Origin of the sequence: Providencia sp. PROV200, assembly GCF_049901995.1 — a bacterium.
In the GTDB taxonomy this organism is placed as follows: domain Bacteria; phylum Pseudomonadota; class Gammaproteobacteria; order Enterobacterales; family Enterobacteriaceae; genus Providencia; species Providencia rettgeri_E.
Map to the genome: position 1 here is coordinate 57,672 of NZ_CP096307.1, position 57,671 is coordinate 115,342.

Genomic DNA, 57,671 nt, shown 5'->3' on the forward strand with positions numbered 1-57,671 from the left:
GATAAATCCCCAGCTCACCTTCACTACCTGTCACCTGAATTTTCTGTACCATGCCTTCAAACATTTGTTTTTCAGCACTTACTACAGTCAGGTGGTATGTCATTGCAGCTACCATATCAACCTCCTGTCAGCTGGATTAAAGCTTTTTCGCTTTTTCCACAGCTTCTTCAATGGTACCAACCATATAGAACGCTTGTTCTGGCAGGTGGTCGTAATCACCGTTCAGGATCCCACTGAAGCCACGGATAGTGTCTTTCAGAGAAACGAACTTACCTGGTGAACCGGTAAATACTTCAGCAACGAAGAATGGTTGAGACAGGAAGCGCTGGATCTTACGAGCACGAGCAACAACCAGTTTGTCTTCTTCAGACAGTTCATCCATACCCAGGATTGCAATGATATCTTTCAGTTCTTGGTAACGTTGCAGAATAGACTGAACGCCACGAGCAACATCATAGTGCTCTTGACCAACAACCAGTGGGTCAAGCTGACGGCTAGTAGAATCCAGAGGGTCAACCGCAGGGTAGATACCCAGTGATGCGATTTGACGGCTCAGAACTACCGTTGCGTCTAAGTGAGCAAAGGTGGTTGCTGGTGATGGGTCAGTCAAGTCATCCGCAGGAACGTAAACCGCTTGAACGGAAGTGATAGAACCTGTTTGAGTTGAGGTAATACGTTCTTGCAGAACACCCATCTCTTCCGCCAGCGTTGGCTGATAACCTACCGCTGAAGGCATACGACCTAACAGTGCTGATACTTCAGTACCTGCCAGTGTATAACGATAGATGTTGTCAACGAACAGCAGTACGTCACGACCTTCGTCACGGAATTTTTCAGCCATAGTCAGACCAGTCAACGCAACGCGCAGACGGTTTCCTGGTGGCTCATTCATCTGGCCATAAACCAGTGATACTTTATCCAAAACGTTTGAGTCGGTCATTTCATGATAGAAGTCGTTCCCTTCACGAGTACGCTCACCAACACCTGCGAATACTGAGTAACCTGAGTGCTCAATCGCGATGTTACGGATCAGTTCCATCATGTTTACTGTTTTACCAACACCCGCACCACCGAACAGACCAACTTTACCACCTTTCGCGAATGGACAGATTAAGTCCATTACTTTGATACCGGTTTCCAGCAGTTCTGTTGAGTTAGCTAACTCTTCGTAGCTAGGTGCAGCACGGTGAATAGACCAGCGCTCTTCTTCGCCGATATCACCTTTCATATCAATAGGCTGACCCAGAACGTTCATGATACGTCCTAAAGTTGCTTTACCTACTGGTACTTCAATTGGGTGCTCTAAGTTTACAACTTCTAAACCACGGCTCAGGCCATCTGATGTACCCATTGCGATACAACGGACAACACCACCGCCTAACTGTTGCTGAACTTCCAACACCAGTTTTTCTTTACCGTTAACAACCTCAAGAGCGTCGTACACTTTTGGTACGTCATCTTGAGGGAACTCGACGTCCACAACGGCGCCGATTACCTGGATAATCTTTCCAGTAGCCATCTTGAATCCTCTACGTAATTCGTAAACCTAGCTGTTAAACCGCGGAAGCACCCGAAACGATTTCGGTAAGCTCCTGAGTAATGCTGGCCTGACGAGCTTTGTTGTAAACCAACTGTAACTCTTTGATCAGGTTTCCACCATTATCAGTAGCGGCTTTCATCGCTACCATTCGTGCGGCCTGCTCACTAGCCAGGTTTTCAACGACGCCCTGATAAACCTGCGACTCGATATAACGACGTAGCAGGGTATCCAGCAACGCCTTAGGATCGGGTTCGTAAATGTAATCCCAAGACTTCTTCTTCAGTGTTTCATCATCACTTGCAGGCAATGGTAACAATTGAAGAATAGTTGGCTCCTGAGACATTGTATTGATGAACTTATTCGTCACCACATACAGTTTATCCAAACGCCCTTCATCATAGGCTTGTAGCATAGTGTTAACTGGACCAATCAAGTCCGAAAGCGTTGGGTTATCCCCCATTCCGGTAACTTGAGTCACGACATTGCCGCCCACAGACCCGAAGAATGATACCGCTTTAGAACCGATTAAAGCCAAATCAACCTGAACGTTTTTCTCAGACCATGACTTCATCTCTGCTAACAGTTTTTTGAACAGATTAATGTTCAAGCCACCACACAGACCGCGGTCTGTTGAAACAACCAGATACCCGACACGCTTAACTTCACGCTCTTCGAGATATGGGTGTTTATATTCCAGATTACCTAACGCTAGGTGACCAATCACACTGCGCATGGTTTCTGCATAAGGACGGCTGGCCGCCATGCGTTCCTGCGTTTTACGCATTTTGGACGCAGCGACCATTTCCATCGCTTTAGTGATCTTTTGTGTATTTTGTACACTTCCGATCTTGGAACGTATCTCTTTTGCGCCGGCCATTTCTGCTTCTCCTTATTAACCAGACGGCCCTAAAAATTCGGGCCGAATAGTATTACCAGGACTGAGTTGCTTTAAATGATTCGAGCAGTTTTTTCAACTTGCCTTCGATATCATCGTTATAGCTACCAGCCGGGCCAATTTCGTTCATAAGGTCAGCATGCTCGCGCTGTGCAAAAGAAACTAAAGCAGCTTCAAACGCACCAATTTTCGCTAACTCAACATCATCCAAGAACCCACGTTCTGCCGCGAACAGAGACAATGCCTGCTCTGCTACTGACATCGGTGCGTACTGTTTCTGTTTCAGCAGTTCAGTTACTTTCTGACCATGACTTAACTGTTTACGAGTCGCGTCATCGAGGTCGGAAGCAAACTGAGCAAACGCTGCCAGTTCACGATACTGAGCAAGTGCGGTACGGATACCACCAGACAGTTTCTTGATAATTTTAGTCTGAGCAGCACCACCAACACGAGATACTGAAATACCTGGGTTAACCGCTGGACGAATACCAGAGTTAAACAGGTTAGATTCCAGGAAGATCTGACCATCTGTAATCGAAATTACGTTTGTTGGTACGAATGCAGAAACGTCACCAGCTTGGGTTTCAATGATAGGCAGAGCTGTCAATGAACCTGTTTTGCCTTTAACTTCACCTTTAGTAAAGTTTTCTACGTATTCAGCGTTAACGCGAGCAGCACGCTCAAGTAAACGTGAGTGCAGATAGAAAACGTCACCTGGGTAAGCTTCACGCCCTGGTGGACGACGTAGCAACAGTGAAATTTGACGGTATGCCACAGCCTGTTTAGACAGGTCATCGTATACGATCAGTGCATCTTCACCGCGGTCACGGAAATATTCACCCATCGCGCAACCAGCATATGGTGCTAAGTATTGCAGAGCAGCTGATTCAGATGCTGTAGCAACAACAACGATAGTATTTTGCAGCGCGCCGTGCTCTTCCAGTTTACGAACTACGTTAGAAACGGTAGACGCTTTCTGGCCGATAGCCACGTACACACATTTGATGCCAGAGTCGCGTTGGTTGATGATTGCATCGATTGCCAAAGCAGTTTTACCTGTTTGACGGTCACCGATAACAAGCTCACGCTGACCACGACCGATTGGGATCATGGCATCGACTGATTTATAACCAGTTTGAACTGGTTGATCAACAGATTGACGGTCGATAACACCTGGAGCAATAACTTCTACAGGAGAGAAGCCATCGTTATCAACAGGACCTTTACCATCAATTGGTTGACCCAGTGTATTCACAACACGTCCTAGCAGGCCACGGCCTACTGGAACTTCAAGAATACGACCAGTACATTTAACTTTCATGCCTTCTGCCAAGTCGGCATAAGGACCCATAACGACCGCACCAACAGAGTCACGCTCTAAGTTCAGTGCGATAGCGTAACGGTTGCCAGGCAGCGCGATCATCTCACCCTGCATGACTTCGGCTAAACCGTGAATACGAATAATACCGTCATTAACGGATACAATCGTACCTTCATTGTGAGCTTCACTCACAACATCGAACTGAGCAATACGCTGTTTGATCAGTTCGCTGATTTCGGTGGAATTCAGTTGCATATGCTCCAGTCCCCTTAAGACTGCAAGACGTCAGTTAAACGCTCTAAGCGACCGCGGATACTCCCATCAATGACGAGGTCTCCAGCACGAATGATCACTCCAGCAATAACAGACTTATCAATTTTGCAATTCAGCTTAACTTTGCGTGACAGACGTTTTTCCATCGCTGCAGAAATTTTAGCTGACTGCTGTTCACTCAGTTCGTTAGCGGATAAAACATCAACTTCAATGGTTGATTCCAGAGAATCGCGCAATTGGATAAACTGCGTTAAAACTTCTGGTAGCGTCGTTAAACGCCCGTTATCTGCCATAACACGAATCAGATTCTGAACATGCTCGTCAATTTCATCTCCACAAACAGAGATAAACGTTTTAGCTAATGTTTCTGGTGCAATAGAACCAGAAAGCAGCTCCCCAACCTGTTCATTGCGCGTCACCTCAGCGGTGAAGGCCAGCATTTCCTGCCATTTAGCAACAGCTTGGTTTTCCACAGCAAAGTCAAAAGCTGCTTTGGCGTAGGGGCGAGCTACAGTAGCGATTTCAGACATGCCCCTCCCTCCTTACAGTTCAGCGACTAGTTTATCAACGATGTCGCTGTTAGCAGCTTCATCCACGGAACGTTCGATGATCTTCTCGGCACCTGCGATAGCAAGCATCGCAACCTGTTTACGTAACTCTTCACGTGCACGTTTACGCTCAGCATCAATTTCAGCTTGCGCTTGTGCGACGATTTTTGCACGTTCTGCTTCTGCTTCTGCTTTTGCTTCATCAATCATTTGAGTGCGTTGTTTATTCGCTTGTTCAATGATGACTTGTGCTTCAGCTTTCGCTTTTTTCAGTCGGTCGGTTGCGTCGGTTTGCGCCAGTTCCAGGTTCTTTTTAGCACGTTCTGCGGAAGATAAACCGTCAGCAATTTCTTTTTGACGTTTTTCAATGGCCGCCATAATCGGTGGCCATACATACTTCATACAGAACCAAACAAACAGGACAAACGCGATAGCCTGGCCGAGGATTGTTGCATTTAGATTCACAGACAATACCTCATATTCATTAGTGAATTAATGTTCTTACAGTGTTCCGTAACGTTAATTAGGCAACAGCGAACATTACATACAAGCCCAGACCAACAGCAATCATCGGAATAGCATCGACCAGACCCATTACGATAAAGAACTGTGTACGCAGCAGAGGAATTAAATCTGGCTGACGAGCAGCACCTTCTAAAAATTTACCACCTAGGATGCCGATACCGATCGCAGCACCGATCGCCGCTAAGCCCATCATCACAGCGGCAGCCATGTACAGCAGATCCATACTCAGGTTTTCCATGACAGTCTCCAGTTTGTTTCAGTTAATACAATTATTGATAAAATTAAATTAGTGTTCTTCAGATGCCATCGACAGATAAACAACCGTCAGAACCATAAAAATAAAGGCTTGTAGCGTAATAATCAGTATGTGGAAGATAGCCCAAGGTAGGCTTAACAACCACTGTGACCACCACGGAAGCAGAGCCGCGATAAGAATAAAGATCAATTCACCTGCATACATGTTACCAAACAGTCGCAGACCGAGTGATACAGGTTTTGACAGCAGGCTTACCCCTTCAAGAATCAAGTTGACTGGAATGAAGACAGGATGATTAAAAGGCTGCATTGTGAGCTCTTTTGTAAATCCGCCAATTCCTTTCATTTTGATGCTGTAGAAGAGGATTAGGATAAACACACCAATAGCCATCGATAATGTGACACTAACATCTGCGGTTGGTACTGCACGTAATGCAGGTAACCCGAGATAATGTTCAGCAATATACGGAAGGAAATCAATTGGGAGTAAATCCATCAGGTTCATTAAGAATACCCAGACGAACACTGTTAATGCTAAAGGAGCAATAACTTTGCTCTTACCGTGATACATATCACGGACTGAGTTATCAACGAAACCAATGATCAGTTCTATTGCAGTCTGTAACTTACCGGGTACGCCACTAGTCGCATTGGCTGCAACTCTTCTAAATAGCCACAGGAACAGAGCCCCGAGAACTACTGAGAAAAAAAGCGAGTCAATGTTCAACGTCCAAAATGTTGGACTAGCGTGGGGATCGACCAACTTAAAGGTACTCAGGTCCAACTGAAGGTTTCTCAGATGGTGGCCTATGTAATCCTCTGTAGTCATCACTTCTCCTGATGCAGACATGATGCCTCTTACCCTTTTGTAGTTTAAAAATACTTACCGTTTAAAAACGGCTGGTGCAACAATCTGAACAATTAGCACCGCTAAATAGGTCAAACCCAGTGGTGTTAATGACGCTTTGAACACACCGAAAGCAACAACTAAAACAGCGATAGTTGTAACAACCTTTAGCCCTGCTCCTAATGCTAAGAACCAGGCAATGCGGACAGGTTCATCCTCTCCTTTTGCTTTCTGAAATTGTGATAGCAGCATAAATACGATATTTGGTAACCAGCATGCTAACCCACCAGCAAGAGCAGAGGCCCCCCATTCTATACTATTTGCACAGAAAGCCCCACTGAGGATCACTAAAGTTATCAACTGAACAGACAACTGCTTTACAGCATGCTTGTTGTCATAAAGAGATACAGACATAACTTTTGTTTACTCCCAGCTCTTCTCAGCCTCAGAAACGCTAAGTGTTGTATAAAACTGCCTTTGCGTAAATGTGTCAAGAGACAAAAACGTGCAAATTATACGGGCAGGCGAAATGAATTCAATCAGTAAGTAGCGAAAAGGTGAATAAATATTTAATTTTTTCGAGTTAGCGCAGAATTGTCGCTATAATATTTAATAAATAGTTAATGAATTGCTGCATATATTTATATAAATGTGATGCATATCACATTTAACTTTATTCACTTTATTTATTCCTTCAATTTTATTCATAATAAAAAATAGATTTAATCTGTAAATCAAATAATTAAAGAAAGCAATTCCTAAGCAAAATTTTGAAGGAATAAATCCAATATTTTTCGATTAACTATTTTTTTTGCTAAATCGATTAAGTAAAAAGCATCAACTAGCCTGCATTTTTTCTTTCAACGCCTTATTTTTGCAACTTATTCGTTATTGCCGTGTAAATACTACGTAAAATATATATTTTTATTATCTGACGAAAAATAAAAATAGCTGGCCGTTTGTAAACGTCCAGCTATCGCTCTAAATGATAAAATTATTTGATAGAAAGCAACTTTATTTCATCGAAATTTTAACTAAATGACGCTGCTCATCAAGTTCGGGCACTTCAAGTTCAGTGATCGATTCAATCATAAACTCTTCTGGTAGTGCCATTTCATCATCACGAATGACGCCTTTCAGTGCATAAAAACGCCCTTCTTTTGAAGGTAAATGATGGCACCAACTCAACATATCGTTTAATGATGCAAATGCGCGGCTAATCACACCATCAAAACCATTTCCAGCCGGATATTCTTCAACACGAGATTGAACAGGTTCGATGTTAGTCAGCCCTAACTCATGTTGAACCTGTTTCAAAAAGCGTACACGCTTCCCTAGGCTGTCCAACAGAACAAAATGGGAATCTGGTCGAACAATCGCTAAAGGCACGCCTGGTAGACCAGGGCCTGTTCCAACATCAATAAAACGTTGCCCGATGAGTTGACCGTTCACCACTATGCTATCCATGATATGACGGATTAACATCTGTTGTGGGTCACGCACAGACGTCAAGTTATAGGCTTTGTTCCATTTAACTAATAACCCAACGTAATCAACTAACTGCTGTTTTTGCTTTTCCGTTAAATCGATATCGGTTTTGGCAAGTAATTGATTGAGTTTTGATAATAAATCCATGTTAAGCGCTCCGGCGCAGCATGCCTTGCTTTTTCAACCAAACAAGTAAAATAGAAATTGCCGCAGGGGTGATCCCTGATATACGTGAAGCTTGACCGATCGAGGTTGGTTTATGATCATTTAATTTTGCCATAACCTCGTTTGATAACCCTTTAACCTGTTTATAATCAAGGTCAACAGGCAACATCGTGCTTTCATTGCGTAACTGTCTTTCGATCTCTTCTTTCTGGCGCGCAATATAACCTTCGTATTTAACTTGGATTTCCACTTGATCCGCGGCTTGTGGATCAGTGATCGCAGGGGCAAATAAATTCAATGACGTCAGCATTTGATAAGTCATTTCAGGACGACGCAGTAAATCTTCACCGTTCGCTTCTTTTGATAACGGAACGGTTAAAATTTCATCTATTTCTGTATGGTTATCTGATTTAGGGTGAACCCAAATGTCTTTTAAGCGCTGACGCTCTTTTTCAATCAGTTCCACTTTGTTGTTAAAGTGAGCCCAACGAATATCATCGACTAAACCTAACTCACGCCCTTTTTCGGTTAAACGTAAATCCGCATTGTCTTCACGTAGCATCAAACGGTATTCCGCACGTGAGGTAAACATGCGGTAGGGTTCTTTTGTCCCTAAAGTACAAAGGTCGTCAACCAATACGCCAATGTAAGCTTGGTCACGACGAGGGAACCAACCTTCTAAACCAAAGGCGTGTTGTGCCGCATTAAGGCCTGCTAATAAGCCTTGAGCTCCTGCTTCTTCATAACCTGTCGTGCCGTTAATTTGGCCAGCAAAGAATAGTCCATCAATAAATTTACTTTCAAGCGTTTGCTTGAGATCTCTAGGGTCAAAGAAATCATATTCAATGGCATAGCCAGGACGAATGATCCTCGCATTTTCCATTCCTTTCATAGAATGAACAATTTGCATTTGGACATCAAATGGTAAGCTGGTGGATATCCCATTAGGATAAATTTCATTGCTAGTTAAGCCTTCAGGTTCTAGGAAGATCTGATGTGAATCTTTATCAGCAAAACGCATGACTTTATCTTCGATCGAAGGGCAGTAACGTGGGCCGATCCCTTCAATCACTCCTGCATACATAGGGCTGCGATCCAAATTGTTTCTGATCACTTCATGGGTTTTTTCATTGGTATAGGTGATATGGCAAGGCATCTGTTGTGGATGTTGATCTTGTGAACCTAAAAATGAAAAAACAGGCATTGGGTCGTCACCTAGCTGTTGAGCTAACTGACTGAAATCAATAGTTCTTGCATCAATGCGTGGTGGCGTTCCTGTCTTTAAACGATTAACACGTAAAGGTAATTCTCTCAAACGTTGAGAAAGTGAAATTGAAGGAGGATCTCCTGCTCGACCACCACTGTAATTTTCTAAACCAATATGAATTTTACCATCAAGGAAAGTACCAACAGTTAATACCACAGCTTTGGCTTTAAATTTTAAGCCCATGCGGGTAATAGCGCCTGTAACTCGATTGTTTTCAACAATTAAGTCTTCTACAGGTTGTTGGAAAATCATTAAGTTAGGCTGGTTTTCTAAAGCCATTCTGACAGCTTGGCGATAAAGAACACGGTCAGCTTGTGCTCGAGTTGCACGAACTGCAGGCCCTTTGCTGGCATTTAATGTTCTAAATTGAATACCTGCTTTGTCGGTTGCTGTAGCCATTAAGCCACCGAGGGCATCAATTTCTCTAACCAGATGCCCCTTACCGATCCCACCGATGGCTGGGTTGCAAGACATCTGGCCCAATGTATCAATATTGTGAGTCAGTAATAGGGTTTGACGCCCCATACGTGCAGCTGCCATTGCTGCTTCAGTACCGGCATGACCACCACCAATTACGATGACGTCAAATTGCTCTGGATAAAACATGTGTGAACCTTAAACGTTAGAAAATGCGGATTGTGCATTTGAGGAGAGAATTCTACTCAAGTTTGAGGAAGAGACCAAGCTTTAGGTTTCTCCCTTATATAATATTAAGATCTTTTTATTTAAAGATCTCTTTATTAGATCTTTTATTAGGATCACGGGTTTCTGTGGATAAGTGGATTTTCACTTTAAAGATCATAAAAGTGTAAAGGATCATATACTGTGAATGATCCGTGATCCGTTTGCGTATAAGCTGGGATCAAAAAGGGTACTTATGCACAGCCCTTGTCGGTCTTAAAACTTATACTCTGGATAACTACGGGTTAATACCGGGATCTTCCCTGAGTTATCCACAGTTGATTGCTGGTAATTTAATCAAACTAGAGTTCGTTTGCCCAAATTTTAACCCATTCACCTGCGGGATCTTCCGGTATTTCGTGTTGTTGGACATCAATTTCCAAACATTCACCGATCCTTTTAGCCCCTTGTTTGATTAATAAAGCATCTATTTTGTGGATCGCACCACAGAAAGTGTCATATTCCGAGCTGCCGATCCCTACAGAACCAAATTGAACTTGGCTGAGATCAGGAGCGCTTTCTTCTATTGAATCAAAAAGAGGTTGAATATTTTCAGGGAGATCACCTGCACCATGTGTTGAGCTTACCACCAGCCATATGCCTTCAAGTGTTAAGTCACCAAGCTTTGGACCATGTTGAATTTCAGTTTCATGACCGAGTTCTTCTAAAATCTCAGCCATGTGCTCGGCAACATACTCCGCACTGCCCATTGTACTGCCACTTATTAAGGTTACTTTTGTCATGGTGATTCTCTTTCACAATAATAGGGCGCTATTGTATGCTGTGAATGAGCTGGGATCTACCTGTGGATAATGTGGTTATATCATTTTTTTTCTACGGATTGATTGTTCGTAAGATCGGGTTTTGTAAGGAGATCAGTGTTTCAGTGGATTGTATCTCATCAATGGTCTGAATTTTGTTGATAAGTACGTCTTGTAAAGAATCGATAGAACGGCACATCACTTTAATAAAAATGCTGTATTGCCCTGTTGTGTAGTACACCTCGACAACCTCTTCTAAGGCATCCAATTTTTTTAGTGCGGTTGGGTAATCTTTTGCACTTTTTAAAATAATGCCAATAAAGCAACAAACATCGAAGCCTAATTGTTTTGGGTTGATATCAATACGTGTGCCTTTAATAATTCCTGCTTGCTTCATTTTTTCGACGCGGACATGAATTGTCCCAGGGCTAACAGCGAATTTTTTAGCTAATTCTGCATACGGTGTACGTGCATTTCCCATTAATTCGTGAAGTATGTCACGATCGAGATTATCGATTTGATAATTTTCCGGCATTATTTCACCTCTATTTTAACGATTATTCATTTTTATACCTGTTTTTTTATTCAAAATAAACAATAAAGGCTTTTTTTAATGATGGATATTGAATTTATACCTCATTTTGTTGCTTAATCTATACATCAGCTAACACAGCTAACAAATTATGGGAATAAATTATGGACAAGTCATTTATCGAACATCAGCAACAAATTAGTTTTGTGAAATCGTATTTCTCACGTTTACTTGAAAGAGAATTAGGGTTGATTGAAGTTCAAGGGCCAATCCTAAGCCGTTTAGGGGATGGTACTCAAGACAACTTATCTGGCAGCGAAAAGGCCGTTCAAGTAAAAGTGAAATCAATTCCAGGTGCAACCTTTGAAGTGGTTCATTCTTTGGCTAAATGGAAACGTAAAACATTAGGTCGTTTCGGTTTTAGTAAAGGCCAAGGTCTATACACGCATATGAAAGCGTTGCGCCCGGACGAGGATCGCTTAACCCCAATCCACTCCGTCTATGTTGATCAGTGGGATTGGGAAAAAGTGATGGCAGATGAGGAGCGTACTCTTCCTTATCTGAAGCAGACAGTGGGTAAAATCTATAAGGCAATAAAAGAAACAGAAGCTGCCGTCAGTAAAGAGTTTGGGTTGGCACCGTTCCTGCCAGACCAAATCCACTTTATTCACAGTGAAGAGTTGTTACAGCGCTACCCTGATTTAGATGCGAAAGGGCGTGAGCGCGCAATCGCAAAAGAATTAGGCGCGGTATTCTTAATTGGTATCGGTGGTAAGCTATCTAATGGTGAATCACATGATGTTCGTGCGCCTGACTACGATGACTGGACAACAAAAAATGAAGACGGTTTTTGTGGTTTGAACGGCGACATCATTGTGTGGAACCCTATTTTACAGGACGCATTTGAGCTCTCTTCAATGGGAATTCGTGTAAGCCCTGAATGTTTGACTCGCCAATTAAGTTTAACTGGCGATGAAAAACGTATGGAGTTAGAGTGGCACCAAGCATTAGTAAAAGGCGAAATGCCACAAACTATCGGTGGTGGTATTGGCCAGTCACGCTTAGTCATGCTACTTCTCCAACGCCAACACATTGGGCAAGTGCAATGTGGTGTATGGGGTACTGAAATGCAAGAGTCCGTTGAAGGTATGCTGTAATTAGCGGCTAAAGCGGCGTAACAGCCTGCTTTTTAACCCAGTATCAAAACGCCAAATATGGTCAAAGATCTTCATGATACTGGGTTTCCCATAATTTGACACAGATACCGCATGGAAGCGGTATTTACCTTTCTTCTGCATAGCTTTTATTTTCTGAATTAACTCATCTGGTAAACGCTGAGCAACAAAATCAGAAATCACCACGGCATCCGCATCTATCCACTGCTTTGATTCCAATTTTAGTGCAGTTTCTTGCAAACAAGCTGCTAAGTCAGTCCCACCTTTAAATGTTTGATGTAAAAAACGAATACATTGCTCTAGGCCATCAATAGAAAGTAAATCGTAATGTACTATTTCGGTAGAAAATAACATCACATGGCATGCTCGGTTATCCGCCAGCGCAATTTTCATTAACGCAAGGCAAAAGGCTTTGGCGCAGCGTTCATTTAAACCACCCATCGAACCCGATGTATCAATACATACAACAAATGGCCCTCTTGGCTGCTCTTCATCATGGTGATGGGTAATAGGGCGCAGAACTTTTCTTTCTTGCCAGCTATCCCCTTGTAATCGGTAGGTTAGAAGCTGTTTTTCGAGTAATTTTCGATAGAATTCAAATTCAATATCTTCAAGGCCTAACATGGCGAGTTCTGCGGGTAATAGCCGTAAAATATCGTCACTTTGATTTAAACCGTTGACTTGCTCAGGTACCGTTTCGGGGACTTTCTCCATAATAGTCATTGGTTCTAGCACCACGCTATCATCAGGGATCGCTTGCGCGGTTTGGCTACGGCCTAATAATTGCGCTATTTTTTCGAGTTCCGGCTGCTGACGTAAAAAATCACTGTATCGGCTTAATAATTGGTCATTATAAGCTGAAGTCATATTTACACCTTTGGTTAAATCCCACAGCCGCCCTGCTGCTCGTTCATTTTCGCCAAGAATATCCTCTAAATTACCACTAAGCGCCAGTCGGCGCTGTAGTTCCGCCAGCAATTGTTCTTTTTCCTGTTCTAATAACTCTTTATGCAGCGTTGTAACTTGTAAAATTAAGCTAATACGCCATCTTTGAACAAATAATGATTGCCTTGCACTGCGGTTTTCTATTTTTCCACTTTGTAGCTGGTGCGCCTCACGATAAAACGGGGAATCCAGCTGCTGAAGTTTTGCTATAACACTTGGTAATTGGTTAAAAAAGGCATCTGTCGAAATTCCAAGGGATTGACGATAAAGTTCAAATTCTTCTGAAAGTTGTGCGGGAACAAGCGCATCTTGCATACGCTGTTTGAGATCTTTTTTCCAACCCGATAAATCTTTGAGTAAAGCTTTTTTTAATCGAGGGTGTTTTTCAAAAAACACCGCTAATTGAGGAGTTGCTAGCAAAGATATAATGATCTCTTCGATTAATTGGCCTTCATTAACCGAAAGCAACATTTCTAATGTGGCTAAACTCATCATCGTTATTCGGCCACTTTACCCGTGATTTGGTTACGTAACTGGTTTAGTTTTTCAGTGAGTTTCATGAAGCTTTGTTCAATATCCGCAAGCCAGTGAGATTCAATAAATAAATTGGGCTGCTGCTTTTCAAACTGATAGCGCGCGGTTTGAATCTCTTCTTGGATTTTATCCAGCTTATTTAGCCACTCTTGGTTATTTGTATTGGGCACAAGTGATGAAGTTTTATCTTGAATGTATAAAGTGGATGATTGATGGCTTACATCTAATAACTGTATCTGATTTAAATTATTTACCTCAGCAGTAATTTCTTGCGCAAAACCAATCCCATTTAGGTGAGCGGCTAGTGTTGTTCCTTTATTTAAGAAGGTTATCAGGGCTTTTTTATCGGTTGTTACAAAAGTAACTTTCATATTATGCAGTTGCAGCGGGCGATGTAAAAACAGGGTAACTCGACCGTCACTGATATTTTCAGGCAATACATAAGATACCTTACGAGCAAACATCGCATTGTTTTTATTGACTTTAAATGCATCTTGGTTGTTTTGGTCTTGGGTCGATGACATCCATTGCTGATAAATTTGCTCTATTTCACGGGTTAACTTTCGCTGTTGCCAGCCATCTTCTTGCAATAATGATTGCAATAGTTGCGGTAAAGTCTTCATCGATTGCATGTCGTGCCAGAGACAATCTTTCAATAACACGAGGTCAAGGGGCGAAACACTGCTACGGCCATTAAAAAATGCACTTGCTTGCAGTAAATAAACCGCTTTTTTCCAGCGCCTATCGGAAACATAAAGTTGTTTATCTGTAGCATCTAATTGTTGGCGTAATTGGTAAATAAGTTCAAAACAGTGATCGGGCAGCGTAATTTTTGGAATTTCTTGCTGCCACTGTTGGTACTCTTCATCGCTGATTTTTAAATGTTCAGGGACTTGGGGTTCATCCAAAGAGGATTTTCCAGTTAAAAGCGCACGAAAATTTTGTTTTTCTTGCACTTTATCCAGCCAAATACGGACTAACATTCGGTCAAATAGGGCTTCAAGACTATTATCTGCATCGGGCAATTCATTTGATGCGGTGACTAATAGACGCATAGGAATTGGTTTTTCTTCATCTCCATTACGAAACTTGCGCTCATTTACCGCTGTTAATAAAGTATTTAAAATAGCGGGACCCGCTTTCCATATCTCATCAAGAAATACCACTTCAGCGTCAGGTAAATAACCTTTGGTTAAACGTTCATATCGCCCTTCATCTTTTAGTGCCTGTATTGAAAGCGGGCCAAAGATCTCTTCAGGTGTTGAAAATCGCGTCATTAAGTACTCAAAAGCATTCGCATGACGAAAAGCATACTTCATTCTTCGGGCGATTAAACTTTTGGCAATACCCGGAGGGCCTAGCAGGAATACGCTTTCACCACTTAATGTGGCTAATAGGCACAAACGAATAGCTTGCTGGCGTTCATACAAACCGCTTTCAAGGTAATTGCTTAATTGGGCTATTCGTTCAGCAAGCTGCATATTTATTCCTTTTATTAATAGAGGCGTTGATATCAAAACTATCAATTTCTTTTATTACATACTGCGACCTATTTTTCCATTTTTCTTTGATATGCCCCAAGAAATCAGAAAAAACGATTCAGCTATAAGTGATTCAATAAGTTATTGTTTTTTAGCTTTTCTAATACGAACGAAACGTTTCGATACCGATCACAAATATTGACCATCAATATTGAGTTGTGACTTATCTTTACTATTATTACATGAGCGAAACGTTTCGCTTATCAGAATGGCGGTGAAAAATGAAAAAGGGTGTTTTACTAAATGCCAATGTTACTTCTGTAATTGCAAAGTTAGGTCATACAGACCAAATAACGCTTGCGGATGCAGGCCTACCGATCCCACAAGGAACGGAACGTATTGATTTAGCCATTACGCAAGGTTTACCCGATTTCATGTCAGTTTTAAGTGTGATCACCCAAGAGATGCAAGTCGAAAAAGTCATTCTAGCTGAGGAAATCCGTACCATTAACCCACAAATGGAAATCGCTATTTTGGATCACTTACAACAGTTGGAAGTCATTCAAAAAAATACGATTGAAATTATTTATTGTAGTCATGAACGCTTTAAACAATTGACTCATGACAGTAAAGCGGTGATCCGCACCGGAGAATGCTCACCGTTCGCTAACATTATTCTTTGCTCTGGTGTGACTTTCTGAGGTGATTATGCAACCTTTATTAGAACTTATCGGGATCGATAAATCATTTCCTGGGGTAAAAGCGCTCAGTGGGGCTACATTAAATGTCTACCCAGGAAAAGTCATGGCGCTGGTGGGGGAAAATGGGGCTGGCAAGTCAACCATGATGAAAGTGTTAACGGGTATTTATAAAAAAGATGCCGGTCAAATCCGCTATTTAGGTAAAGAAGTCGCATTCAACGGCCCTAAAAGCTCCCAAGAAGCAGGAATAGGGATTATCCACCAAGAACTCAATTTAATACCTGAATTAACTATCGCAGAGAATATATTTCTTGGTCGAGAATATGTGAATGCATTTGGCAAAATTGACTGGAAAAAAATGTTCAGTGAGTCGGACAAACTGCTTAAACGACTTAATCTTGATTATGATAGCCATCAAACTATTGCAGAGCTTTCTATTGGCGAACAACAAATGGTCGAAATTGCCAAAGTTCTGAGCTTCCAATCACAAGTGATCATTATGGATGAACCCACTGATGCACTTACAGACACGGAAACAGAGTCCCTATTTAGAGTTATCGAAGACTTAAAAGCTCAAGGCTGTGGCATTGTTTATATTTCCCATCGTTTAAAAGAAATTTTTGAAATTTGCGATGATGTGACCGTGTTCCGCGATGGCCAGTTTATTGGTGAGAAACCCGTTAGTGAACTAGAAGAAGAAAAACTGATTGAAATGATGGTTGGTCGCAAACTGGAAGACCAATATCCAAGGGTTGATGTGCCAGAAGGAAGTATCCGTCTGCAATTGCAAAATGTATCTGGTCCCGGTGTTACCGATGCGAGTTTTACTTTGAAAGCAGGGGAGATCTTAGGAGTTTCTGGCTTAATGGGCGCGGGGCGTACAGAGTTGATGAAAATCATTTACGGCGCAGCGACAAAAAAATCAGGCACGATAAAACTGGAAGGCAAAGCCATAACACTGAAAACACCACAAGATGGCTTAAACAGTGGCATTGTTTATATTTCAGAAGACCGCAAACGTGATGGATTAGTATTAGGTATGTCAGTGAAAGAAAATATGTCATTGACGGCATTACGTTATTTCAGTCGTCCGGGAGGACGTCTCAAGCATGGTGAAGAGCAGCAAACCGTTAGCGATTTCATTCGGTTATTCAATATTAAAACCCCGTCTATGGACCAAATAATTGGTCATCTTTCTGGTGGAAATCAGCAAAAAGTGGCCATTGCACGCGGTTTGATGACAAGGCCAAAAGTACTGATCCTCGATGAGCCAACGCGCGGTGTAGACGTTGGTGCTAAAAAAGAAATCTATCAACTAATTAACCAGTTTAAAAAAGAAGGGCTGAGTATCATTTTAGTTTCTTCAGAAATGCCTGAAGTAATAGGAATGAGTGACCGCATTTTGGTGATGCACGAAGGTCATATCAGCGGCGAATTTTCAGCCAAAGACGCGACACAGGAAGCCTTAATGGCAGCCGCAGTGGGTAAAAATTATGGCTCAGTTCAGGAGTTATCAGTATGAGTTCAACTACAGCATCATCAAAGCGCTGGTTTAGCAAAGCATGGCTAATGGAGCAAAAATCATTAATTGCACTATTAGTTTTGATTGCCATCGTATCAACATTAAGCCCGAATTTTTTTACGGTTAATAACCTATTCAATATCTTACAACAAACCTCCGTCAACGCTATTATGGCCGTTGGGATGACGCTAGTTATCTTGACCTCGGGTATTGACCTCTCTGTTGGCTCTTTATTAGCCTTAACGGGCGCTGTTGCAGCTTCAATGGTTAGCGCCGACGTTAATGCCTTAGTGGCGGTTGCGGGGGCATTGGCACTGGGTGCTGCAATTGGGGCATGTACGGGGGTGATTGTCGCAAAAGGAAAAGTTCAAGCTTTTATTGCGACACTCGTCATGATGTTATTACTGCGGGGTGTGACACGGGTTTACACCGACGGTAGTCCTATCAATACAGGGTTTAGTGATAACGCAGACTTATTTGGCTGGTTTGGTATTGGCCGCCCATTTGGTATACCTACCCCTGTCTGGTTAATGATCATCGTTTTTGCGGCTGCGTGGTATATGTTGCACCATACTCGCCTTGGTCGTTATATCTATGCATTAGGTGGAAATGAAGCGGCTACCCGTCTTTCTGGTATTAATGTCGACCGCATTAAAATCGTGGTTTATGCCTTATGTGGACTGCTAGCAGCATTGGCGAGTGTCATTGAAGTTGCACGTTTATCATCGGCTCAGCCAATGGCAGGTAATGGGTATGAACTTGACGCTATCGCTGCGGTTGTACTTGGTGGTACCAGTCTTGCTGGTGGCAAGGGGCGTATCGTCGGAACATTGATTGGTGCACTTATCCTTGGTTTTTTAAACAATGGATTAAACTTATTAGGTATTTCGTCAAACTACCAGATGATTGTTAAAGCGGTCGTCATCTTACTTGCTGTACTTGTTGATAATAAAAAGTAACCCTACAGGAAAATTATTATGAAACTGAACAAACTAGCAACGTTATTATCGGCAGTTGCACTGAGTGCAACTGTTAGTGTCAATGCGATGGCGAAAGATAGCATTGCACTTGTCATTTCTACATTGAATAACCCATTCTTTGTGACGATGAAAGACAGCGCACAAAAAGAAGCGGATAAATTAGGTTATGAACTGATTGTTTTAGATTCCCAAGACAACCCTGCTAAAGAGTTAGCAAACGTACAAGATTTAACCGTTCGTGGGACAAAATTAATGTTAATTAACCCAACGGATTCAGATGCGGTAGGCAACTCAATATTAATGGCGAATAAAGCCAATATACCTGTCATCACTTTAGATAGAGCGGCTAACAAAGGTGAAGTTGTCAGCCATGTGGCATCCGATAACCGGATGGGCGGGAAAATGGCTGCCGACTATATTGCGCAAAAAACAGGTAATGAAGCTAAAGTTATTCAATTAGAAGGTATTTCAGGTACATCAGCAGCGCGTGAGCGCGGCGAAGGTTTTAATACTGGAGCAAAAGAGCACAAATTCAATTTACTGGCGAGCCAACCCGCGGATTTCGATAGAACAAAAGGCTTGAACGTAATGCAAAATTTGTTAACGGCACACCCTGCTGTTCAAGCGGTATTTGCGCAAAATGATGAAATGGCATTAGGTGCGTTAAGAGCTTTACAAACCGCAGGCCGTACTGATGTTCTGGTTGTTGGTTTTGATGGTACAAATGATGGTATTAAAGCCGTTGAAGGCGGAAAATTAGGTGCAACTATTGCACAGCGCCCAGACCAAATTGGGATTGTTGGTGTACAGATTGCAGATAAAGTCTTAAAAGGCGAAAAAGTGGATCCAACGGTTCCAGTTGAATTGGAATTAGTGGTTAAACAATAAGATAAAACCGCCATGGGGAACTGTGGCGGTTTATTTAATTTGCGATCCATTGGGTCATAGAAAAGGAAATAAACGTTATGGGTACAGCAAAGTTGGTGGTTCTCGGTAGTATTAATGCGGATCATATATTAAATGTTAAGCATTTCCCTCAGCCGGGTGAAACTGTTAGAGGCGATCATTACCAAGTTGCATTTGGTGGGAAAGGTGCCAACCAAGCGGTTGCAGCAGGTCGCAGTGGTGCTGACATAACGTTTATCGCTTGTATTGGTGATGATGATATTGGTGCGAGTATAAAAAAACAATTATTTCTCGATAATATTAAAACTGAATGTATTGACGTCGTTGAAGGTGAAACGACAGGTGTTGCCCTTATTTATGTAAACCAACAAGGGGAAAACATAATTGGTATCAATGCAGGTGCAAATGCACGACTGACCAAAGAACGATTGGCTCAATATCAGCAAAAAATAGTGGAAGCGGATGCCGTACTGATGCAATTGGAATCCCCTATTGAAACAGTGCAAATGGCCGCTGAAATCGCGAAGAAAAACAATACAAAAGTCATTTTGAACCCGGCTCCCGCTCAATCATTACCAGATTCATTATTATCACTAGTTGATATCATCACGCCAAATGAAACAGAAGCTGAACATTTAACGGGTATTACGGTTAATGATAATCAAGGTGCTCAAGATGCGGCTGAAGTCTTACATCAAAAAGGTATTAGTAAAGTGATGATAACACTCGGCTCTCGAGGTGTTTGGTATAGTGAAAAAGGGCGTGAAGGTAAAATAATTTCTGCATTTCGCGTAAAAGCAGTGGATACTATTGCCGCAGGTGATACATTCAATGGGGCTTATGTTACAGCACTACTTGAAGGTAAGGCTGACGACGAAGCGATTATTTTTGCCCATGCAGCGGCAGCGATAGCGGTGACTCGCCCAGGAGCTCAACCCTCAGTTCCATGGCGTAAAGAAATTGACCAGTTTTTGACTCAACAGGATTAACTTGTGGCAACAATGAAAGATGTGGCACGCCTTGCAGGGGTGTCGACGTCCACCGTCTCTCACGTTATTAACCAAAATCGCTATGTCAGCGAAAGCATTACCATACGCGTTAAAAATGCGATTGAAGAGTTAAATTATGCACCTTCTGCTTTAGCGCGTAGTTTGAAGATGAATCGTACGAATACAATTGGGATGTTACTGACAACAAGTAATAACCCATTTTACGCAGAGGTAGTACGGGGTGTAGAACGTAGTTGCTACGAACGTGGTTATAGTTTGATTTTGTGCAACACTGAAGGTGACCTTCAGCGAATGAATCATAGTTTAGAAACTTTGCTACAAAAGCGTGTTGATGGGTTATTGATTATGTGCACAGAAGTACAGGGGCCATCAAAAAATGTTTTGGCTCGTTACCCTGCTGTGCCAACAGTTATGATGGATTGGTCCCCCTTTGAGTCGGAAGGCGATATCATTCAAGATAACTCTTTTCTTGGTGGGGAAATAGCCACTCGTTACCTTATCGAAGCTGGTTTCTCTCGTATTGCCTGTATTGCAGGGCCACAAGATAAATCACCAGCAAGAGCGCGTCATCAAGGTTTTATTCAAGCCATGACAGATGGCGGTATTAATATTTATGATGATTATATCATTTTCAGTGATTTTGAATTTGCTGGTGGGTTTGAGTCAATGAATAAATTGCTCAATTTACCTATCCCTCCTGAGGCTATTTTTGCAGGTAATGATGCGATGGCGGTAGGCGCTTATCAAGCGATATACCAAAAGGGTTTGAAAGTGCCGGATGATATTTCAATTATTGGTTATGATGATATCGATCTTTCGCCTTATATGATCCCACCACTCACAACAATTCATCAGCCAAAAGATAAGTTAGGCCAACAGGCTGTTGACCAACTTATTTACCGAATGGATAACCCAGAGGCAAATGCGAGTGCTTTGGTTCTTACCCCTGAGCTAATTGAACGCCAATCGGTTAAAAAATATTAATTCTTCGCTTTTTTGGTTTTATTTTTTATTAAATTATCACCGTCTGTCTTACTTAATAATAAGAAGACAAAAGCCGAGATAAGAGTAATGACGCCAACGGTAATAAAGGTGTAGTGGAAATTATCGACCGTATTGCTATTAGGTTGTCCACCATAGAAGTTTAAGATTGCAGCACTGACTGCGATACCGAAGCTTATCGATAGCTGCTGAGTCACAGCTAACATACTATTTCCCGCACTTGCATTATTGTCTGTTAAATCAGCCAAGCAAATAGTATTCATTGCAGTAAACTGTACAGACATCACCATTCCTAAAATAAATAAAGGTACAACTAACAGATAAATCGACATACTTGGTGATTGTAAGGAAAACTGTGCAATCATTAATCCGATAATAATGGTGATAACAAATAATGTATTACGGTAGCCATACTTAGTTAAGACTCGAGTAACTCCCGATTTAGCAGTGATTGACCCTATTGCTAGTGGTGCCATCATCATTCCTGCCACAACGGCTTCGTAACCAAAACCCACCTGCAACATTAATGGCATTAAAAATGGAATACTGCCTGTCCCTAAGCGTGTTGCAATATTACCGCTTATCCCAATAGAAAAAGTGCGAGTTTTAAATAAATTCAAGGGAATTATTGCATGCTTAGTACGTCTTGCATGGAAAATATAAACAAATAAGAAGAGAAAGCCGACTAAGACAATAGTGGCTGGAATTGATGTTGAAAGGGACTTATCACTGAATAAGTCTAGGCTGACAGATAGCATGACTAAGCCAGAACCAAACAATAAGAACCCTAAAGTATCAAATTTACGTTTTGGCATTTTAAAGTCAGGCATATGTTTTAATGCATAAAAGATACCTAAAACACCAATAGGAATATTAATAATAAATATCCAATGCCAAGTTGCATAGGTGACTAATATACCACCTAACAGAGGCCCCAAAATTGGACCAACTAAACCAGGAATAGTGACAAAATTTAATATTGGCAGTAATTCACTTCGAGGGTAAGCCCTTATTAAGGCTAAACGGGCAACTGGCATCATCATTGCCCCACCAATACCCTGAATAACCCTTGAGGTTACTAAAAAATTTAAGGAAGGCGAAAGGGCACAAAGTAATGAACCAAAAGAAAACAAAGAAACCGCTAAAATGAATATACGCCTTGTGCCAAATCTATCAGCAAACCAGCCGCTGACAGGGATTAATAGAGCAACAGTAAGCGTATAGCTGACCACAGCTGACTGCATTGTAAGCGGTGAGTGATCAAGGCTCCTTGCAATATCGGGTAAAGCCGTATTCAAAATGGTGGCATCGAGCGCTTGCATGAAGAAGGCCATTGCCGCAATCCATGGAAGGCCTGACATATTTTTAGCTGTTTTGAACATCAGTTACCTATACAAGTAAATTAAAGCTTCAATTGGAATATTGTTTCGTTAGTCTTGCTTTTGGGTAATTGTTAATAAGTTATAGCAAAGGTCGAGTGCTATTGTACTTTTACCATGAATAATTGCATTGGCAAGTTGTTGATGAATTTCGACCTCTATAACCTCATTATCAGTGATGACATCAAAATAACGCTGATAAATAGAACGGAATAAATTAGCAAAAGAAATTAGGAAGGGGTTGGCACAAGCTTTGTAAATAGTTAAATGAAAATGATAATCAACTCTCACCCAATGCGCCCTATCAAATTCTTTGGCGAGTAACTGCATTTCACTTGCTAATAATTGTAATGATTGTTTTTGTTCTTTTGTTGCATGTATAGCCGCAAGATAACAAGCTTGAGGTTCTATTGCGAGTCGAACCATTTTAAAGTGTTCCATCACGACAGATTGCTCTTCGCTATTGGACCACCACGTTAAGAGATCTTGGTCTAAAAAATTCCAATTTGAGGGCGGCATAACCCGGGTACCTATTTTGGGGCGAGCTAACACCATACCTTTTGCAGCTAATATTTTTATTGCTTCTCTTATTGCTGTTCGACTTGCTTGGAATTGTTCTGATAATTCTAATTCGCTAGGTAAAGTGGAATCAGGTAAATAGGTGCTGGTTAAAATCAACTGGCCAAGATTTTCTGCAATAATATAAGAACGATTTTTTTGTGAGGCTGTTTGTTGCTTACTTAATTCCATAATTCATCTCAAAGCATAATTCTTAGATACATATATTACGTGAGTAGGTGCGCAATTGCTGCTGAAATAGTCAATATATAGACCGAATTTAACTTATAAATACCTTTTTGGCTAAAAAAAACACGAACAAAATAAAAATTCAAAAAAACACTTGCGAGAATTTTTCGACTCCCTATAATGCGCATCCGTTGTCACGACAAACTGGTTAGAAGAAAACTTCAAAACCCAGTGATAACAGAGGTGAGAAAGAAAAAGTTTGAAAATAAACACTTGACTTTCTAAATAAAAAACGTAATATACGACACCTCGCGACAACGACCTAGAAGTCGAAAATCGAAAGATTCAGTCGCAACGCTCTTTAACAATTTATCAGACAATCTGTGTGGGCACTCACAGGACACTATCAAAAAAATATTTGATTTTAAGTCTTGAAGAGTGACTAACACGTTAATTCATATATATGAACTAATAGGTAATTTGGTTTCTTCGGAAATCAAACGACAGTAACATTCTTTGAGCATCAGACTACTTTTAATTGAAGAGTTTGATCATGGCTCAGATTGAACGCTGGCGGCAGGCCTAACACATGCAAGTCGAGCGGTAACAGGGGAAGCTTGCTTCTCGCTGACGAGCGGCGGACGGGTGAGTAATGTATGGGGATCTGCCCGATAGAGGGGGATAACTACTGGAAACGGTGGCTAATACCGCATAATCTCTTAGGAGCAAAGCAGGGGAACTTCGGTCCTTGCGCTATCGGATGAACCCATATGGGATTAGCTAGTAGGTGGGGTAATGGCTCACCTAGGCGACGATCCCTAGCTGGTCTGAGAGGATGATCAGCCACACTGGGACTGAGACACGGCCCAGACTCCTACGGGAGGCAGCAGTGGGGAATATTGCACAATGGGCGCAAGCCTGATGCAGCCATGCCGCGTGTATGAAGAAGGCCCTAGGGTTGTAAAGTACTTTCAGTCGGGAGGAAGGCGTTGTTGCTAATATCAACAACGATTGACGTTACCGACAGAAGAAGCACCGGCTAACTCCGTGCCAGCAGCCGCGGTAATACGGAGGGTGCAAGCGTTAATCGGAATTACTGGGCGTAAAGCGCACGCAGGCGGTTGATTAAGTTAGATGTGAAATCCCCGGGCTTAACCTGGGAATGGCATCTAAGACTGGTCAGCTAGAGTCTTGTAGAGGGGGGTAGAATTCCATGTGTAGCGGTGAAATGCGTAGAGATGTGGAGGAATACCGGTGGCGAAGGCGGCCCCCTGGACAAAGACTGACGCTCAGGTGCGAAAGCGTGGGGAGCAAACAGGATTAGATACCCTGGTAGTCCACGCTGTAAACGATGTCGATTTGAAGGTTGTTCCCTTGAGGAGTGGCTTTCGGAGCTAACGCGTTAAATCGACCGCCTGGGGAGTACGGCCGCAAGGTTAAAACTCAAATGAATTGACGGGGGCCCGCACAAGCGGTGGAGCATGTGGTTTAATTCGATGCAACGCGAAGAACCTTACCTACTCTTGACATCCAGAGAACTTAGCAGAGATGCTTTGGTGCCTTCGGGAACTCTGAGACAGGTGCTGCATGGCTGTCGTCAGCTCGTGTTGTGAAATGTTGGGTTAAGTCCCGCAACGAGCGCAACCCTTATCCTTTGTTGCCAGCGATTCGGTCGGGAACTCAAAGGAGACTGCCGGTGATAAACCGGAGGAAGGTGGGGATGACGTCAAGTCATCATGGCCCTTACGAGTAGGGCTACACACGTGCTACAATGGCGTATACAAAGAGAAGCGACCTCGCGAGAGCAAGCGGAACTCATAAAGTACGTCGTAGTCCGGATTGGAGTCTGCAACTCGACTCCATGAAGTCGGAATCGCTAGTAATCGTAGATCAGAATGCTACGGTGAATACGTTCCCGGGCCTTGTACACACCGCCCGTCACACCATGGGAGTGGGTTGCAAAAGAAGTAGGTAGCTTAACCTTCGGGAGGGCGCTTACCACTTTGTGATTCATGACTGGGGTGAAGTCGTAACAAGGTAACCGTAGGGGAACCTGCGGTTGGATCACCTCCTTACCATTGAAGTGTTTTTGTGAAGTGCTCACACAGATTGTCTGATGAAATAGAGTAGCGGTATCGATAGGCTTGTAGCTCAGGTGGTTAGAGCGCACCCCTGATAAGGGTGAGGTCGGTGGTTCAAGTCCACTCAGGCCTACCAAAATTGAATTGATGCTTTGTTATAGATTAGCTCGCTTACCCACGTAAGCTTCGCCAATCTATGCCTTGCCTGAATTCAATTTATAACTGATTTCTTTCATAAAAAGAAAGAGACGATACCGAAAATACCTTTATGGGGCTATAGCTCAGCTGGGAGAGCGCCTGCCTTGCACGCAGGAGGTCAGCGGTTCGATCCCGCTTAGCTCCACCATAAATTTTTCTGATTATTCAGAATAGATTAGTCAACTAGTCTATTGCGAATAATTATGCTCTTTAACAATCTGGAACAAGCTGAAAATTGAAAACAACGCACATTGTTTATCGCTTAAACAATGTGAGAGTCTCTCAAAAATCTCAACTTGAATAGTGTACTTTGAACTATCGAGTCGACGAGCGAAATGAGTTCAAGGCAGCCCGCGCACAGCAAGCGCAGCGTACTTTAAGTACGTGAGCATTGCGCGCACGGACTAACGCCGAAATCATGAAGCACAGTCACTCGTTGTAAGAAGACGCCTTCGGGTTGTGAGGTTAAGCGACTAAGCGTACACGGTGGATGCCTAGGCAATCAGAGGCGATGAAGGACGTGCTAATCTGCGATAAGCGTCGGTAAGGTGATATGAACCGTTACAACCGACGATTTCCGAATGGGGAAACCCAGTGCAATTCGTTGCACTATCGTTTGATGAATACATAGTCAAACGAAGCGAACCGGGGGAACTGAAACATCTCAGTACCCCGAGGAAAAGAAATCAACCGAGATTCCCCTAGTAGCGGCGAGCGAACGGGGAGCAGCCCAGAGTCTTAATCAGCATTAGCATCAGGAGAACGGTCTGGAAAGGCCGGCAGTAAAGGGTGATAGCCCCGTATCCGAAGGTGTTAGTGTTGTGAACTCGACGAGTAGGGCGGGACACGTGTTATCCTGTCTGAATATGGGGGGACCATCCTCCAAGGCTAAATACTCCTGATTGACCGATAGTGAACCAGTACCGTGAGGGAAAGGCGAAAAGAACCCCGGCGAGGGGAGTGAAATAGAACCTGAAACCGTGTACGTACAAGCAGTGGGAGCCTTGATTTATCAGGGTGACTGCGTACCTTTTGTATAATGGGTCAGCGACTTATATTCTGTAGCAAGGTTAACCGTATAGGGGAGCCGTAGGGAAACCGAGTCTTAACTGGGCGAATGAGTTGCAGGGTATAGACCCGAAACCCGGTGATCTAGCCATGGGCAGGTTGAAGGTTGGGTAACACTAACTGGAGGACCGAACCGACTAATGTTGAAAAATTAGCGGATGACTTGTGGCTGGGGGTGAAAGGCCAATCAAACCGGGAGATAGCTGGTTCTCCCCGAAAGCTATTTAGGTAGCGCCTCGTGAACTCATCTTCGGGGGTAGAGCACTGTTTCGACTAGGGGGTCATCCCGACTTACCAACTCGATGCAAACTACGAATACCGAAGAATGTTATCACGGGAGACACACGGCGGGTGCTAACGTTCGTCGTGAAGAGGGAAACAACCCAGACCGCCAGCTAAGGTCCCAAAGTCATAGTTAAGTGGGAAACGAAGTGGGAAGGCTCAGACAGCCAGGATGTTGGCTTAGAAGCAGCCATCATTTAAAGAAAGCGTAATAGCTCACTGGTCGAGTCGGCCTGCGCGGAAGATGTAACGGGGCTAAACTATGCACCGAAGCTGCGGCAGCGATATGTAAATATTGTTGGGTAGGGGAGCGTTCTGTAAGCCTGTGAAGGTGTACTGTGAGGTATGCTGGAGGTATCAGAAGTGCGAATGCTGACATAAGTAACGATAATGCGGGTGAAAAACCCGCACGCCGGAAGACCAAGGGTTCCTGTCCAACGTTAATCGGGGCAGGGTGAGTCGACCCCTAAGGCGAGGCAGAAATGCGTAGTCGATGGGAAACGGGTTAATATTCCCGTACTGGTGATAATTGCGATGGGGGGACGGAGAAGGCTAGGCTATCCGGGCGACGGTTGTCCCGGTTTAAGAATGTAGGCAGGTGAATTAGGCAAATCCGGTTCACTATATGCTGAGGTTCGATGACGAGTCACTACGGTGATGAAGTAGCTCATGCCCCGCTTCCAGGAAAAGCCTCTAAGCTCTAGATTATCATTAATCGTACCCCAAACCGACACAGGTGGTCAGGTAGAGAATACTCAGGCGCTTGAGAGAACTCGGGTGAAGGAACTAGGCAAAATGGTGCCGTAACTTCGGGAGAAGGCACGCTGGCGCTAGGTGAAGTCCCTCGCGGATGGAGCTGAAGCCAGTCGCAGATACCAGCTGGCTGCAACTGTTTATTAAAAACACAGCACTGTGCAAACACGAAAGTGGACGTATACGGTGTGACGCCTGCCCGGTGCTGGAAGGTTAATTGATGGGGTTATCCGTAAGGAGAAGCTCTTGATCGAAGCCCCAGTAAACGGCGGCCGTAACTATAACGGTCCTAAGGTAGCGAAATTCCTTGTCGGGTAAGTTCCGACCTGCACGAATGGCGTAATGATGGCCAGGCTGTCTCCACCCGAGACTCAGTGAAATTGAACTCGCTGTGAAGATGCAGTGTACCCGCGGCAAGACGGAAAGACCCCGTGAACCTTTACTATAGCTTGACACTGAACATTGAGCCTTGATGTGTAGGATAGGTGGGAGGCTTCGAAGCGTGGACGCCAGTCTGCGTGGAGCCAACCTTGAAATACCACCCTTTAATGTTTGATGTTCTAACGTTGCCCCGTTATCCGGGGTGCGGACAGTGTCTGGTGGGTAGTTTGACTGGGGCGGTCTCCTCCCAAAGAGTAACGGAGGAGCACGAAGGTTGGCTAAGCATGGTCGGACATCATGCGGTTAGTGCAAAGGCATAAGCCAGCTTGACTGCGAGAGTGACGGCTCGAGCAGGTACGAAAGTAGGTCTTAGTGATCCGGTGGTTCTGAATGGAAGGGCCATCGCTCAACGGATAAAAGGTACTCCGGGGATAACAGGCTGATACCGCCCAAGAGTTCATATCGACGGCGGTGTTTGGCACCTCGATGTCGGCTCATCACATCCTGGGGCTGAAGTAGGTCCCAAGGGTACGGCTGTTCGCCGTTTAAAGTGGTACGCGAGCTGGGTTTAGAACGTCGTGAGACAGTTCGGTCCCTATCTGCCGTGGGCGTTGGAAGATTGAAAGGGGCTGCTCCTAGTACGAGAGGACCGGAGTGGACGCACCACTGGTGTTCGGGTTGTCATGCCAATGGCATTGCCCGGTAGCTAAGTGCGGAAGAGATAACCGCTGAAAGCATCTAAGCGGGAAACTTGCCTTGAGATGAGTCTTCCCTGACCCTTTAAGGGTCCTAAAGGAACGTTTAAGACTAAGACGTTGATAGGTTGGGTGTGTAAGCATAGCGATATGTTGAGCTAACCAATACTAATGAACCGTGAGGCTTAACCTGACAACACCGAAGGTGTTTTAGAGAGATTGGGTTGTTTTTGATAGTGAGTGAGAAGCCGAGAGGTGAAGGACACACAGCTTGTTTGAGATTGATGTTTTGGTTTAGTGAATAAAAAAGCTAAACGGGAACAAACAGAATTTGTCTGGCGGCAATAGCGCGGTGGTCCCACCTGACCCCATGCCGAACTCAGCAGTGAAACGCCGTAGCGCCGATGGTAGTGTGGGGCCTCCCCATGTGAGAGTAGGGAACTGCCAGACATTAAATTAGTGAAGAAGCCACCCATTGGGTGGCTTTTTTGCGTTTGGGGGAGCGAACTAATTGTTGATGCTAGAAGTGAAGTTCCTTAATGTTCCAACTTCCAACTTCCAACTTCCAACTTCCAACTTCCAACTTCCAACTTCCAACTTCCAACTTCCAACTTCCAACTTCCAACTTCCAACTTCCAACTTCCAACTTCCAACTTCCAACTTCCAACTTCCAACTCCCAACTCCCAACTCCCAACTCCCAACTCCCAACTCCCAACTCCAACTTAACGACTCACTTAATTTAATCCTTTTACGCAGGGCGATTAGTCATGAATATAACCATCGCAAATGGAAGTTCATGATACAAAGTAGTGAGTAACAGCTCACTTGTTCCTTAATTAGTGTTCATAATTGCAATAAAATTAACTGGATATGGTATGGTAGTGATTATCTACTAGCGCCATGATGGAAGGTCTAGATATAAACTAGTAAGTAACAGCTCACATGTTGAAAAGTGCGCGGAGACAAGTGCTGAGTGTGAGGTTAGGCAGCATGAGTTAAGAGAATTAAGTCAAGCAATCGGTAGATGACACTCGGTGGTATTGTGATCATGAATGGAAGGTTTGGAACTAAAGTAGTGAGTAACAGCTCACATGTTCCTTAATTAGTGTGCATAATTGCAATAAAATTAACGGGATATGGTGTGGTGGTTATCTATTACTACTGTGAATGGAAGGTCTGGAACTAAAGTAGTGAGTAACAACTCACTTGTTCCTTAATTAGTGTGCCTAATTGCAATAAAATTAACGGGATATGGTGTGGTGGTTATCTATTACTACTTCGAATGGAAGGTCTGGAACTAAAGTAGTGAGTAACAACTCACTTGTTCCTTAATTAGTGTGCATAATTGCAATAAAATTAACGGGATATGGTGTGGTGGTTATCTATTACTACTGTGAATGGAAGCTCTGAAACTAAAGTAGTGAGTAACAGCTCACAAGTTGTTGGTGGATAGTGGAGTTTTAATAAAATCCAATGAATATAATATAGTGGATTGGTGGTGTACATATCACCGAGCTGAATAGAATTGTTTGGGAAATAGGTAACAGTTCACTTAAAAACAAAGTGGAGCAGTGAAAGTAAGCTTGAACCATCATCTCTTAAATAGGTATGAAATGCATTCATTTATATACCCTACCGATAGATAAATTATAATCTATTAAAATAAATAATGAATTAGTAAGATTAGTTCATCAATTTACTCTATTTTGCTTGTTTGTGTTTTTTTTGTTTTATGGTTTTTATGGTGTTAATTAGTCTGTAAAAACGGTATGTGTTTATTATTTAAATATGAATAATATCAATAGATAAAATATTATAAGCCATTTTTTTTGATAAAAAAGCCGTTCATCATCATTTTAAATCTTCGTCTAAAATTCATTCAAATGGTTATTTTTATATATAAAAATTGTTAAATTGATGTTTTATTTTATTGTGCTTATAATGAGTAAATTGACTTAAGGTATTACATTAGATATTAAATTTGTTTATAAATAGAATTTTCAATGGAAAAAAATCAGCCCAAGGTGTTGTCAATAACACAAGCTGTAATCATTAACTGACTGTATTTCATATAAATATTGTTTTATGTGCCAAAGGTGGATCACATGAAAAAGGCAAAAAGCGCTAATCATAAGATTTTTGATCAAATTCTTTCTGTCAATAAGCAGAAAGAAAACGAATTTAACAATGGGCAAGATGGTGCAATTATTCTTTCTATACTTGTGATGTTTTTTGTACCATTTTTACTATTAAATGCAGCAAGAATTTTTTTTGGAATAGATTACAGTTTTGTCGCTGTGATCTCCATGTTGGCGGTTAGTGCCATCATCACATACACATTGTATAAGCGTCTAAAAATTGATTCTGAATTTGCTGAGAAGCATATAGTGTTAGACCAATTATTGATGCGTTATACGCCAAAAAATACAACAGAGTTTAAGAGCCTTCAAGAAGAGAGAAAGGCAAACCCATCAAGTACTTATTCACTTGTTGAAGATTGGGCTAATAGAGAAAGACTGCACTATGCAAATTAGCACACACTAATAATTTAATAAATGTTTGCATATCCCTCGGCTATTTTTAGTCGGGGGATTTTTATTTATTGTAAAGGCTAGCCCTACCTTGAGGGCTAGGTTAATAAAAAGAACTAATTCCAGTTTTTACCTAGAAGATATGCAATTTCGAGAGATTGCATTCTGTTGAGTCTAGGGTCACATAATGACTGATATTTATAACTAATATCTTTTTCGCTGATTTCAGGAATACCCCCTGTGCACTCAGTAACATCTAGTCCTGTCATTTCTAAGTGGACACCTCCTGGATGTACTCCTGCTTCCTTTAATATATGAATGAACTGAATCATTTAATCAGTAATATCCGTAAAATAGCGTGTTTTATATCCTTCTTTGGCATTTTTGGTATTACTATGCATTGGGTTAATCATGCAAATGACAGGTTCGCCACAGGATTGAATTGATTTTATGAGAGCTGGGAGTTTTTGCTTGATAATATTAGCCCCCATTCTAATGATAAGGACGATTTTCCCTTTCTCTCTACTTGGGTTTAATTTACTTATTAAGCTAACTAATGTATCTGAAGAGATATTTGGCCCACACTTTTTTCGAAACAAATACTAAGGGAGGGGGGTTATATATGTTAGTTTGGAAATACTCTAATGCACATTTATCTGGATAATGCGGATTTTGTTCTATAGGGAAATCCTTCCATGAAGAAGGGCTCCACAATGTTGACTGGTTATAAGCTCCCTTTTTATGATGAGAAAAGATTATTTTGACTGAGATATATTTAAGTATGTTGTGAGTGCGCCATTTTGTCTTGCAAGGTAATCTTCACGCACAGGTGTATACACATCAATGACTTCTGAAGATTCGAGAGCCTCTGCATCATGAACGGCCCACGTAGGGATGATAAAAGAGTCGCCTGCATGCAAGAAAACAGTTCGGCCATCAACAGTTAGTCTTAAGGAACCTTTCAATATCGTTGTTGCAGTTTCATGTTCATGAGTATGTTCTGGGATAATCGCTTTTGGCTTGAATGTCCAAAACGCGATGGTAAAACCCGTACCATGAATGAACTTGGCTTGTATTTTGCTTTCCTCTCCTTCATTACGGTTTAGGTCCATATCATAGGAGATCATTTCTTTAGACAAAAAAAGGCTCATATTGTTACCTTATATAAAAATAGGGATAAATGACTAATTAATTTTTGAGTGAATTGAGAAACCCATAGGAACGGAGCCAAAGTCATGTAATATATTGAGGTTATGGCTTTTGGCTGTTTTTAGAGTAGTAATACATGCATCAACAGTTCCATTAGCACATTGTAAAGCTGCTTCACTATTTGAATTAAACAATAGAGGCTCAATTGGTTTATTTAAACCATTAACCTCTGAAAATAAATCTTTGGGTGCAGCATGTGAACCGATTTTTTTAATTTTACTCAGGTCAGTATAGCGGCTTGCAAATAACATATTATGAGTATCCAATACAAAGCAATCGGTGATCTTTAAAAAAGTTAAATTTTGAAATACGATGTTGTGTAAATAAGGATAAACAATACAACCGAGTAATATACAGTTATTATCCTTTTTTATTTCTTCTACAGCGACTTCAAGTGTTTCATGTAATATAACATTGCCATCTAAGTTATTTTTTTCTAAATAGTAATGTGCAGCTTTCTCACAATTTGTTCCTTTAGGGCCTAAAGTATGGATAGTAAGCATGGTATTACCTCATATAAATCATATTCTTCCTGTTTCGTTTATTAAATCGGGGAGTCTTTTTCCTGATCTTATTTGAGCCAGCATAGTATTTTCAGCGTTATTAATTTTTACAGCTTCTTCAAAGACTTTATCAATCAGATCTAATGGAACAACGACACTCCCGTTTGTGTCTGAAATGATGAGATCTCCAGTCTGGATGATATTGTCTTCAATTCTGCATGAAGTGCCTGTTTCACTGACACAGTAGGCACCTTGAGTATCTGAGGGTATTATATTACTCGCGATGACAGGGATATTCAGATCTCGTAATTCTTGAATGTCCCTAACGGCGCCACCTAAAATAATACCGTTGAAGCCGAGTTGCTGAAAATAGGTGCAACTCATTCCTCCGGCTAGAGCGGCATGTTTCATTAAATCGCCATAGCCAGCGACATAAATAAGCCCACTTGCGTTATCTAATTCAGGTACGAGAAATTGTTGGACTTGTTCCCATGTTGATGATTGTTTCTCTATGATACATTTTCCTTTTTTAACTAATTTCCATTGAACGGTATATGCATGTCCGACAATATAAAAATCGTTAATATTAAGAGAGTGTAGTTCATGAGATAAAACACTACCTGATTTTAATCCATCTAAAATATCAATAATTGTAGATGTGCTTATTTTTAAACTTTTTATCTTTTCGAGTTTTTTTATATCGGGATTGTAAAACATAAATTTTCCTTGTTTAGCTAGAGGAAGGCTTATTAGCTTTTTAATTAATAGATATAAACCTTAGTAAGGTCAAGGATAAATAATAGATGGGCCTATCAATTATTAATGTTTGATAATATTAATGATTGTATATTGTTATTTAATGTTCACGCTATAAATCCAGAAATAAACGGCCCAAATGGCCGTTTTTTTATTCTATTTGATTATTACAGTTGAGTGTTAATGTGATTTACCCTGCTCAATACCGAGGCCGATTTGTGAACGAATAAATTGTTCTTTAAAACGTTCTCTTTCCATTTTCCCTTGTTCTGAATTATCTGTTACAGAGAATAACCATGAAGCAATAAATGCCACCGCCATGGAAAAGAGTGCTGGATATTCATAAGGATAGATTGGTTTTTCATGATGAAGAATACTAACCCAGATAGTTGGCCCTAAAATCATTAAGACAACGGCGGTAATTAAACCGAACCAACCACCTGCCAATGCTCCACGAGTGGTCAGTTTGCGCCAGTACATTGAGAGTAGAATGATTGGAAAATTACAACTTGCTGCAATTGAGAAAGCTAAACCAACCATGAAGGCAATATTTTGTTTTTCAAACAGAATGCCTAACCCGATAGCAACAAAACCTAAGATAACAACGGTAATTTTAGAGACGCGTAATTCATCTTTTTCATCCGCTTTACCATTTTTCATTGCCATTGCATATAGGTCATGGGAAACCGCAGAGGCGCCTGCTAAGGTTAAACCGGCAACAACAGCAAGAATGGTGGCGAATGCAACTGCAGAAATAAACCCTAAGAAGAAGTTACCACCAACGGCATCTGCAAGGTGAACAGCTGCCATATTTGTTCCGCCAATAAGTGCTCCGGCCGCATCTTTAAAGGCAGGATTGGAACTGACTAGAACGATGGCACCAAAGCCAATAATAAAGGTTAATATGTAAAAATAACCAATAAAGCCAGTTGCATAGAACACGCTTTTACGCGCTTCTTTTGCATCGCTTACGGTAAAGAATCGCATAATAATATGAGGAAGGCCTGCAGTACCAAACATCAATGCAAGACCCAGTGATAGGGCGGATATTGGGTCGGAAACCAGTCCTCCCGGACTCATGATGGCAATACCATTTTTATGAACTTCAACCGCTTCTTTAAATAAGGTATTAAAGTTAAAGCCAACATGCTTCATAACCATAACGGCCATGAATGTTGCACCCGCTAATAACAAGATGGCTTTAATAATTTGCACCCAAGTTGTGGCTAACATGCCACCAAATAGGACATATAGCACCATCAAGATACCCACGATAACAACCGCGACGTGGTAATTGAGACCAAATAACAATTCAATCAATTTACCCGCGCCAACCATTTGAGCGATAAGGTACAGTGCAACAACAACCAGAGAGCCAACCGCAGATAGAATACGAATGGGTCTTTGTTTTAATCGATAAGAAGCGACATCAGCGAAGGTATAACGACCTAAATTACGTAAGCGCTCGGCAATTAAGAATAGAATGATCGGCCAGCCAATTAAGAAGCCAATTGAATAAATCAGGCCATCATAGCCAGAAGTATAAACCAGAGCAGAGATCCCTAAGAAGGAAGCCGCAGACATAAAGTCGCCCGCAATAGCCATCCCGTTTTGGAAACCGGTAATTTTCCCGCCCGCAGTGTAGTAATCAGAGCGAGAACGCGTTCTTTTTGACGCCCAGTAGGTAATATACAAAGTGAAGCCGACAAACAGTAAGAACATCACAATCGCCTGAATATTCACAGGCTGGCGTTCAACATCCCCTGTCAATGCATCAGAAAACGCCATTGATGAGGTAAAAAAGAGAATGAGTGAGAGCAATATTTTCATTTTTCTACCTCTTTTAAAATTTCTGCTGTTAAACGGTCGTATTCACCGTTGGCTCGGATAACGTAAAGCCCAGTGAGTACAAATGAAATGACAATTAGGCCGATACCAACAGGGATCCCTCTTGTGATGTATGAACCTTCGGATATCGGTGTTCCTAGCCAGCTTGGGTCAAAAGCGATAAGAAAAATAAATCCAACATATAGCACGAGCGTTATTATTGATAATAACCATGAAAAGCGACTACGTTTCCTAACCAGTTCTTTAAAGCGAGTGTTATCCTCTACCTTTTCGTAAGCAGTAGCATTCATCAGAGTTCTCCTCTGTTATACTCGTCATACTTCAAGCTGCAGCATTGTTGACTGCACCTCGAATTATTTAGAGTAAACTATCTTGTTGGGATGTATGTAAGGCCGCCTCTATGAGTTGGCCTTTTAGCGTTATGACATACTCATAGACTGTTTTTCTTCGAGTAGTTTTTCGACAACACCTGGATCGGCCAGAGTGGAGGTATCTCCAAAGTTACTGGTGTCTCCTGATGCAATTTTACGTAGGATACGACGCATGATTTTACCGGAACGGGTTTTTGGTAAAGAGTCCGTCCAGTGAAGAACATCTGGTGTGGCAATTGGGCCAATTTCTTTACGCACCCAGTTGCGAACTTCAGTATATAGCTCAGGTGAAGGCTCAACCCCTGATATTAGCGTGACATAGGCGTAAATAGCTTGCCCTTTAATATTGTGAGGTATACCGACCACGGCAGCTTCAGCCACTTTCGGATGTGCAACGAGCGCTGATTCTATTTCTGCGGTACCTAAACGGTGGCCCGAAATATTCAGTACATCGTCAACACGGCCAGTGATCCAGTAATAACCATCCTCATCACGACGAGCACCATCACCGCTAAAGTACATGCCTTTAAAGGTTGAGAAATAGGTTTGCTCGAAGCGTTCGTGATCGCCAAATAAGGTTCGGGCTTGGCCCGGCCATGAATCGACAATAACTAAATTGCCTTCTGTGGCGCCTTCGATAGGTTCACCAAGGTTATCAACTAACGCAGGGCGAACGCCGAAGAATGGTAATGTTGCAGACCCCGGTTTTAACATGGTTGCCCCCGGAAGTGGTGTGATCATGAAACCACCTGTTTCGGTTTGCCACCATGTATCAACCACTGGGCAGCGGCTATTACCAATTTTTTTGTAGAACCATTCCCAAGCTTCAGGGTTAATGGGTTCCCCCACGGAGCCGAGAATTCGTAATGAGCTGCGGTCAGTACCTTCAATAGCTTTATCGCCTTCAGCCATTAATGCGCGGATGGCGGTTGGTGCAGTATAAAGGATATTGACTTGGTGTTTATCAACCACCTGGCTCATTCGGTTAACTGATGGGTAATTAGGTACCCCTTCGAACATCAATGTTTTAGCGCCATTGGATAATGGCCCATATAGCAAATAGCTATGACCTGTTACCCAGCCGACATCAGCAGTACACCAATAGACTTCACCTGGATGGTAGTCGAAGGTGTACTTGAATGTCAGTGTGGCATAAACCAAATAACCACCAGTGGTATGCAAAACACCTTTAGGTTTGCCTGTAGAACCCGAGGTGTACAGGATAAAGAGCGGGTCTTCTGCGTTGATTTCTTCTGGAGGGCAGTCTGCACTGACCCCTTTGATGACGTCGTGCCACCAGAGGTCACGGCCTTCGACCCAGCTCGGTGCGTTGCCTGTGCGTTGGTAAACAATGACATGAGAAACCGTAGTAACTTGCGGACTAGCGAGTGCGTCATCCACATTTTTCTTTAATGGAATTGCACGGCCAGCTCGTAAGCCTTCATCTGCGGTGATGATGAGCTTCGCTTTACAGTCAATAACGCGACCAGAGACGGCTTCAGGGGAGAAACCAGCAAAAATGACCGTATGTATCGCGCCAATACGGGCACAGGCTAGCATCGCGACTGCAGCTTCAACAACCATAGGCATGTAAATGGCGACAACATCGCCTTTACGAATACCTTGTTGTTTCAGGACATTAGCAAACTGACAAACATCATGGTGCAGTTCGCGGTAAGTGACATTTTTTGACGATAAAGGGTCATCGCCTTCCCAAATAATCGCTGTTTGGTCACCTTTTTCAGCCAGATGGCGATCTAAACAGTTAGCACTTAAATTTAATGTACCGTCTTCGAACCAGCGGATATCAATATGTCCGGGGTCAAAAGAGGTGTTTTTGACACGAGTGTAAGGTTTAATCCAATCAACGATTTTTCCTTTTTCGCCCCAAAATCCTTCAGGGTCTTGAATCGAGCGTTGGTACTCATCGTTATACTGTTGTTCGTTTATCAGGGCATTTTTTGCAATTTCAGCAGGAACGGGATGTTTAGTTATTTGAGTCATATTATTATCTCCTTGCAGATGTTAATACTATGTCAAAAAATGGTTAACTAAAGCACGAATTTTAAATTTGTTTTTCTTTTGCGCGGAAGATCACGTATTAATTGTAATGAGATTTGCAGGATTATCATTTGATGCTAAATGTCAAATTAAAATATAAGACTAAAAATATAATAAAAGATAGATTTAAAGAAAAATAAATGGCGGGGTTGTTGGTATTAGTTACTGAATAAACAAGTTCTCATAGCGAATATAAATATCCATACATTCCTCATGGGTTTGATAATGATTTTCATTAACAGTAAAATAACTATAATAGATCGTTATTCACAAGGTGCGAAGTTACGCAAGTGTTTACCCTATGAGCCTTGTGGTAAAAATGAGAAACATAGCGGTATTTACGTCACTGGAGACAATAATATGAGTTATACATTACCTGCTTTACCTTATGCTTATGATGCATTGGAACCACATTTTGACAAGCAAACCATGGAAATCCACCATACCAAGCATCATCAAACCTATGTGACTAACACCAATACAGCGTTAGAAAAACTGCCTGAATTAGCGGGTTTAGATATCGATGTTCTGATCCAAAAATTAGACCAAATCCCGGCTGATCAACGCACGTTTGTCCGTAATAACGCAGGTGGACATTCAAATCACAGCATGTTCTGGAAAGGTTTGAAATTAAATACTGAATTAAAAGGCGAACTGAAAGCTGCGATTGAACGTGATTTCGGTAGCGTTGATGCATTTAAAGAACTGTTTGAAAAAGCCGCTGCAACCCGTTTCGGTTCTGGCTGGGCGTGGCTGGTTCTGAAAGATGACGGTAAATTAGCTGTCGTTTCAACAGCGAACCAAGACAACCCATTAATGGGTGAGGCTATTTCAGGCACATCTGGTTACCCAATCATCGGTTTAGACGTATGGGAACACGCTTATTATCTGAAATTCCAAAACCGTCGCCCTGATTATATTAAAGCATTCTGGTCAGTTGTGAACTGGGATGAAGCAGCGGCACGTTTTGCAGCAAAAGCTAAATAATTTTATAAGATAATTTATTCGTAAAGCGCAGCAGTGTTAATGCTGCGCTTTTTTATTTATACCTCACCGGATTGTTATCTCTGTTGGCATTCTTTATGATGAAGTCTCTGTTACTTTGCTAAGTGGAGAGCACTGTTCATGTCATATATTCCCCAAGTCTTTATCGGTAAAATCCAAGCAACCCAGTCTTGTGGGCACAGTGCTATTCATAAGCAGGCGGCCGATGGGCTATTGATGTTAGGGCAATTGGGGCTTGAGGGGGATGAACAAGCTGAAAAACGCTTTCATGGCGGTCCTGATAGAGCTCTTTGCCATTATCCACGTGACCATTATGATTTTTGGATTAATGCGTATCCGGGTTTAGCGGATCTATTTGTTGCCTCCGCATTTGGAGAAAATATATCAACGCTGGGTATGACAGAAGAAAACGTATTTATTGGGGATATTTTTGCTTGGGGTGATGCGCGCATTCAGGTCACGCAACCTCGTTCCCCTTGTTATAAGCTCAATGGTTTAACAGGAATTGAAAATTTTGCACAAATGATGCAAGACAATGGGCGATGTGGTTGGCTGTATCGTGTGATAAAAGCCGGTAATGTTAGTCAAAATGCGCCATTAACGTTATTGAGCCGCAATAGTGATATCTCCGTACAAGAAGCCATTATGATTGCATTTCACGCCCCTTATGATGAAGAGTTATATCAGCGCCTTTTAAGTTCAGCAGGGTTATCTGCAAGTTGGAGCTTAACCATGCAAAACCGTTTAGATAACCACCGCATTGAAGAATTTAAGCACCGGTTGTTTGGTAAGCGTTAATATAAAGCGATGTGCTTCTGGCAAAGAGAGTATTTGGCCATAAGCACTTGCTAGCAATATGACGCCTAAGTCTTAGGTATTTGTTGTACAAACTGTTGGTACCACGGGATATTCGCCATTAATTCGGGGTGTGTCCCCTGAGCGATCACGTTCCCGTTCTCCATATACACAATAGAGTCTGCTTGGCGTGCAAGATTGGGCTGGTGGGTGACGATGACCCGTGTTTGCTGTTTGGCTTGAGTTATAAGGTCTATCACTGAAGCGGTATTGACGTTATCAAGGCTTGCCGTTGGTTCATCCATTAAAATGATGTCAGGATGCTGTAACATTAGCCTCGCAATACACAGTCGTTGCCTTTGACCGCCAGAAAGTTGCATACCACCGGCACCGACCTCTTTTTCCAAGAACTCATGATTGGCGGTGAAATTAAGTTGTGTTAGTAACGTGCTGATTGCCTTGTCATCAATATTATTATCATCAAGTATCAAATTTTGGCGTATGCTACCGTAAAATAAACGACTGTCTTGTAATAAGACTCCCCGGCTAGCGCACAACACTGCTTGTGATAGGGTTTTAATATTTTGATTACCATAATTCACACAGCCTTGTGTTGGGTCTTGTAAGCGAGCAAGTAAGCCTAATAATGTACTTTTCCCTGCGCCTGATGGGCCCACAATGACAGTAAGTGCATGTTTTTTAAAAGTCAGATTTATATTTTTTAAAATGCATTTTTTATTATCACTGTAAAATGATAGCTGTTCACAGCTAACGCTATCGATTTTGGGGGGGGATGTACGATAAGGAAACACCAGCACTGGAGTCTGTAAGGCTTTCTCAATTTGTTGAACTGCTTTTTTCATCTGCCTAATAGATTGGTCTAAATGAGAAAGCAACCATATAGGTTCAATTAAGCGAGCTAATAAAACTAACCCTGCTAGGCACAGGTTTAATGGCATTTCTGCATGTTCAACTAAATAAATACCGTACCCAAAGAGCGTAATAAATACGGTTTGCACCATCAATGAAAATAATAAGTGAAATGGCAAACTTCTTCGTTGTCGCTGTCTTTGAGTTTGATATTGGGACATTAAGGCAAGTTTAGGATGCAGCTGCTCATGGTGAGCACTTGAGCGACGAATTAATGGCTGGTGGAGGGCATATTGATTGAGCGCACTTACTGCTTGTTGTTCTGATTCATGAACGGCTTGCTCAAAAGAGGCCACTTTTGTGGCAGAAAAACGTAAGGATATTAATAATATACTAATTATAAATAGTAAAATGACTCCAAAAATACTTTGATAGATTAAAGCACCAATCACGATAGTGCAGGGTGTGACTAACCCACTGATAATTGGGTGTAATAAATGTGCGGGCACAGACATAACCTGTGAAACAGGCCCTGAAATTAGCTGATTACTGTTTGCTATAGGGTGTAATGAAAGCGGCAGATGGCGAATAAGTGCCGTAGCAAGATAACGCATCACCAACCCTCCAGCAAAATAGCCTTTCTGAGTGGCTATAAATGTGACGGTTAATGCAGTTAAACTCGAAAGAGCGAAAAACGTTAATGGCATTGTGGTATCAAGGTGCCAATCTAAAATTACAACAAATAAAAATAACCCGCTAACTCCCTCTAAAACAGCACTTAACGTCATCCAAAATATGGCACTACGTACGGTGTACAATAAGCTCCTAAGCACAATCATCCTCCAGGGCGCGTAAAAGTTGCTGATAGGGTTCTGACTGTATTGCAAGTTGTTGATGGGAGCCTTGTGCAATTAATTTCCCGTTGTCTAACAGCAGTACGCGGTCTGCTAGGCTTAAGCCGCTTAAGTCATGGGTAATTAACACACAGGTTCGCGGCTCGGAGTGCAATAAATTCAGCACCCGTTGTGCATTTTGTGGGTCAAGCGCGGATGTTGGCTCATCAAGCAGTAATAAAGGTGCTGGTGATAGTAGTGCGCGTGCAATGGCAAGGCGTTGAGCCTCCCCTCCGGACAGCTGCATATCTTGTCCTATTACGGCATCCAGTCCTTTAGGTTGTTGTTTTACAAGCGGTAATAAGTTGAGTGCATCAAGATAACGATACATTTCATCTTCAGTGGCATTTGGGGCAAACAACTGTAGATTTTCACGTACAGAACAAGGTAAGGGCGGGGTGTTTTGCATGACGATGGAAACTGTACGGTTCAAACTGGTAAATGATAGCTGTGGTAATGGAACCGAGTTAAAGAGCACATTTCCTGCTGTTGGGTCTAAAAAGCGTGCCATAAGCTGTAATAAAGTACTCTTCCCCGCACCTGATGCCCCGACAATAGCTATAAATTCGTTGGGAGCCACGGTGATATTAATATTCGATAGTATTGGGCTATGACCTATTTTCACATCAACTTGAACAAGTTTGAGCTCACCTAAAGATGGGCTGACATCTTTTTCTCCGTAATGCATATCCGGTTCAGCGAGAAGTTGGCGAATACGTTCTGATGCACTGACAGCAAGGTTTAAGGCGTCCGTGCCATGCCCCATTGCTGCAACAGGTGCAGCGATACTGCTAATTAATAAAATGAATAAAATCACTTGAGCAAGAGGTAAGGGCTCAGGGAGTAATGAAACCCCAACAATAACCCACAATGAAAGCAATGTGCTGCTGATACCGACTTGGGTCAATGAGCTCAAAGCACCTATTTTTCTTATCCATCGATGAAAGGCTATTTCAAATTGAGATAAAGCGTGTGATGTTTTTTTTTGAATTGATTGGTTGGGGTATTGCCTAGCTTGTAGTGGGTTATCTGCGAGTTCCGCGTATTGTTCATATAGAAAGCCCATTGCCTGGTTACGTGAGGTGTAGAGCGCCTGATAGCGTACAGAGCGCATTTGTCTAAATAAAAAAATAGAGGCAATTAATGGCATTAAGCAAAAAAGGGTGAGCAGTACATTTTGCCATAATAGAATGAGAGTTGCTGCTGTGGGGACGATAATCAGTTTTGTGATATCTGCGGGGGCATGAGCGGTTAATTGATGCAGCCCACGAACATCACGATCCACAATTTGCAAAAAACCGTCTCTACCGTGTTGGGCAAAGTGATTTAGTGGGAGTTTTTCTATTTTATCAAGAAGTTGTAGTCTAACGTGGTAGCAGAGATGGTTATCCGTTTGATGCGTTAAATACATAGCAAGAGTTTGGCAAATTAGCCAACTTATACCACCGATGGACGCAATAACGACCCATTCATAATATTGATGAACGGGAGTGGCAGCAACTTGGCTAATAGCTATCAATGGAATGAGTGAACAGAGGCCTGCTATAGCTTGTAAAATAAGTGCAAATAATAATGTGAAGCGATAGGGACAAAGTCGTTCCCAAAGTGCGCGGTACATGCGAGCCCTCCATTGTTAATTCGTCACTTTAATTTATTTCGCTTTGTTATCGTGAATTAGTTGTTTTGCTTGCCAGACTATTTGTTTTGTTTGCAGGCTTTAATTGGCCGTATTCATTTTTAAAGCGCTTTTTTGGGGTTTTTAGTAAGATGGTGATATTGCGATTGGGAATGTTAAGGGGCGTGAGATGCAATATGATTTAAACGATCTCTACTATTTTGTGAAAGTTGTCGAATATGGTGGTTTTTCACAAGCGGGTCTGGCGCTAGGGATCCCTAAGTCTAAATTAAGTCGTCGCATCGCAGAATTAGAACAAAAGTTAAATGTTTCATTGATTTATCGTTCTACTCGCCAGTTTCATGTCACAGAAGTAGGGCAAGTATTTTATCAGCAGTGTAAAAATGTGGTTGATGAAGCTGAAATTGCTCATGAATTGATATGTTCTGTTCAGTCTCACCCTAAAGGGATAATTAAATTATCGTGCCCCGTCGCGCTATTGCAAGTTTATCTCAATGAATTACTTGTTGATTTTATGGTGCAATATCCTGATATCGACATTCAAATTTTAGCAGTTAACCGACCTGTTGATGTGATCAGTGAAGGGCTGGATTTAGCTATTCGCGTGCGCTCATTGCCATTGGATGATTCAGGCTTAATGATGAAAGTACTTGGGTATTCACGACGTATATTAGTGGCTAGCCCACAATTATTCACAGAACAGGGTGAGCTTACTGAACCTGAGAAGCTGGTGGATTACCCAATGTTAGCGAATACGGAGCACTCACAAAATTACACGTTAACCCTTAAAAATAGTGATGATCTTAGTTTTACGCAGCATTTTACCCCCAAGTTAGCGACAACCGATATCTTAACGTTATACCATGCGGCACTGAAAGGGGTCGGGATCGCAAGGCTGCCTTATGGTGTGGTAGAAAAAGACATTGAATCAGGGAAATTGGTGGAGGTATTACCGAAATGGCAGTTTCCTGAAGATATCATTCATGCTGTATATCCATCACGCAAAGGGTTGTTGCCATCAATTCAATTACTGTTAAATTATTTGGCGGATAATATTTCACCGTCAGTGAAATAAATTTCCCCGATAGCACATTAGGCTATCAGGGAAATATTCGTCATTTATTGTGTTTCAGGAATACGGCCAAACTTTCCATTATTGAAATCATGAACAGCTTGGTTAATTTCTTCCATGCTGTTCATAACAAAAGGGCCGTAGCCAACAACGGGCTCGTCAATGGGATCACCACTGAGCAGCAGCACTAAAGCATCTTCTGTGGCTTCCAACAGAATATTGCTGTCTGTATCGTCGAGGATCATCAACTCGCCTTCGTTTAAAGCGGAACGACCATCAACAAACATTGAGCCGCGTAACATGACTAAACCAACATGGCGCCCCGCTTTGGTTGGGATACCCACAGTTTTACCTTTGTTCAGTTGTAAATCCCATACATCCAATGGGCTAAAGGTTTTTGCTGCACCGTTATTGCCCAAATAGTCACCCGCGATCACTCGCAATGTACCTGCATCATTGGGTAATGCAACTTTTGGTATGCTTTGGCTTTCTAACAACTGGTAGCCGGGAGCCGCTGATTTGTCTTTTGCTGGCAAATTGACCCACAGTTGCACCATATCAAGGGTACCACCATTTTTCATGAAGGCGTCAGATTGATATTCTTGATGCAAAATACCGGATGCCGCAGTCATCCACTGAACATCGCCTGGGCCTATCACACCGCCTTCACCCGTAGAGTCATGGTGAGCCACTTCGCCATCATACACAATCGTGACTGTTTCAAACCCACGGTGTGGGTGCTCACCAACGCCTCTGTTTGCTGAATTTGAGCTTGGGAAATCAAAAGGCCCCGCTCTGTCGAGTAAAAGAAACGGATTAAGGTATTTCCCATGATCGTTATAGCTAAACATTGAACGGACAGGAAAGCCGTCTCCTACCCAATGGCTGCGAGGAGATTGATAGATACCAATAATTTTTTTCATGGTTTTGCTCCTAAAATTGTTTTGATGACTGAATAATAAAGGAGCAAATCATTTGGCAGTAGTAGCAAAAATAGGTTTCATTGTTGCAGTGATAGAACAATAGAATAAAGTCTAATTATTCTATTTATAGAACAGTGTTTATCAAAAACTGGACTACTCAGCCTTAAATCGATGAATTAATCTAAATAACACGAAAACGGAGCGGCTATCGTTCTATTTTTAAATCAAAAACAGATTTCATATTTTATCGATTGAGAGGTTTCATCATGAGTAGCCCAGCTAATTTTAATGGTCAACGTCCTGCTATTAACCCAGAAGATGCGGTGATGTTATTAATCGATCACCAAAGTGGTTTATTTCAAACCGTAGGTGATATGCCAATGACGGAACTGCGTGCTCGCGCCGCTGTTCTGGCTAAAATGGCATCTCTTGCAAAAATCCCCGTAATAACAACGGCTTCTGTACCTCAAGGCCCAAATGGTCCGTTGATCCCAGAAATTCATCAAAATGCACCACATGCACAATATATTGCACGACGTGGTGAAATTAACGCGTGGGATAACCCAGAGTTTGTGGCTGCCGTGAAAGCAACAGGTAAAAAGCAATTAATTATCGCTGGAACCATTACCAGTGTTTGTATGGCTTTCCCTGCGATTAGTGCCGTAATGGATGGTTATCAAGTATTTGTGGTGATTGATGCATCAGGGACTTACAGCAAAATGGCGCAAGAAATTACCTTGGCTCGAGTTGTTCAAGCGGGTGTAGTACCAATGGATACTGCTGCGGTTGCTTCAGAATTACAAGGGACTTGGAACCGCGAAGATGCCGCTGAGTGGGCAATGGCTTACACGCAAATTTTCCCTGCTTATCAATTATTAATTGAAAGCTACAGCAAAGCACAAGAAGTTCTGAAAAATAATGAACAATTAGATTCAGAGCGCTAATTAAAGAAATACTCACGATATTTAACTCACGAAATGAAATAAGGCTGCCTTTATCACGAATAAGGGCAGTTTATTTGTACTTAAAGTTTAAGGAACGTATATGAAAAAGTTAGCTTTACCTTTATTGGCCTCTTTATTTGTTTTTGGAACCGCTCAGGCGGCTGACTATAAATTAGACCCAACGCATACGAAAGCGGTGTTTTATATTGACCACTTTAATACTTCAACCAATAGCGGTGGATTTCATAATATTACTGGCGATATGACGTATTCTGCGGAAAAACAAGCGGGTAGCGTGAACGTTATCATCCCTGCGGAGACATTAAATACCGGTTTACCTGCATTCGACAACCATATCAAAAGTGCAGATATGTTAGATGTTGCCAAGTACCCAACGATTGAATTTAAGTCGTCTAAATGGAATTTTGTTAATAACAAGCCGGTTTCTATTGACGGCGTACTGACAATGAAAGGCGAATCACACCCTATTCAATTAAAAACAACGAAGTTCGGTTGTTACTTTAGCCCAATTTTTAAAGCGGATGTTTGTGGTGGTGATTTTGAAGCAACGATTGACCGTACACAGTGGGGGGTCGATTTCTTAGTGAAAGAGGGTATGACTCAAAATGTCACTATCAAGATCCAAGCAGAAGCCATTAAACAGTAATTTATGGTAATAAGTACAAGTAAGAAAGGATTAATCATGTTGAATTTCAAAAAAAATACCGTTGTGACATCAACACTACTAGCTGTTGCTTTAACATTAGGGTCGGCTCAAGCTGCGGAATATAAAGCGAGCGATAAAGAAGGCCCGATTAAAATCGTCAACTTGGATGAGCTAGAAAGCCAAGTGGCGAAAAATATGGAAAAAGGCGCTTTTGGCTACATCCGTGGTGGTGCGGAAGATGAGCTGAATTTAAATAAAAATACGCAGCATTTTGATAAAAAATACATTATGCCACGTGTGATGCAAGGTATTGAAATTTCAGACATTGATTTATCAACTGATTTTTTAGGTATTAAACTTAAAACACCGATTATTCAGGCACCGATGGCGGCTCAAGGTCTCGCCCATAAAGAGGGGGAAATAGCGACTGCAAAAGGTATGGCCAAAGCAGGTTCTATTTTTTCGCTCAGTACTTATGGCAATAAAACCATTGAAGAAGTTGCGGAAGTTTCGGGAAATAACCCATTCTTTTTTCAACTGTACATGAGTAAAAACGAGGCTTTCAATGAATTTACGTTGAAACGAGCTAAAGAAAGTGGTGCTAAAGCGATTATTTTGACGGTGGACTCACCTGTTGGTGGATATCGTGAAGATGACATTCGTAATAACTTTCAGTTTCCGTTAGGTTTTGCCAATTTAGAACTATTTGCTCAGCAAAATAGTGATGGTTCGAAAACAGGTAAAGGTGCTGGGATCAGTGAAATTTATGCGCAAGCGAAGCAAGCATTTACACCAGCAGATATTCAATATGTGAAAAAATTGTCAGGCTTACCGGTTATCGTCAAAGGTATTCAATCACCTGAAGATGCGGATGTTGTGATAAAAGCTGGTGCGGATGCTATTTGGGTGTCTAACCATGGTGGTCGCCAGTTAGACAGTGGTCCTGCATCTTTTGATGTGTTGCCATCAATTGCAAAAGTGGTGAATAAACGTGTGCCTATTGTCTTTGACAGTGGTGTACGTCGTGGTTCACATGTATTTAAAGCTTTAGCAAGTGGTGCTGATGTTGTGGCTGTAGGGCGTCCTATTCTTTATGGATTAAATTTTGGTGGTGCAGAAGGGGTTAATTCTGTCATCCAGCAATTAAATAAAGAGCTATCTATCAATATGATGTTAGGTGGCGCGAAAAATATTGAAAGTGTAAAAGCAACTCAGTTATATACCGACAAAGATTTTCAATAATGAAAGTTATACTCATTGGTTAATGAAAAACGGGAAAAATTTCCCGTTTTTTTTGTTATAAGTCAAAACCAAGATTAAGCGGTGAATCCACCATCAATATTTAAACTTGCTCCCGTGATATAAGCAGCAGCAGGGCTAGCTAAGTACAAGACAAAATCAGCAATTTCATCAGCACTAGCATAGCGTTTTAAGGCCATTATTTGTTTCAGACTCTCTGCAAACTCGCCTTGTTCTGGATTCATGTCTGTATTTACGGGGCCTGGCTGAACGTTATTGACCGTTATCCCTCTTGAAGCGACATCTCTAGCCATGCCTTTTGTTAAGCCAATGATGGCTGATTTACTCATCGCATAGGCGGCTCCGCCTTCAAATGGCACTCGCTCTGAGTTGACACTGCCAATGTGAATTATTCGCCCATTATCATTCATAACTGCTAATGCGGATTGGCTGGCAATAAATAAGCTGCGTACATTTAGGGAATAGGAACGATCAAATGACTCTAGAGAGAGGGTTTCTACTGAACCAAATTCAAGAATACCAATACTGTTAATTAAAATATCAATAGAGCCAAACTTATCAAATGATTGTTTGATTGCCGCTGTAATTTCATGTTCATTAGCACTGTTGGCTTTGATAGCCATGACTTTCCCGGAAAATTGGGCGGTTTCAGTGATCAATGATTTTGCATTTTCATCTGATGAGGCATAGGTGAAAGTAATATTCGCACCGTCTTTGGCGAGTTTTTTTACAATAGCCGCACCAATACCACGTGAGCCACCTTGAACAATAGCATGTTTTTTTTTGAATAACATGGAATGACCTTATTGTTAATTAAATAATTTAAAATCAACGGATAAGGTATTTAATAGATAAAGGTATCTGGACTCCAGATAGAAAACCAGAAGGAGTTTGTGAAAAAATTTGACTATGTATTAATGGAAGCGCTCACCCATTGATGAGTAAGCGCTTTTTATTTGGTTAGCGCTGAGGGCGCTTAACAAAACCAATAGCTTCGTAAACTTTATCTAGGGTTTCTTGCGCGCGAGCAGCTGCTTTTGTTGCGCCTTCATCCATAATTTGGTTGAGCAGCGCTTCATCATTACGGAATTCATGGTAGCGAGTTTGCAGTGTAGTTAACATGTCAGAAACGGCTTCAGCCACAGCACCTTTAAGATGACCGTACATTTGTCCTTCAAATTCAGCTTCAAGTTCTGCGATTTTCTTACCCGTCACGCCCGACATAATATCTAATAAATTAGAAACACCCGGCTTATTTTCTAAATCATAACGAATACGCGGTGGCTCTTCGGAGTCAGTCATTGCGCGTTTGATTTTTTTCACGACAGATTTCGGGTCTTCTAATAAGGCGATAACGTTGTTACGGTTATCATCGGACTTAGACATTTTCTTGGTCGGATCTTGTAATGCCATAACACGAGCACCACCACCAGTCGGAATGAATGGATCGGGGACAGTGAAAATATCACCGTAAATGGCATTGAAGCGTTGAGCAATATCACGGCTCAATTCAAGATGCTGTTTCTGGTCAATACCTACAGGCACTTGATTTGTTTGATAAATTAAAATATCCGCAGCCATTAATACTGGGTAATCAAAGAGTCCCGCATTAATATTTTCTGCATGGCGCGCTGATTTATCTTTAAATTGAGTCATACGGCTCAATTCACCGAAATAGGTGTAGCAGTTAAGCGCCCAGCTCAATTGGGCATGTTGTGGCACATGTGACTGTACAAAAATGGTACTTTTTTTCGGGTCAATGCCACAGGCTAAATAGAGCGCGAGTGTATCGAGGGTTCTTTTTCGCAGTTCAACAGGGTCTTGGCGAACGGTGATGGCGTGCTGGTCAACGATACAGTAAATGCAATCGTAGTCATCTTGCATTTGTACCCACTGACGTAATGCACCCATATAGTTACCGATGGTTAATTCACCGGAAGGCTGTGCGCCGCTGAATACGATTGGTTTTTGGGGTTGCTTTAAATTTTCAGTGGGAGTGCTCATTTAGTTATGTCCTTGCTTATTTTATTTCAGATAACCCGATTGTAGGTAATAAATCAGAAAAATGTGTTAATACACAGTTCGGCTCACTTAGTGCAATAGATTCACCATAGTTATAACCGTAGGTCAGACCGACACACGGGCATTCAGCGCTTTTCGCTGCAATAATATCATTACGAGAATCACCGACAAAAAGCAATTCTTCTTTACGTAAACCGAATGTTCCCATCGTTAAGTAAAGGGGAGCAGGATGCGGTTTTAACGCTTTAACATCATCGCTACCCAACACAAGAGAAAAGTAGTGTTCAATACCTAATTTCTTTAATAGCGGTGCAATAAATGGCGTCGCTTTATTAGTAACAATCCCCATAGGGAGGCCATGTTTTGCTAGTTGCTCTAAGGTTTCTTTCACTTCAGGGAATAGTTCGCTGCCAGTTGTGACAGAAACGGCATAGAATTTATCGAAGCTGGCTCGCGCTGCTTTTTGTAACTCGGGGGTTATTTGGGCGCCAGCCCAAGAAAGCGCGCGTTCAACTAAAACATCCACGCCATTACCAACCCAAATTGAGACTCGCTCTTTACCTGCGGGTGAAAAGCCAAGTTCTGTTAGCATATTGTCGATGGCTTCAGCTAAGCCACCGGCGCTGTCTACAAGAGTGCCGTCTAAATCGAAAGCTATTGCTTTGATATTCTCTAATACCATGTCAGTCATTGAGATACCTTTTGTAATTCGCTACGCATTGCATCAATGACGGTTTTATAGTCTGGTTGATCGAAGATTGCGGAACCTGCAACAAAAGTATCGGCGCCTGCTGCTGCAATTTCTGCAATATTATTAACTTTAACCCCGCCATCGACTTCCAAACGGATATCATAACCACTTTCATCAATGAGTTTACGGACTTGGCGCAACTTATTGAGGGTTTGTGGGATAAAGGATTGGCCACCAAAGCCTGGATTGACGGACATTAGTAGGATCATGTCAACTTTATCCATGACATAATCAAGGTAGCTCAGCGGGGTTGCTGGGTTAAAGACTAGCCCTGCGGTACAACCATTCTCGCGAATTAACTGTAATGAACGATCAACATGCTCACTGGCCTCAGGGTGGAAACTGATATGCGTTGCCCCTGCTTTAGCGAAGTCTGGAATGATCCTATCAACCGGTTTGACCATTAAATGAACATCGATAGGAGCAGTAATTCCATAGTCTCGCAGTGCTTTACAGATAGGCGCGCCAAACGTCAAGTTGGGCACGTAATGGTTGTCCATAACGTCAAAATGCACGATATCGGCACCAGCAGCCAGAACGTTGGCAGTATCTTCGCCTAAACGGGCAAAGTCAGCAGATAAAATAGATGGGGCAATGAGAAAGTTTTTCATAATTGTCTCCGATTATTAATCGTTATCTGAGAGCCATTCAGCACTAGGTACAGGGCGCTGCATTTTTTTCTTATCCGTTTTTCTAGGAGAAAGGCTATTAGGTATACCCGGATATAACGCCAGTAACTCATTGACTTTTGTCCGGTTTAATATATTTCTACTAATGGTGCGACGTACTTTTACAATATGTAATTGAGCCTGATAATACCACTCTCTTGTCATCGGGGTATCATGATTTGAGATCAGTACCGGGATTTTGCTTTCTGTTGATAACTTTTGCGCCAAAATAGCTAAGTTTTGTTGTTCAAGCGAATTAAAGGAATTCGTGTGATATGCCGTAAAATTGGCGGTATCTGATAAAGGCGCATAGGGAGGGTCACAGTAGACAACCGCTCCCTCTTTTGCATTGAGCAACGTATCACCATAATGCTGAGTTATAAATGTCGCATTTTGTGATTTTTCAGCAAACCACAGTAATTCTTCTTTCGGGAAATAGGGCTTTTTATAGCGGCCGAAAGGAACGTTGAATTCACCACGAGAATTATAGCGGCATAGCCCATTATAACAGTGGCGGTTTAAGTATAAGAAAAGGACACTACGTTTCTCAGTATCGGTCGATTGGTTAAAGGCTTCACGCATTAAATAATATTGTTCGGAAGTATTATATTCAGGTGTGAAGATTTGCTGGGCTTCTTCGATAAAAGCATCAGCGCGGTCTTTAACTGTATTGTAGAGGTTGATGAGGTCACTGTTGATATCTGCCAGTATGTAGGAATCATAACTGGTGTTTAAAAACACTGACCCAGCACCAACAAAAGGCTCAATTAAGCAATCACCTTGTGGAAGATGTTTTTTGATTTCTTCCACAAGGGGGTATTTACCCCCAGCCCATTTTAAAAAAGCGCGTTTTTTTTTCATGCCGTCTTTATTATTACAATCGTTTAGAGTAATAAATTGTACTCTGTCAGGACAACATAATGCGCCCGGGGAAAAACGTTGTTATTTTTGATCCTGTTTGACTTGTTTCATATTTCTAACCCACGGTTTTTTCGCTTGCACTGCAGCAGGTAAGGTTCCTATTGCATTTTTTGCAGCGGTTACTGAACTATAATTTCCGTGAATAAGAACATACCAGGTTTGCCCGTTACGTATCGTTTTATAGACTTTGTAATTGGTCAGTTTGTTTTCTTTTGCAAAAGCTTCCAGTGTATCAGAGCGGCTTGCGCTGCTAAGCTGCAATGTGTAGCTACCCGCTGGCGCAGACATGATATTACTACCTTGGCTACTCGCCGTTGATGTCGATTTCGCTGGCTGTTTAGTTTGCACAGGGTGTTTTGGCTCAACGGGTTTTACAGGTGTTTTTTCTGGCGCCACTGGTTTAACGGCAGGTTGTTGTTCGACCGGTTTCACTGTTGGTGGCGTTAACGGTGTCGTATTTTGTGGCTGGCTAGTGCCTGGCACCGAAACTTGGCCTTGATTTAAGGCATCAACCACATCGCCAGGTATTTCGATTCGCTCTCCCAGACCATTTGGTTGAGTTTGAGATTCGCCTTGGGTTGGCGTCGGCGCAATTTGTGAACCCGTGATTTCTTGTGGTTGCCCTGATAGCGTTTGACTTTGTGAGTTAGTCAACGATGAGGAACCCGATAAGTCGATATTCTGTGAATTATTGGCACCCGTTGTTTGTTGCTTTTCATGCTCTGTAGGAGCTTTCAGCGCTGAACTGATAGCAATAATGAGCAGCAATAAAACTAAGACACCCACACCAATCATGATGTGTTGGCGTGAGAGTGCAATTTTAGGTTTTGCAGCAGATGATTGGCGTGAACGCCCTGTCGGTCTATCTGATGTATCTGGCCTAAGGTCATTTTGACCTTGAGGCTGGTTATCTGGTTTAAATTCGTCCATTTTCCTCTCCCGAATAAAATTTGCCTATAGTAGAGATAAAATGTCTCTTATCAGTACAACCTCTTAACGACCAAGCAGGACATTGCTGCTTATTTTTAAAGCATATATTCTTTCGTAACACCATGCTAGCCAAAGTGGTATTGATAATATGCTTTTTAGAATTTCGTCTATAGGTGTAGGCATACCGTATAATTTAACGACTTTAGCGAACATCTACCAGTAACATTTTAAAATGCCAGTGAAAATTCGGCTTTTTTTTCGTTTTATGGCATACAGGATGAGATTGCCGCAATAACAGTTTGCGTATCAACATCTGAACGCATTTCCGAATGGCCAATAGTGGTAGGCAAAATTAAATGCAGTTTTCCACCTATCACTTTTTTATCCCGCATCATATGTGGGAGATAATCATCGGGCTTCATTTGTGAAGGGCCTTTGACGGGAAGTGATGCTCGCTTTAAAAGTGTGACCACTCGCTGAGTTTGTTCAGGAGTAAATTGACCGAGTAATTCTGCTGTTTTTGCTGCCATTACCATACCAGCGGCTACAGCTTCACCATGTAACCAGACGCCATAACCCATATGTGCCTCGATAGCATGACCAAAGGTATGACCTAAGTTCAATAGTGCACGTAACCCACTAGTTTCTTTTTCATCCGCAGCAACAACTTGTGCTTTTAGTTCACAACAACGGCGAATGCAGTAGGCCATTGCTTGGTCATCAAGAGAGGCGAGCGCATCGATATTCTCTTCTAGCCAGCTAAAAAACGCACTATCGAGGATAATGCCGTATTTAATAACTTCGGCTAAACCTGAGGCGAGTTCTCTTGGTGGAAGTGTTTTCAAGCAGTTGAGATCAACCACAACAGAAGCCGGTTGATAAAATGCGCCGATCATATTTTTCCCTAGTGGGTGATTGACGGCGGTTTTACCACCGACAGAAGAATCCACTTGAGATAATAAGGTTGTCGGGACCTGAATAAAACGCACGCCACGCTGATAGCTTGCTGCTGCAAAGCCTGTTAGGTCGCCAATGACGCCCCCACCAAGAGCGATGAGGGTGGTGTCACGGTTATGGTGTTTTTCAAGTAATGCGGTAAATACATCATTCATAATGAATAATGATTTGTATTGTTCACCATCGGGTAAAATGATGGTATCAACTTTTACGCCTGAAGATTCAAGGGCATTCTTTATCTTATCGAGATAAATAGGGGCAAGAGTTTCATTTGTCACAACCATTGCTCGTTGGCCCGCAGTTAATGGCCAAAACGCCCCTGTTTGCTGATATAAGCCGGGTGCGATATTGATTGGATAACTACGTTCGCCTAGAGTGACGGTGACTTTTTCCATCTTGCTTTACCACCTTGAGTTCATTTTTGAAAATAACACCTTGAATAATTAGTTTTTTTCTAATAGTTCAATGATTTGGCTGGCAACAACTTTTGCACTTTGCTCATCAGTATGAATAGTAATATCAGCAATTTCTTCATACATAGGATTACGTTCGTCAGCCAGTTTCTCAAGTACTTCACGTGCGGGTTCGTCAACTTGTAGCAGCGGACGCTTTTTGTCACGTTGTGTACGAGATAGTTGTTTCTCAATAGTGGTCTCAAGATAAACAACGACACCGCGAGCGGATAAGCGGTTACGGGTCTCTTTGGACTTAACAGAGCCACCGCCAGTTGCTAATACAATGCCTTGTTTCTCTGTAAGCTCATTGATGATTTTTTCTTCGCGATCGCGAAAGCCTTCTTCGCCTTCAAGGTCGAATACCCAGCCTACATCCGCGCCAGTGCGTTTTTCTATCTCGTGATCAGAGTCGAAAAACTCCATATTAAGCTGTTGAGCCAACTGACGGCCAATAGTACTTTTTCCAGCACCCATTGGTCCAACCAGAAAGATATTGCGTTTCTCTGCCATGTTTTTTGGTATTACTACGATTATTCGTTAATGATTACCCGCCCCGCCAATCAGATTAGCGGCGGGACCTAAACTGAAACCTCATAAGTGATGATGTGAGATCAGATAAGAAAATTATCTCAATACATCAACCTGAATTGCAACTATATAAATATGGCACTAAGCATGCAAAGTGCCATATTTCAAATTACAGGTTTCGATATTTGAGCCGTCTATGTTGTCTAATGCATTGTATATCATTGTTTTTAACAGTTTTTAGCTATTGATATTATCAAGCTATTTCTGCTAAGTGTAGAGCAACATTAATTGTGGCTGTTTTATAAGCGACTGACAGCTTGTTCTTTAATCTACGGATAGTTAGAACACTCAATGGATAACCTTGTATGCTAAAACGACGCCAGCGTCAAATTTATCCGGTAGGTTTATAGCATAAAAAATATTTTTTTTTGTCATCTTTGACTTATTGCGTATTCAACTACTTGAAGTATATGTGTTATTTCTTCAATATTAAATATTGATAAGTTTTGGTGTTACAAAAACAATAAGGACACGCTTATCTGTATGCTCTGCTGTATTTGTAAATAATGCTCCTAGGAAAGGGATGTGGGATAAAAAAGGCAACCCCATCTCTGTTTTTTCTTGTTTTTGCTGAAAAATTCCCCCAAGAATAAGGGTTTCGTTATTTTTAATGGTGACGGTCGTTGCGATTTCTTGCTTATTGATGGCCAAGTGATGATGTTGACTGCTCGTAAGTGCAGTATCAGGCGAGTTATGGCTAATTTTAAGGATTAACTCAATTTTTTCATCGCGTGCAATAGCGGGGGTGACCTCCATCCCCAGTACAGCGTCTTTAAATTGTACGTGTGTTTTTTTTTCACTGCTGGTGACATAGGGGATCTCTGTACCTTGCTGAATACTTGCAGCTTGTTGATGTGAAGCAACTAAGCGGGGGCTTGCAATAATAGAAAGCAGATTCTCTTTTTCTAATGCTTTTAGTTTCATTTCAAGTAACCCATCACTAAGGCTAAGCACATTGAAGGAAAATTGCCCTGATGTTGAAGAATAACGGTTGTAGCGATGTAAATGATTGGCACTCATGTTTCCTCCTGCCATCATTCCCCACTCTAACCCCAATTCTTGTAATGCAGTTCGGCTGCTACTAATGATATGTGCGGTGATTTGTACTTGTTTATTTGGCTTATCTTTATGTTTTATCCATTCATCAATTAGTGCTAATCGCTCTGGGCTATCTTTAATAATGAGGCTGTTTGTCGTGACATCGTGATGGATAGATGCATTTTTTGATAATAACGAAGTCCCTGAATGTTCTAATAGATGACGAACTTCTTCGGCATTGATTGAGATTAATTTAAATATTTTTTCGGTTATTGATGTTTTATTTGGCGCTATCGGTGTGATTACGGCTTCTGAGCCAAGGTGATTTTCTGTTGCTAGAGGTGGTGCTAGCGGTGCAAAAGGATCTCGGATCTCTTCGGCAGAGACTAAAAATGAAGATAGAAAGAAGAGCCCCATAATAATCACCATGGGAATTTTAATTAACGAACTATTCATTGTGGTTATCATCCTTGATAGCGAGAGAGTCGTTGAATAATGAAAATGAGATGGCAGTTACGATAATCCCTTGTTTTAGATATATTTTTATATCATGAAAACGCCATTTTTGGGTTTGAGGAAGGGTAAGAAGCTGTTCTATAACGTGATAAATAGGAATGAAATTGCCTTGGAACTCCATGAAATAGGTATTGATATCAGTTGGTTGTAATTGGTTAAGTGTGACAGATGAATGTGAAAGTAAGGTATTTAACTGTGTAAGAGATTCAAGAGGCGCGTCTTTAATATTAACGGATTGTTTTAATAATTGAGTCTGTTTTTCGAGCTGTTGCAATGAGGGTGAGTGGTGGATAATTTTAGTTTCTTTTGTGATAGCTTCAATTAAATTCAGGTTTTCAGTGGCTAATTCCATAATTTGGTTTTGATTTTCCTTCCAGTGTAAAAAATATCCCGCTGTGAGACAAAGTGCAATTAAGAACCAAAGAGGTAGAGTCTGTTGCCAAAATGGGCGATACCAAAAAGAATGTGTTGATTCACTCATTGGGCTCTCCTTGATATTTGGCCGTTAGGTGTAAACGGTTTAATTGATTCACCCGGCTAAT

52 protein-coding genes, 2 tRNA genes, 3 rRNA genes and 1 pseudogene (2 of these 58 cut by a window edge) are annotated in these 57,671 nt (G+C 41.9%); 19 read left to right on the plus strand and 39 right to left on the minus strand.

Annotated elements, in window-relative coordinates; translation table 11 throughout:
- The 13 genes from M1E86_RS00235 to asnC all read right to left on the minus strand — a co-directional run.
- Window positions 1-115, minus strand: partial view of a F0F1 ATP synthase subunit epsilon gene (locus M1E86_RS00235; protein WP_004906291.1) — the start only. Its footprint begins 311 nt before the window's first position; 115 of the gene's 426 nt are visible here — the first part of the coding sequence; it begins with the start codon at window positions 113-115; its stop codon lies off the left edge, out of view.
- 21 nt (window positions 116-136) lie between these two features.
- Window positions 137-1,519: a F0F1 ATP synthase subunit beta gene (gene atpD, locus M1E86_RS00240; RefSeq protein ID WP_004906293.1), complete on the minus strand. Its 1,383-nt coding sequence runs from the start codon at window positions 1,517-1,519 to the stop codon at window positions 137-139.
- 34 nt (window positions 1,520-1,553) lie between these two features.
- On the minus strand, window positions 1,554-2,417 hold the full coding sequence (atpG, locus tag M1E86_RS00245) for a F0F1 ATP synthase subunit gamma (RefSeq protein WP_125893829.1): 864 nt from the start codon (window positions 2,415-2,417) through the stop codon (window positions 1,554-1,556).
- A gap of 52 nt (window positions 2,418-2,469) precedes the next feature.
- Window positions 2,470-4,011 carry a F0F1 ATP synthase subunit alpha gene (gene atpA, locus M1E86_RS00250; RefSeq protein WP_004906297.1) on the minus strand — a complete coding sequence of 514 codons (1,542 nt, stop codon included), beginning with the start codon at window positions 4,009-4,011 and terminating at the stop codon, window positions 2,470-2,472.
- Between the two features lie 14 nt (window positions 4,012-4,025).
- Window positions 4,026-4,559, minus strand: a complete 534-nt coding sequence (gene atpH, locus M1E86_RS00255) for a F0F1 ATP synthase subunit delta (RefSeq protein WP_125893831.1) — start codon at window positions 4,557-4,559, stop codon at window positions 4,026-4,028.
- Between the two features lie 12 nt (window positions 4,560-4,571).
- Complete coding sequence (gene atpF, locus M1E86_RS00260) at window positions 4,572-5,042, minus strand: F0F1 ATP synthase subunit B (protein WP_042846802.1); 471 nt, start codon at window positions 5,040-5,042, stop codon at window positions 4,572-4,574.
- A gap of 58 nt (window positions 5,043-5,100) precedes the next feature.
- Window positions 5,101-5,340, minus strand: a complete 240-nt coding sequence (gene atpE, locus M1E86_RS00265) for a F0F1 ATP synthase subunit C (RefSeq protein ID WP_004093904.1) — start codon at window positions 5,338-5,340, stop codon at window positions 5,101-5,103.
- 48 nt (window positions 5,341-5,388) lie between these two features.
- A complete protein-coding gene (gene atpB / locus M1E86_RS00270; RefSeq protein ID WP_042846803.1) occupies window positions 5,389-6,207 on the minus strand; it encodes a F0F1 ATP synthase subunit A in 819 nt (272 codons plus the stop codon).
- Window positions 6,208-6,240: 33 nt separating this feature from the next.
- Complete coding sequence (gene atpI, locus M1E86_RS00275) at window positions 6,241-6,618, minus strand: F0F1 ATP synthase subunit I (protein WP_125893832.1); 378 nt, start codon at window positions 6,616-6,618, stop codon at window positions 6,241-6,243.
- Window positions 6,619-7,218: 600 nt separating this feature from the next.
- Window positions 7,219-7,839, minus strand: coding sequence for a 16S rRNA (guanine(527)-N(7))-methyltransferase RsmG (rsmG, locus tag M1E86_RS00280; protein ID WP_213914572.1), 621 nt, complete (start codon window positions 7,837-7,839; stop codon window positions 7,219-7,221).
- 1 nt (window position 7,840) lies between these two features.
- Window positions 7,841-9,730, minus strand: a complete 1,890-nt coding sequence (gene mnmG / locus M1E86_RS00285; protein ID WP_213914573.1) for a tRNA uridine-5-carboxymethylaminomethyl(34) synthesis enzyme MnmG — start codon at window positions 9,728-9,730, stop codon at window positions 7,841-7,843.
- Between the two features lie 377 nt (window positions 9,731-10,107).
- Window positions 10,108-10,548 carry an FMN-binding protein MioC gene (mioC, locus tag M1E86_RS00290; protein WP_213914574.1) on the minus strand — a complete coding sequence of 147 codons (441 nt, stop codon included), beginning with the start codon at window positions 10,546-10,548 and terminating at the stop codon, window positions 10,108-10,110.
- Window positions 10,549-10,639: 91 nt separating this feature from the next.
- Window positions 10,640-11,101 (minus strand): transcriptional regulator AsnC, encoded by a 462-nt coding sequence (gene asnC / locus M1E86_RS00295; RefSeq protein WP_125893840.1) that lies wholly within the window; start codon window positions 11,099-11,101, stop codon window positions 10,640-10,642.
- Window positions 11,102-11,262: 161 nt separating this feature from the next.
- Between asnC and asnA the strand changes: the two genes are divergently transcribed.
- Window positions 11,263-12,255 (plus strand): aspartate--ammonia ligase, encoded by a 993-nt coding sequence (gene asnA / locus M1E86_RS00300; RefSeq protein WP_213914575.1) that lies wholly within the window; start codon window positions 11,263-11,265, stop codon window positions 12,253-12,255.
- On the opposite strand, the gene viaA is transcribed toward asnA, so the two are convergent.
- Window positions 12,256-13,713, minus strand: coding sequence for an ATPase RavA stimulator ViaA (gene viaA / locus M1E86_RS00305; protein ID WP_125893844.1), 1,458 nt, complete (start codon window positions 13,711-13,713; stop codon window positions 12,256-12,258).
- A 2-nt stretch (window positions 13,714-13,715) separates the two neighbouring features.
- Entirely contained in the window at window positions 13,716-15,233 is a 1,518-nt protein-coding gene (gene ravA, locus M1E86_RS00310) for an ATPase RavA (RefSeq protein ID WP_213914576.1), read from the minus strand.
- Window positions 15,234-15,514: 281 nt separating this feature from the next.
- Between ravA and rbsD the strand changes: the two genes are divergently transcribed.
- The 6 genes from rbsD (at window position 15,515) to rbsR (ending at window position 21,336) form a co-directional block, all read left to right on the plus strand.
- Window positions 15,515-15,934 (plus strand): D-ribose pyranase, encoded by a 420-nt coding sequence (gene rbsD / locus M1E86_RS00315; protein WP_213914577.1) that lies wholly within the window; start codon window positions 15,515-15,517, stop codon window positions 15,932-15,934.
- 7 nt (window positions 15,935-15,941) lie between these two features.
- Window positions 15,942-17,456, plus strand: a complete 1,515-nt coding sequence (rbsA, locus tag M1E86_RS00320) for a ribose ABC transporter ATP-binding protein RbsA (protein ID WP_213914578.1) — start codon at window positions 15,942-15,944, stop codon at window positions 17,454-17,456.
- Window positions 17,453-18,415 (plus strand): ribose ABC transporter permease, encoded by a 963-nt coding sequence (gene rbsC, locus M1E86_RS00325; RefSeq protein ID WP_125893853.1) that lies wholly within the window; start codon window positions 17,453-17,455, stop codon window positions 18,413-18,415. The genes rbsA and rbsC overlap by 4 nt, the downstream gene beginning before the upstream one ends.
- Window positions 18,416-18,433: 18 nt before the next feature.
- Complete coding sequence (rbsB, locus tag M1E86_RS00330; protein ID WP_102140435.1) at window positions 18,434-19,324, plus strand: ribose ABC transporter substrate-binding protein RbsB; 891 nt, start codon at window positions 18,434-18,436, stop codon at window positions 19,322-19,324.
- 77 nt (window positions 19,325-19,401) lie between these two features.
- The gene (rbsK, locus tag M1E86_RS00335; protein ID WP_125893857.1) at window positions 19,402-20,331 is read left to right on the plus strand and encodes a ribokinase; all 930 of its coding nucleotides are present in this window, start codon (window positions 19,402-19,404) and stop codon (window positions 20,329-20,331) included.
- A gap of 3 nt (window positions 20,332-20,334) precedes the next feature.
- Window positions 20,335-21,336, plus strand: a complete 1,002-nt coding sequence (rbsR, locus tag M1E86_RS00340; protein ID WP_369463360.1) for a ribose operon transcriptional repressor RbsR — start codon at window positions 20,335-20,337, stop codon at window positions 21,334-21,336.
- On the opposite strand, the gene mdtD is transcribed toward rbsR, so the two are convergent.
- Both mdtD and M1E86_RS00350 read right to left on the minus strand, forming a co-directional pair.
- Window positions 21,333-22,736, minus strand: coding sequence for a multidrug transporter subunit MdtD (mdtD, locus tag M1E86_RS00345; protein WP_426099218.1), 1,404 nt, complete (start codon window positions 22,734-22,736; stop codon window positions 21,333-21,335). The two genes, rbsR and mdtD, sit on opposite strands and share 4 nt — an antisense overlap.
- A 48-nt stretch (window positions 22,737-22,784) precedes the next feature.
- Window positions 22,785-23,483, minus strand: a complete 699-nt coding sequence (locus M1E86_RS00350; protein ID WP_213914579.1) for a FadR/GntR family transcriptional regulator — start codon at window positions 23,481-23,483, stop codon at window positions 22,785-22,787.
- Window positions 23,484-24,015: 532 nt separating this feature from the next.
- Between M1E86_RS00350 and M1E86_RS00355 the strand changes: the two genes are divergently transcribed.
- The 5 genes from M1E86_RS00355 (at window position 24,016) to rrf (ending at window position 29,388) form a co-directional block, all read left to right on the plus strand.
- Window positions 24,016-25,555, plus strand: a 16S ribosomal RNA gene (locus tag M1E86_RS00355).
- 65 nt (window positions 25,556-25,620) lie between these two features.
- Window positions 25,621-25,697: transfer RNA gene (locus M1E86_RS00360), tRNA-Ile, on the plus strand.
- A gap of 134 nt (window positions 25,698-25,831) precedes the next feature.
- A tRNA-Ala gene (locus M1E86_RS00365) sits at window positions 25,832-25,907 on the plus strand.
- A 315-nt stretch (window positions 25,908-26,222) separates the two neighbouring features.
- Window positions 26,223-29,131, plus strand: a 23S ribosomal RNA gene (locus tag M1E86_RS00370).
- Between the two features lie 141 nt (window positions 29,132-29,272).
- Window positions 29,273-29,388 (plus strand): 5S ribosomal RNA (gene rrf / locus M1E86_RS00375).
- Together the 16S, 23S and 5S rRNA genes with 2 tRNA genes alongside form the textbook arrangement of a ribosomal RNA operon.
- An 86-nt stretch (window positions 29,389-29,474) precedes the next feature.
- Here the strand turns inward: rrf and M1E86_RS00380 are convergent.
- Window positions 29,475-29,633 (minus strand): hypothetical protein, encoded by a 159-nt coding sequence (locus tag M1E86_RS00380; protein ID WP_426099219.1) that lies wholly within the window; start codon window positions 29,631-29,633, stop codon window positions 29,475-29,477.
- Between the two features lie 1,411 nt (window positions 29,634-31,044).
- On the opposite strand from M1E86_RS00380, the gene M1E86_RS00385 reads away from it, so the two are divergent.
- Window positions 31,045-31,473: a hypothetical protein gene (locus M1E86_RS00385; RefSeq protein WP_213914395.1), complete on the plus strand. Its 429-nt coding sequence runs from the start codon at window positions 31,045-31,047 to the stop codon at window positions 31,471-31,473.
- A gap of 113 nt (window positions 31,474-31,586) precedes the next feature.
- On the opposite strand, the pseudogene M1E86_RS00390 reads toward M1E86_RS00385, so the two are convergent.
- From M1E86_RS00390 to acs, 7 genes and pseudogenes are all read right to left on the minus strand, one after another.
- Window positions 31,587-32,069, minus strand: a pseudogene (locus M1E86_RS00390) (3-deoxy-7-phosphoheptulonate synthase).
- A 156-nt stretch (window positions 32,070-32,225) separates the two neighbouring features.
- Entirely contained in the window at window positions 32,226-32,621 is a 396-nt protein-coding gene (locus M1E86_RS00395; RefSeq protein ID WP_426099220.1) for a cupin domain-containing protein, read from the minus strand.
- Window positions 32,622-32,654: 33 nt separating this feature from the next.
- Window positions 32,655-33,182 (minus strand): prephenate dehydratase domain-containing protein, encoded by a 528-nt coding sequence (locus tag M1E86_RS00400; protein ID WP_125894584.1) that lies wholly within the window; start codon window positions 33,180-33,182, stop codon window positions 32,655-32,657.
- Between the two features lie 18 nt (window positions 33,183-33,200).
- Window positions 33,201-33,899, minus strand: coding sequence for an RraA family protein (locus M1E86_RS00405; RefSeq protein WP_213914391.1), 699 nt, complete (start codon window positions 33,897-33,899; stop codon window positions 33,201-33,203).
- A gap of 219 nt (window positions 33,900-34,118) precedes the next feature.
- A complete protein-coding gene (actP, locus tag M1E86_RS00410) occupies window positions 34,119-35,768 on the minus strand; it encodes a cation/acetate symporter ActP (protein WP_213914390.1) in 1,650 nt (549 codons plus the stop codon).
- Window positions 35,765-36,076 (minus strand): DUF485 domain-containing protein, encoded by a 312-nt coding sequence (locus M1E86_RS00415; protein WP_125894590.1) that lies wholly within the window; start codon window positions 36,074-36,076, stop codon window positions 35,765-35,767. Before M1E86_RS00415 ends, actP begins: the two co-directional genes overlap by 4 nt.
- Before the next feature lie 129 nt (window positions 36,077-36,205).
- The gene (acs, locus tag M1E86_RS00420; RefSeq protein WP_125894592.1) at window positions 36,206-38,161 is read right to left on the minus strand and encodes an acetate--CoA ligase; all 1,956 of its coding nucleotides are present in this window, start codon (window positions 38,159-38,161) and stop codon (window positions 36,206-36,208) included.
- Window positions 38,162-38,578: 417 nt separating this feature from the next.
- On the opposite strand from acs, the gene sodA reads away from it, so the two are divergent.
- A complete protein-coding gene (gene sodA, locus M1E86_RS00425) occupies window positions 38,579-39,205 on the plus strand; it encodes a superoxide dismutase [Mn] (protein ID WP_125894685.1) in 627 nt (208 codons plus the stop codon).
- A 138-nt stretch (window positions 39,206-39,343) separates the two neighbouring features.
- The gene (gene yiiM, locus M1E86_RS00430) at window positions 39,344-40,021 is read left to right on the plus strand and encodes a 6-hydroxyaminopurine reductase (RefSeq protein WP_125894594.1); all 678 of its coding nucleotides are present in this window, start codon (window positions 39,344-39,346) and stop codon (window positions 40,019-40,021) included.
- A 65-nt stretch (window positions 40,022-40,086) separates the two neighbouring features.
- Here the strand turns inward: yiiM and M1E86_RS00435 are convergent, their stop codons facing one another.
- Window positions 40,087-41,706 (minus strand): ATP-binding cassette domain-containing protein, encoded by a 1,620-nt coding sequence (locus M1E86_RS00435; RefSeq protein ID WP_248467321.1) that lies wholly within the window; start codon window positions 41,704-41,706, stop codon window positions 40,087-40,089.
- 7 nt (window positions 41,707-41,713) lie between these two features.
- Window positions 41,714-43,399 carry an ABC transporter ATP-binding protein gene (locus M1E86_RS00440; protein ID WP_213914388.1) on the minus strand — a complete coding sequence of 562 codons (1,686 nt, stop codon included), beginning with the start codon at window positions 43,397-43,399 and terminating at the stop codon, window positions 41,714-41,716.
- 187 nt (window positions 43,400-43,586) lie between these two features.
- Here M1E86_RS00440 and M1E86_RS00445 point away from each other — a divergent pair, with 187 nt between their 5' ends.
- The gene (locus M1E86_RS00445; RefSeq protein ID WP_213914387.1) at window positions 43,587-44,492 is read left to right on the plus strand and encodes a LysR substrate-binding domain-containing protein; all 906 of its coding nucleotides are present in this window, start codon (window positions 43,587-43,589) and stop codon (window positions 44,490-44,492) included.
- Window positions 44,493-44,536: 44 nt separating this feature from the next.
- Here the strand turns inward: M1E86_RS00445 and M1E86_RS00450 are convergent, their stop codons facing one another.
- Window positions 44,537-45,412, minus strand: coding sequence for a pirin family protein (locus M1E86_RS00450; protein ID WP_213914386.1), 876 nt, complete (start codon window positions 45,410-45,412; stop codon window positions 44,537-44,539).
- Window positions 45,413-45,678: 266 nt separating this feature from the next.
- Here M1E86_RS00450 and M1E86_RS00455 point away from each other — a divergent pair, with 266 nt between their 5' ends.
- The 3 genes from M1E86_RS00455 to M1E86_RS00465 all read left to right on the plus strand — a co-directional run bounded on the left by M1E86_RS00455 (window position 45,679) and on the right by M1E86_RS00465 (window position 48,265).
- Window positions 45,679-46,356: a hydrolase gene (locus tag M1E86_RS00455; protein WP_102140131.1), complete on the plus strand. Its 678-nt coding sequence runs from the start codon at window positions 45,679-45,681 to the stop codon at window positions 46,354-46,356.
- Window positions 46,357-46,456: 100 nt separating this feature from the next.
- Window positions 46,457-47,023, plus strand: a complete 567-nt coding sequence (locus M1E86_RS00460) for a YceI family protein (RefSeq protein WP_125894606.1) — start codon at window positions 46,457-46,459, stop codon at window positions 47,021-47,023.
- 36 nt (window positions 47,024-47,059) lie between these two features.
- On the plus strand, window positions 47,060-48,265 hold the full coding sequence (locus M1E86_RS00465) for a lactate oxidase (protein WP_213914385.1): 1,206 nt from the start codon (window positions 47,060-47,062) through the stop codon (window positions 48,263-48,265).
- 74 nt (window positions 48,266-48,339) lie between these two features.
- Here the strand turns inward: M1E86_RS00465 and M1E86_RS00470 are convergent, their stop codons facing one another.
- The 11 genes from M1E86_RS00470 to M1E86_RS00520 form a co-directional block, all read right to left on the minus strand.
- The gene (locus M1E86_RS00470; RefSeq protein ID WP_213914384.1) at window positions 48,340-49,077 is read right to left on the minus strand and encodes a 3-oxoacyl-ACP reductase family protein; all 738 of its coding nucleotides are present in this window, start codon (window positions 49,075-49,077) and stop codon (window positions 48,340-48,342) included.
- Between the two features lie 166 nt (window positions 49,078-49,243).
- Complete coding sequence (gene trpS / locus M1E86_RS00475; protein WP_213914383.1) at window positions 49,244-50,287, minus strand: tryptophan--tRNA ligase; 1,044 nt, start codon at window positions 50,285-50,287, stop codon at window positions 49,244-49,246.
- A 16-nt stretch (window positions 50,288-50,303) separates the two neighbouring features.
- Complete coding sequence (locus M1E86_RS00480) at window positions 50,304-50,996, minus strand: phosphoglycolate phosphatase (RefSeq protein ID WP_125894612.1); 693 nt, start codon at window positions 50,994-50,996, stop codon at window positions 50,304-50,306.
- Window positions 50,993-51,667: a ribulose-phosphate 3-epimerase gene (rpe, locus tag M1E86_RS00485; RefSeq protein WP_125894614.1), complete on the minus strand. Its 675-nt coding sequence runs from the start codon at window positions 51,665-51,667 to the stop codon at window positions 50,993-50,995. The genes M1E86_RS00480 and rpe overlap by 4 nt, the downstream gene beginning before the upstream one ends.
- Window positions 51,668-51,682: 15 nt before the next feature.
- Window positions 51,683-52,585 carry an adenine-specific DNA-methyltransferase gene (dam, locus tag M1E86_RS00490; protein ID WP_213914382.1) on the minus strand — a complete coding sequence of 301 codons (903 nt, stop codon included), beginning with the start codon at window positions 52,583-52,585 and terminating at the stop codon, window positions 51,683-51,685.
- An 81-nt stretch (window positions 52,586-52,666) separates the two neighbouring features.
- A complete protein-coding gene (locus M1E86_RS00495; RefSeq protein ID WP_125894618.1) occupies window positions 52,667-53,575 on the minus strand; it encodes an SPOR domain-containing protein in 909 nt (302 codons plus the stop codon).
- Between the two features lie 263 nt (window positions 53,576-53,838).
- On the minus strand, window positions 53,839-54,927 hold the full coding sequence (aroB, locus tag M1E86_RS00500; protein ID WP_125894620.1) for a 3-dehydroquinate synthase: 1,089 nt from the start codon (window positions 54,925-54,927) through the stop codon (window positions 53,839-53,841).
- 48 nt (window positions 54,928-54,975) lie between these two features.
- A complete protein-coding gene (gene aroK, locus M1E86_RS00505) occupies window positions 54,976-55,497 on the minus strand; it encodes a shikimate kinase AroK (protein WP_004906592.1) in 522 nt (173 codons plus the stop codon).
- Between the two features lie 507 nt (window positions 55,498-56,004).
- On the minus strand, window positions 56,005-57,069 hold the full coding sequence (locus M1E86_RS00510) for a secretin N-terminal domain-containing protein (RefSeq protein ID WP_248467328.1): 1,065 nt from the start codon (window positions 57,067-57,069) through the stop codon (window positions 56,005-56,007).
- Entirely contained in the window at window positions 57,062-57,610 is a 549-nt protein-coding gene (locus M1E86_RS00515) for a hypothetical protein (protein ID WP_213914380.1), read from the minus strand. Before M1E86_RS00515 ends, M1E86_RS00510 begins: the two co-directional genes overlap by 8 nt.
- Window positions 57,603-57,671, minus strand: partial view of a PilN domain-containing protein gene (locus M1E86_RS00520; RefSeq protein ID WP_213914379.1) — the 3' portion only. It continues 477 nt past the right edge of the window; the window shows 69 of its 546 coding nt (coding positions 478-546); the start codon falls outside the window, past its right edge; it ends in the stop codon at window positions 57,603-57,605. Before M1E86_RS00520 ends, M1E86_RS00515 begins: the two co-directional genes overlap by 8 nt.

Excerpts from the sequence above, each read along its gene's own strand:
- sodA (WP_125894685.1), top strand. The coding sequence starts at position 38,579 with ATGAGTTATACATTACCTGCTTTACCTTATGCTTATGATGCATTGGAA.
- M1E86_RS00480 (WP_125894612.1), bottom strand. The coding sequence starts at position 50,996 with ATGACTGACATGGTATTAGAGAATATCAAAGCAATAGCTTTCGATTTA.
- M1E86_RS00400 (WP_125894584.1), bottom strand. The coding sequence starts at position 33,182 with ATGCTTACTATCCATACTTTAGGCCCTAAAGGAACAAATTGTGAGAAA.
- atpH (WP_125893831.1), bottom strand. The coding sequence starts at position 4,559 with ATGTCTGAAATCGCTACTGTAGCTCGCCCCTACGCCAAAGCAGCTTTT.
- rsmG (WP_213914572.1), bottom strand. The coding sequence starts at position 7,839 with ATGGATTTATTATCAAAACTCAATCAATTACTTGCCAAAACCGATATC.
- mioC (WP_213914574.1), bottom strand. The coding sequence starts at position 10,548 with ATGACAAAAGTAACCTTAATAAGTGGCAGTACAATGGGCAGTGCGGAG.
- rbsC (WP_125893853.1), top strand. The coding sequence starts at position 17,453 with ATGAGTTCAACTACAGCATCATCAAAGCGCTGGTTTAGCAAAGCATGG.
- M1E86_RS00470 (WP_213914384.1), bottom strand. The coding sequence starts at position 49,077 with ATGTTATTCAAAAAAAAACATGCTATTGTTCAAGGTGGCTCACGTGGT.
- mdtD (WP_426099218.1), bottom strand. The coding sequence starts at position 22,736 with ATGTTCAAAACAGCTAAAAATATGTCAGGCCTTCCATGGATTGCGGCA.
- acs (WP_125894592.1), bottom strand. The coding sequence starts at position 38,161 with ATGACTCAAATAACTAAACATCCCGTTCCTGCTGAAATTGCAAAAAAT.
- asnC (WP_125893840.1), bottom strand. The coding sequence starts at position 11,101 with ATGCCGGAAAATTATCAAATCGATAATCTCGATCGTGACATACTTCAC.
- atpD (WP_004906293.1), bottom strand. The coding sequence starts at position 1,519 with ATGGCTACTGGAAAGATTATCCAGGTAATCGGCGCCGTTGTGGACGTC.
- M1E86_RS00510 (WP_248467328.1), bottom strand. The coding sequence starts at position 57,069 with ATGAATAGTTCGTTAATTAAAATTCCCATGGTGATTATTATGGGGCTC.
- M1E86_RS00395 (WP_426099220.1), bottom strand. The coding sequence starts at position 32,621 with ATGAGCCTTTTTTTGTCTAAAGAAATGATCTCCTATGATATGGACCTA.
- rpe (WP_125894614.1), bottom strand. The coding sequence starts at position 51,667 with ATGAAAAACTTTCTCATTGCCCCATCTATTTTATCTGCTGACTTTGCC.
- M1E86_RS00405 (WP_213914391.1), bottom strand. The coding sequence starts at position 33,899 with ATGTTTTACAATCCCGATATAAAAAAACTCGAAAAGATAAAAAGTTTA.
- atpA (WP_004906297.1), bottom strand. The coding sequence starts at position 4,011 with ATGCAACTGAATTCCACCGAAATCAGCGAACTGATCAAACAGCGTATT.
- asnA (WP_213914575.1), top strand. The coding sequence starts at position 11,263 with ATGGACAAGTCATTTATCGAACATCAGCAACAAATTAGTTTTGTGAAA.
- M1E86_RS00515 (WP_213914380.1), bottom strand. The coding sequence starts at position 57,610 with ATGAGTGAATCAACACATTCTTTTTGGTATCGCCCATTTTGGCAACAG.
- M1E86_RS00460 (WP_125894606.1), top strand. The coding sequence starts at position 46,457 with ATGAAAAAGTTAGCTTTACCTTTATTGGCCTCTTTATTTGTTTTTGGA.
- aroB (WP_125894620.1), bottom strand. The coding sequence starts at position 54,927 with ATGGAAAAAGTCACCGTCACTCTAGGCGAACGTAGTTATCCAATCAAT.
- aroK (WP_004906592.1), bottom strand. The coding sequence starts at position 55,497 with ATGGCAGAGAAACGCAATATCTTTCTGGTTGGACCAATGGGTGCTGGA.
- M1E86_RS00465 (WP_213914385.1), top strand. The coding sequence starts at position 47,060 with ATGTTGAATTTCAAAAAAAATACCGTTGTGACATCAACACTACTAGCT.
- ravA (WP_213914576.1), bottom strand. The coding sequence starts at position 15,233 with ATGCAGCTTGCTGAACGAATAGCCCAATTAAGCAATTACCTTGAAAGC.
- atpG (WP_125893829.1), bottom strand. The coding sequence starts at position 2,417 with ATGGCCGGCGCAAAAGAGATACGTTCCAAGATCGGAAGTGTACAAAAT.
- viaA (WP_125893844.1), bottom strand. The coding sequence starts at position 13,713 with ATGATGAGTTTAGCCACATTAGAAATGTTGCTTTCGGTTAATGAAGGC.
- trpS (WP_213914383.1), bottom strand. The coding sequence starts at position 50,287 with ATGAGCACTCCCACTGAAAATTTAAAGCAACCCCAAAAACCAATCGTA.
- M1E86_RS00385 (WP_213914395.1), top strand. The coding sequence starts at position 31,045 with ATGAAAAAGGCAAAAAGCGCTAATCATAAGATTTTTGATCAAATTCTT.
- atpE (WP_004093904.1), bottom strand. The coding sequence starts at position 5,340 with ATGGAAAACCTGAGTATGGATCTGCTGTACATGGCTGCCGCTGTGATG.
- M1E86_RS00455 (WP_102140131.1), top strand. The coding sequence starts at position 45,679 with ATGAGTAGCCCAGCTAATTTTAATGGTCAACGTCCTGCTATTAACCCA.
- M1E86_RS00350 (WP_213914579.1), bottom strand. The coding sequence starts at position 23,483 with ATGGAATTAAGTAAGCAACAAACAGCCTCACAAAAAAATCGTTCTTAT.
- dam (WP_213914382.1), bottom strand. The coding sequence starts at position 52,585 with ATGAAAAAAAAACGCGCTTTTTTAAAATGGGCTGGGGGTAAATACCCC.
- M1E86_RS00495 (WP_125894618.1), bottom strand. The coding sequence starts at position 53,575 with ATGGACGAATTTAAACCAGATAACCAGCCTCAAGGTCAAAATGACCTT.
- rbsA (WP_213914578.1), top strand. The coding sequence starts at position 15,942 with ATGCAACCTTTATTAGAACTTATCGGGATCGATAAATCATTTCCTGGG.
- rbsD (WP_213914577.1), top strand. The coding sequence starts at position 15,515 with ATGAAAAAGGGTGTTTTACTAAATGCCAATGTTACTTCTGTAATTGCA.
- rbsB (WP_102140435.1), top strand. The coding sequence starts at position 18,434 with ATGAAACTGAACAAACTAGCAACGTTATTATCGGCAGTTGCACTGAGT.
- atpI (WP_125893832.1), bottom strand. The coding sequence starts at position 6,618 with ATGTCTGTATCTCTTTATGACAACAAGCATGCTGTAAAGCAGTTGTCT.
- M1E86_RS00445 (WP_213914387.1), top strand. The coding sequence starts at position 43,587 with ATGCAATATGATTTAAACGATCTCTACTATTTTGTGAAAGTTGTCGAA.
- M1E86_RS00415 (WP_125894590.1), bottom strand. The coding sequence starts at position 36,076 with ATGAATGCTACTGCTTACGAAAAGGTAGAGGATAACACTCGCTTTAAA.
- M1E86_RS00440 (WP_213914388.1), bottom strand. The coding sequence starts at position 43,399 with ATGTACCGCGCACTTTGGGAACGACTTTGTCCCTATCGCTTCACATTA.
- yiiM (WP_125894594.1), top strand. The coding sequence starts at position 39,344 with ATGTCATATATTCCCCAAGTCTTTATCGGTAAAATCCAAGCAACCCAG.
- rbsK (WP_125893857.1), top strand. The coding sequence starts at position 19,402 with ATGGGTACAGCAAAGTTGGTGGTTCTCGGTAGTATTAATGCGGATCAT.
- atpB (WP_042846803.1), bottom strand. The coding sequence starts at position 6,207 with ATGTCTGCATCAGGAGAAGTGATGACTACAGAGGATTACATAGGCCAC.
- mnmG (WP_213914573.1), bottom strand. The coding sequence starts at position 9,730 with ATGTTTTATCCAGAGCAATTTGACGTCATCGTAATTGGTGGTGGTCAT.
- actP (WP_213914390.1), bottom strand. The coding sequence starts at position 35,768 with ATGAAAATATTGCTCTCACTCATTCTCTTTTTTACCTCATCAATGGCG.
- M1E86_RS00450 (WP_213914386.1), bottom strand. The coding sequence starts at position 45,412 with ATGAAAAAAATTATTGGTATCTATCAATCTCCTCGCAGCCATTGGGTA.